The organism is Marvinbryantia sp., from assembly GCF_047017445.1.
Lineage (GTDB): Bacteria > Bacillota > Clostridia > Lachnospirales > Lachnospiraceae > Marvinbryantia.
The window spans coordinates 1-57,671 of record NZ_JBKXTT010000021.1 but is presented as its reverse complement, the minus strand read 5'-3'; the positions used below and the strand labels follow the sequence as shown (position 1 = coordinate 57,671).

At 49.2% G+C, this 57,671-nt stretch carries 51 protein-coding genes (1 of these 51 running past the window's edge); 45 read left to right on the top strand and 6 right to left on the bottom strand.

Annotated features, from left to right (window positions below):
• The 38 genes from ACLU9Q_RS18080 to ACLU9Q_RS17895 all read left to right on the top strand — a co-directional run.
• Positions 1 to 113 carry the 3' portion of a DUF5697 family protein gene (locus tag ACLU9Q_RS18080; protein WP_412625761.1) on the top strand. 430 nt of this gene lie to the left of the window's left edge, so only the last 113 of its 543 coding nucleotides appear in the window; the start codon falls outside the window, past its left edge; the stop codon is at positions 111 to 113.
• The gene (locus tag ACLU9Q_RS18075; RefSeq protein ID WP_412625759.1) at positions 79 to 825 is read left to right on the top strand and encodes a DUF6100 family protein; all 747 of its coding nucleotides are present in this window, start codon (positions 79 to 81) and stop codon (positions 823 to 825) included. The genes ACLU9Q_RS18080 and ACLU9Q_RS18075 overlap by 35 nt, the downstream gene beginning before the upstream one ends.
• Before the next feature lie 134 nt (positions 826 to 959).
• Positions 960 to 2,024 (top strand): hypothetical protein, encoded by a 1,065-nt coding sequence (locus tag ACLU9Q_RS18070; protein ID WP_412625758.1) that lies wholly within the window; start codon positions 960 to 962, stop codon positions 2,022 to 2,024.
• A gap of 39 nt (positions 2,025 to 2,063) precedes the next feature.
• On the top strand, positions 2,064 to 3,089 hold the full coding sequence (locus tag ACLU9Q_RS18065) for a DUF6017 domain-containing protein (protein WP_412625757.1): 1,026 nt from the start codon (positions 2,064 to 2,066) through the stop codon (positions 3,087 to 3,089).
• 10 nt (positions 3,090 to 3,099) lie between these two features.
• A complete protein-coding gene (locus ACLU9Q_RS18060) occupies positions 3,100 to 4,986 on the top strand; it encodes a VirD4-like conjugal transfer protein, CD1115 family (RefSeq protein ID WP_412625756.1) in 1,887 nt (628 codons plus the stop codon).
• A gap of 455 nt (positions 4,987 to 5,441) precedes the next feature.
• Positions 5,442 to 6,407, top strand: a complete 966-nt coding sequence (locus tag ACLU9Q_RS18055) for an RNA-binding protein (RefSeq protein ID WP_412625754.1) — start codon at positions 5,442 to 5,444, stop codon at positions 6,405 to 6,407.
• A 98-nt stretch (positions 6,408 to 6,505) separates the two neighbouring features.
• Entirely contained in the window at positions 6,506 to 6,970 is a 465-nt protein-coding gene (locus tag ACLU9Q_RS18050; RefSeq protein WP_412625752.1) for a zinc-finger-containing protein, read from the top strand.
• 15 nt (positions 6,971 to 6,985) lie between these two features.
• Entirely contained in the window at positions 6,986 to 7,642 is a 657-nt protein-coding gene (locus tag ACLU9Q_RS18045; RefSeq protein ID WP_412625750.1) for a hypothetical protein, read from the top strand.
• An 11-nt stretch (positions 7,643 to 7,653) separates the two neighbouring features.
• Complete coding sequence (locus tag ACLU9Q_RS18040) at positions 7,654 to 8,337, top strand: hypothetical protein (protein WP_412625748.1); 684 nt, start codon at positions 7,654 to 7,656, stop codon at positions 8,335 to 8,337.
• A 136-nt stretch (positions 8,338 to 8,473) separates the two neighbouring features.
• Positions 8,474 to 8,827 (top strand): hypothetical protein, encoded by a 354-nt coding sequence (locus tag ACLU9Q_RS18035; protein ID WP_412625746.1) that lies wholly within the window; start codon positions 8,474 to 8,476, stop codon positions 8,825 to 8,827.
• An 80-nt stretch (positions 8,828 to 8,907) separates the two neighbouring features.
• Positions 8,908 to 9,900 (top strand): sortase, encoded by a 993-nt coding sequence (locus ACLU9Q_RS18030; protein WP_412625745.1) that lies wholly within the window; start codon positions 8,908 to 8,910, stop codon positions 9,898 to 9,900.
• 48 nt (positions 9,901 to 9,948) lie between these two features.
• Entirely contained in the window at positions 9,949 to 11,811 is a 1,863-nt protein-coding gene (locus ACLU9Q_RS18025; protein WP_412625744.1) for a SpaH/EbpB family LPXTG-anchored major pilin, read from the top strand.
• A 5-nt stretch (positions 11,812 to 11,816) separates the two neighbouring features.
• Entirely contained in the window at positions 11,817 to 12,680 is an 864-nt protein-coding gene (locus ACLU9Q_RS18020) for a class C sortase (RefSeq protein WP_412625742.1), read from the top strand.
• A 15-nt stretch (positions 12,681 to 12,695) separates the two neighbouring features.
• Positions 12,696 to 18,404 (top strand): SpaA isopeptide-forming pilin-related protein, encoded by a 5,709-nt coding sequence (locus ACLU9Q_RS18015; RefSeq protein ID WP_412625740.1) that lies wholly within the window; start codon positions 12,696 to 12,698, stop codon positions 18,402 to 18,404.
• Between the two features lie 188 nt (positions 18,405 to 18,592).
• On the top strand, positions 18,593 to 18,829 hold the full coding sequence (locus ACLU9Q_RS18010; RefSeq protein ID WP_412625739.1) for a cold-shock protein: 237 nt from the start codon (positions 18,593 to 18,595) through the stop codon (positions 18,827 to 18,829).
• Between the two features lie 520 nt (positions 18,830 to 19,349).
• Positions 19,350 to 19,487 carry a hypothetical protein gene (locus ACLU9Q_RS18005; protein ID WP_412625738.1) on the top strand — a complete coding sequence of 46 codons (138 nt, stop codon included), beginning with the start codon at positions 19,350 to 19,352 and terminating at the stop codon, positions 19,485 to 19,487.
• Between the two features lie 21 nt (positions 19,488 to 19,508).
• Complete coding sequence (locus tag ACLU9Q_RS18000; protein WP_412625737.1) at positions 19,509 to 20,627, top strand: hypothetical protein; 1,119 nt, start codon at positions 19,509 to 19,511, stop codon at positions 20,625 to 20,627.
• A 37-nt stretch (positions 20,628 to 20,664) separates the two neighbouring features.
• Positions 20,665 to 21,186, top strand: coding sequence for a hypothetical protein (locus ACLU9Q_RS17995; RefSeq protein ID WP_412625736.1), 522 nt, complete (start codon positions 20,665 to 20,667; stop codon positions 21,184 to 21,186).
• A 23-nt stretch (positions 21,187 to 21,209) separates the two neighbouring features.
• Complete coding sequence (locus ACLU9Q_RS17990; protein WP_412625735.1) at positions 21,210 to 21,944, top strand: hypothetical protein; 735 nt, start codon at positions 21,210 to 21,212, stop codon at positions 21,942 to 21,944.
• 27 nt (positions 21,945 to 21,971) lie between these two features.
• Entirely contained in the window at positions 21,972 to 23,270 is a 1,299-nt protein-coding gene (locus tag ACLU9Q_RS17985; protein WP_412625734.1) for an ERF family protein, read from the top strand.
• Positions 23,271 to 23,324: 54 nt separating this feature from the next.
• Complete coding sequence (locus ACLU9Q_RS17980) at positions 23,325 to 24,599, top strand: hypothetical protein (RefSeq protein ID WP_412625733.1); 1,275 nt, start codon at positions 23,325 to 23,327, stop codon at positions 24,597 to 24,599.
• 121 nt (positions 24,600 to 24,720) lie between these two features.
• Positions 24,721 to 24,891: an antitoxin VbhA family protein gene (locus ACLU9Q_RS17975; protein ID WP_412625731.1), complete on the top strand. Its 171-nt coding sequence runs from the start codon at positions 24,721 to 24,723 to the stop codon at positions 24,889 to 24,891.
• 925 nt (positions 24,892 to 25,816) lie between these two features.
• Positions 25,817 to 31,768, top strand: coding sequence for a SpaA isopeptide-forming pilin-related protein (locus ACLU9Q_RS17970; RefSeq protein ID WP_412625768.1), 5,952 nt, complete (start codon positions 25,817 to 25,819; stop codon positions 31,766 to 31,768).
• Between the two features lie 82 nt (positions 31,769 to 31,850).
• Positions 31,851 to 32,633, top strand: a complete 783-nt coding sequence (locus ACLU9Q_RS17965) for a class B sortase (protein WP_412625729.1) — start codon at positions 31,851 to 31,853, stop codon at positions 32,631 to 32,633.
• 111 nt (positions 32,634 to 32,744) lie between these two features.
• Positions 32,745 to 33,458 (top strand): AAA family ATPase, encoded by a 714-nt coding sequence (locus ACLU9Q_RS17960; RefSeq protein ID WP_412625728.1) that lies wholly within the window; start codon positions 32,745 to 32,747, stop codon positions 33,456 to 33,458.
• A 112-nt stretch (positions 33,459 to 33,570) separates the two neighbouring features.
• The gene (locus ACLU9Q_RS17955; RefSeq protein WP_412625727.1) at positions 33,571 to 33,837 is read left to right on the top strand and encodes a type II toxin-antitoxin system prevent-host-death family antitoxin; all 267 of its coding nucleotides are present in this window, start codon (positions 33,571 to 33,573) and stop codon (positions 33,835 to 33,837) included.
• Complete coding sequence (locus tag ACLU9Q_RS17950; RefSeq protein WP_412625726.1) at positions 33,827 to 34,132, top strand: type II toxin-antitoxin system RelE/ParE family toxin; 306 nt, start codon at positions 33,827 to 33,829, stop codon at positions 34,130 to 34,132. The genes ACLU9Q_RS17955 and ACLU9Q_RS17950 overlap by 11 nt, the downstream gene beginning before the upstream one ends.
• Before the next feature lie 191 nt (positions 34,133 to 34,323).
• The gene (locus ACLU9Q_RS17945) at positions 34,324 to 35,124 is read left to right on the top strand and encodes a Ku protein (protein WP_412625725.1); all 801 of its coding nucleotides are present in this window, start codon (positions 34,324 to 34,326) and stop codon (positions 35,122 to 35,124) included.
• The gene (locus ACLU9Q_RS17940) at positions 35,121 to 36,047 is read left to right on the top strand and encodes a DNA ligase (RefSeq protein ID WP_412625724.1); all 927 of its coding nucleotides are present in this window, start codon (positions 35,121 to 35,123) and stop codon (positions 36,045 to 36,047) included. The genes ACLU9Q_RS17945 and ACLU9Q_RS17940 overlap by 4 nt, the downstream gene beginning before the upstream one ends.
• Positions 36,048 to 36,212: 165 nt before the next feature.
• Positions 36,213 to 36,443, top strand: coding sequence for a helix-turn-helix transcriptional regulator (locus ACLU9Q_RS17935; protein ID WP_412625723.1), 231 nt, complete (start codon positions 36,213 to 36,215; stop codon positions 36,441 to 36,443).
• Positions 36,430 to 36,885, top strand: a complete 456-nt coding sequence (locus ACLU9Q_RS17930; RefSeq protein WP_412625722.1) for a hypothetical protein — start codon at positions 36,430 to 36,432, stop codon at positions 36,883 to 36,885. Before ACLU9Q_RS17935 ends, ACLU9Q_RS17930 begins: the two co-directional genes overlap by 14 nt.
• A gap of 51 nt (positions 36,886 to 36,936) precedes the next feature.
• On the top strand, positions 36,937 to 37,194 hold the full coding sequence (locus tag ACLU9Q_RS17925; protein WP_412625721.1) for a PF20097 family protein: 258 nt from the start codon (positions 36,937 to 36,939) through the stop codon (positions 37,192 to 37,194).
• Between the two features lie 136 nt (positions 37,195 to 37,330).
• Complete coding sequence (locus ACLU9Q_RS17920) at positions 37,331 to 37,681, top strand: hypothetical protein (RefSeq protein ID WP_412625720.1); 351 nt, start codon at positions 37,331 to 37,333, stop codon at positions 37,679 to 37,681.
• A gap of 209 nt (positions 37,682 to 37,890) precedes the next feature.
• Positions 37,891 to 38,595, top strand: a complete 705-nt coding sequence (gene vanR, locus ACLU9Q_RS17915; RefSeq protein ID WP_412625719.1) for a VanR-ABDEGLN family response regulator transcription factor — start codon at positions 37,891 to 37,893, stop codon at positions 38,593 to 38,595.
• Entirely contained in the window at positions 38,588 to 39,709 is a 1,122-nt protein-coding gene (locus ACLU9Q_RS17910; RefSeq protein ID WP_412625718.1) for a sensor histidine kinase, read from the top strand. Before vanR ends, ACLU9Q_RS17910 begins: the two co-directional genes overlap by 8 nt.
• Before the next feature lie 112 nt (positions 39,710 to 39,821).
• A complete protein-coding gene (locus tag ACLU9Q_RS17905; protein ID WP_412625717.1) occupies positions 39,822 to 41,867 on the top strand; it encodes a hypothetical protein in 2,046 nt (681 codons plus the stop codon).
• A gap of 1 nt (position 41,868) precedes the next feature.
• Positions 41,869 to 42,621, top strand: a complete 753-nt coding sequence (locus tag ACLU9Q_RS17900; RefSeq protein ID WP_412625716.1) for an ABC transporter ATP-binding protein — start codon at positions 41,869 to 41,871, stop codon at positions 42,619 to 42,621.
• A 31-nt stretch (positions 42,622 to 42,652) separates the two neighbouring features.
• On the top strand, positions 42,653 to 43,879 hold the full coding sequence (locus ACLU9Q_RS17895) for an IS110 family transposase (RefSeq protein WP_412625766.1): 1,227 nt from the start codon (positions 42,653 to 42,655) through the stop codon (positions 43,877 to 43,879).
• 167 nt (positions 43,880 to 44,046) lie between these two features.
• On the opposite strand, the gene ACLU9Q_RS17890 is transcribed toward ACLU9Q_RS17895, so the two are convergent.
• The 6 genes from ACLU9Q_RS17890 to ACLU9Q_RS17865 all read right to left on the bottom strand — a co-directional run bounded on the left by ACLU9Q_RS17890 (position 44,047) and on the right by ACLU9Q_RS17865 (position 51,252).
• Positions 44,047 to 45,726: a helix-turn-helix transcriptional regulator gene (locus ACLU9Q_RS17890; RefSeq protein WP_412625714.1), complete on the bottom strand. Its 1,680-nt coding sequence runs from the start codon at positions 45,724 to 45,726 to the stop codon at positions 44,047 to 44,049.
• Positions 45,727 to 45,744: 18 nt separating this feature from the next.
• Positions 45,745 to 47,094 (bottom strand): ABC transporter substrate-binding protein, encoded by a 1,350-nt coding sequence (locus tag ACLU9Q_RS17885; protein WP_074661605.1) that lies wholly within the window; start codon positions 47,092 to 47,094, stop codon positions 45,745 to 45,747.
• A 45-nt stretch (positions 47,095 to 47,139) separates the two neighbouring features.
• Positions 47,140 to 47,523 carry a hypothetical protein gene (locus tag ACLU9Q_RS17880; protein WP_412625713.1) on the bottom strand — a complete coding sequence of 128 codons (384 nt, stop codon included), beginning with the start codon at positions 47,521 to 47,523 and terminating at the stop codon, positions 47,140 to 47,142.
• Positions 47,524 to 47,678: 155 nt separating this feature from the next.
• The gene (locus ACLU9Q_RS17875) at positions 47,679 to 48,332 is read right to left on the bottom strand and encodes a LuxR C-terminal-related transcriptional regulator (RefSeq protein ID WP_412625712.1); all 654 of its coding nucleotides are present in this window, start codon (positions 48,330 to 48,332) and stop codon (positions 47,679 to 47,681) included.
• Entirely contained in the window at positions 48,329 to 49,621 is a 1,293-nt protein-coding gene (locus ACLU9Q_RS17870) for a sensor histidine kinase (RefSeq protein ID WP_412625711.1), read from the bottom strand. Before ACLU9Q_RS17870 ends, ACLU9Q_RS17875 begins: the two co-directional genes overlap by 4 nt.
• Positions 49,618 to 51,252 carry a histidine kinase N-terminal 7TM domain-containing protein gene (locus tag ACLU9Q_RS17865; RefSeq protein ID WP_412625710.1) on the bottom strand — a complete coding sequence of 545 codons (1,635 nt, stop codon included), beginning with the start codon at positions 51,250 to 51,252 and terminating at the stop codon, positions 49,618 to 49,620. Before ACLU9Q_RS17865 ends, ACLU9Q_RS17870 begins: the two co-directional genes overlap by 4 nt.
• Positions 51,253 to 51,437: 185 nt before the next feature.
• On the opposite strand from ACLU9Q_RS17865, the gene ACLU9Q_RS17860 reads away from it, so the two are divergent.
• The 7 genes from ACLU9Q_RS17860 (at position 51,438) to ACLU9Q_RS17830 (ending at position 57,477) form a co-directional block, all read left to right on the top strand.
• The gene (locus ACLU9Q_RS17860; protein WP_412625708.1) at positions 51,438 to 51,992 is read left to right on the top strand and encodes a zinc-ribbon domain-containing protein; all 555 of its coding nucleotides are present in this window, start codon (positions 51,438 to 51,440) and stop codon (positions 51,990 to 51,992) included.
• A 1-nt stretch (position 51,993) separates the two neighbouring features.
• A complete protein-coding gene (locus ACLU9Q_RS17855; protein WP_412625707.1) occupies positions 51,994 to 52,293 on the top strand; it encodes a zinc-ribbon domain-containing protein in 300 nt (99 codons plus the stop codon).
• A 43-nt stretch (positions 52,294 to 52,336) separates the two neighbouring features.
• Positions 52,337 to 53,752: an SPFH domain-containing protein gene (locus ACLU9Q_RS17850; protein ID WP_412625706.1), complete on the top strand. Its 1,416-nt coding sequence runs from the start codon at positions 52,337 to 52,339 to the stop codon at positions 53,750 to 53,752.
• Positions 53,753 to 53,851: 99 nt separating this feature from the next.
• Entirely contained in the window at positions 53,852 to 54,259 is a 408-nt protein-coding gene (locus tag ACLU9Q_RS17845; RefSeq protein ID WP_412625704.1) for a hypothetical protein, read from the top strand.
• 44 nt (positions 54,260 to 54,303) lie between these two features.
• The gene (locus ACLU9Q_RS17840) at positions 54,304 to 55,203 is read left to right on the top strand and encodes a DUF4428 domain-containing protein (RefSeq protein WP_412625703.1); all 900 of its coding nucleotides are present in this window, start codon (positions 54,304 to 54,306) and stop codon (positions 55,201 to 55,203) included.
• Between the two features lie 30 nt (positions 55,204 to 55,233).
• Positions 55,234 to 55,578 (top strand): DUF5640 domain-containing protein, encoded by a 345-nt coding sequence (locus tag ACLU9Q_RS17835; RefSeq protein ID WP_412625702.1) that lies wholly within the window; start codon positions 55,234 to 55,236, stop codon positions 55,576 to 55,578.
• 33 nt (positions 55,579 to 55,611) lie between these two features.
• Positions 55,612 to 57,477 carry a DUF5067 domain-containing protein gene (locus tag ACLU9Q_RS17830; RefSeq protein WP_412625701.1) on the top strand — a complete coding sequence of 622 codons (1,866 nt, stop codon included), beginning with the start codon at positions 55,612 to 55,614 and terminating at the stop codon, positions 57,475 to 57,477.
• Positions 57,478 to 57,671 lie beyond the last annotated feature (194 nt).

The following is a 57,671-nucleotide window of genomic DNA, read 5'->3' as shown; positions in this document are numbered from 1 at the left end:
TCGTGGTGGTGGAAACCCCGGAGGATATACCGGAAATCCGGATTCCGGATGTGATAGGTTTTTGCACGGTAAAGGAGGATGGAAAAGTCGAATATTACCGCAAGGATGAGTGAGCGGGATGTGCTGGGCAGGCTGAAGATCCAACTGGACGATGCCCAGAAAACTGCGGCAGGAGTGGAGCAGCATCTGGCGGAGGCAAGAAGTATCCTGCTGGCGTACACCAGAAAAAATACGAACCTGCAGTATACCAATTTCTGCGAGATGGTGCTGGAGGCGTCAAAAAAGTCCGAAAAACTGACAGAAAAGCTGCGGAGGCTGACACTGGAAGTTGTGCTGGATACCAGACAATATGAGGATTACAAGTCCGATCTTGTGCTGATCCACGGGATAGAACTTTCCAATCTGGGCGGGGTACTGGAAGTTTCCATGCCGGTCCTTGTACCCCACCGGAAAGAAAGTTATACGGATTATCTGTATAAGCCGCTTTATACCGCATGCCAGCACTGGTGCGTCAAACAGGCGGAAGCGGGGCTTGAGGTCCCGGAATATACAAAGTGCATGGTCTGTTTTGTCCATATCTATGACGAAGGGCTGCCACTTGGGAGAGTGCGGGATCACGACAATTACGAGGAGAAGCACGTTCTGGATGTGCTGTCCCATTTTTTCTTAAAATCAGACAGCGGACTATATGCGGATACCTGCCATATGACAAGGCTGGGACGGGAAGATAAGACGCTTCTTTACGTTATGGATTCCGCTTGTTTCCCGGAGTGGATTGCCCGTTATCGGGATGTTTGCGGTATCGAAAAAGAAGCGCTTTTTTAGGATGGAAATTCGATAGTGTGAGAATGCCTTCAAACAGCGTAAAAACGGTGATCTGGAAAAGAAACAGGAGATGTGGGCTACCCAGGTATGCAACGGACAGGGTACAGAACACTCTGGAAGAAAGGGGTGGATACATGAAGAAACAGGATGAGCTGCTGCGTATGATTGCCGTATGCGGAGAACTGCCGTCCTATCTGGCAGGACCGGTAGTTGGTTCCGATTCTTATGCGGCGGCATTGATCACCCGGTTAAAACAGGAGGGCTATCTTTCCGTCAGGAGCAGGGACGGTTATAAGGGGTATGTGCTGAGGGAAAAGGGCAGGCGGTATCTGCTGGAAAGGTATGAAGGCGATACTGCATTTTTTCTTAGGGGCTCGGCACAGACCATGCATGTGAAAAGTGAGGCAAACAAGCGTGTACGGCTATACCGGATGAGCGAGGTTTGGGTTTTCCTTTGGAAAGCGGGAGTTTGTATCTTCCAGAGCCAGAAGCCTTCATGGGAAGACGGTTTTGGAAAGAACGGAGTGGAAACAGCGGTATATTACGGAAGCGGGGAATACAAAGGCGATTCTGAGGCAATCAAAGGGTCAAGAGCCTGCGGGGTACTGCTGGCCGGGAAATCTGCCTATGTAGTCTATAATACCATGGAGCAGCGGATGAAATGGGCAAAGAAGATGGAACGCTCCATGCGTACATGGACGGAGAAGGCGCTTTTGAAAAGAGGCAGCCTTTGGATGGCAGATGCGCTTATTTTCGGTAAAAATATGGGATTCCTTTTGGAACTGTTAGAAAGCGATGGAGGGATCCGGAAAACATTATTTCAGGTGGATGATGTGTATGAACGCTATTATTATGTCCCCATGCGGGAGGAAGCAGAGCTTCAGATGTGGCTCCTTTCGGATGAAGCAAAGAAAAAACAACTGTACGGGTTTTTGTGCGGGGTACTTTCACGCAGGAGGGAGAAGGAGCATGAGATCTGTGACGGGTATGATAACGAGGAAAATCCGGTCTATTTCTGTCATGAACTGGAACTGCGCCGCCTGCTTAGGATCAGGCAGGAGTCCGCCTGGCATCCGTGCGGTATTGTGGTGTGCCTGGATTACCAGGAGGAGGCGCTCCGTGCTTATTTTGGGGCGCAGGTGAAGATTCAGGCAGTCATAGCAAAGAAAGCGGCGGAATATTTGCGGCAGGACGGGTAGTGGGACGTCTAAAAGACGCCGCAGGAAGAAACGGCTGGCATGGGGAATATGTTTGAAACCGGGAACCCGGCGGTAGACCGGATGAGCCGTTTGCAGATCACCGGGAATGTAGTCCCGGTGGCATGGTTTAAAACCATACGAAAAGAAACTGGAAAACCCAATTTAACCGCAATCATGATTCTTGCGGATATTGTATACTGGTACCGTCCGGTGGAGGTGCGCGACGAGGTGACCGGGCAGCTTATCGGTCTGAAAAAGCGCTTCAGCGCAGACCTTCTGCAGAGAAATTACCAGCAGATGGCGGATCAGTTCGGCCTGACAAAGCGGGATGCGACGAATGCGGTGGTGGAACTGGAAAAGCTGGGAGTGATTCGGCGTGTCTTTCGCACGATCGAAAGAGGCGGGCACCTTGTCTCAAATGTCTTGTTTCTGGATCTGGATGTGGATGTCCTGGAGCGGCTGACTTACCCGGAAGAATACGAAAATAGGGATATGGGGGAAGTGCGCCCGGGGTGTCCCCGATTTGAGGGAGAGCTGTCCCCAAAATCGGGGAGAGGTATCACCGAAAACGGGGAGAGGGTCCCACCGAAAATGGAGGGAGGTGTCCCCGAAATCGGGGAGACAAATACAGAGAATAACTACAGAGATTACCACAGAGATTACCCTATCCCATCCTTCCGGACGGTGGAGGAGCGAATCCGGGAGCAGATCGACTATGAGGCTTTAAAATTTGACCATCCATTTGACGAACGGATTGATGAGATATTCGGGATCATCTGCGAAGTGCTGGCCTCAACGGCGCAGGAAATCCGGGTGAACCGGGAAAATAAGCCGGCTGCGGTGGTGAAAAGCCAGTTCGCAAAGCTGGGAAAAGGGCATGTAGAATATGTGCTGCGCTGTATGGACGAGAACCAGACGAAAGCAAGGAATGTGCGGGCGGTGCTGATCACGGCGCTTTATAATTCCGTCCACACCATCAGCAGCTACTACGGGAATCTGTATCAGTACCATCAGGCGCAGGAATTTGCGGAAGGAAAGGAGGAATGGGAAAGCGGACAGGAGTAAGAAGATAAAAATGCTGGCATTTGCAGTTGGAATGCTGATTCTGGCATTTTATGTGGGCGGTTTTTTAGCGGCGCTCTTTCTGGAATCGGAGATCGGCCTAAATCCGGTGTCCTGCGTGAAACGCGGCCTTACCACATCTGCGGGGCTGAAATGTTCGGTGTTTGCCATCGTTTTATTTGCGGTGACGGCGGTGTTGATCATGCTTCGGGGAAAAGGAAACGGAGAACAGGATGAACGCAATTTCGAGATTTCCGACCAGGGAACTTATGGAACGGCGGGATTTATGAAACAGGCGGAGCAGCAGGGGATATTAAAGGCGGATGAAGATACCAGGGATGTGAAAGGGATTATTTTTGGGAAGGACCTTGAGAGCGGGAAAATTTTAAGCCTGCCGGTAGATTCCAGACTGAACCGGAATATTGCGGTATGCGGCTCCCAGGGTTCCATGAAATCCCGCGCTTTTGCAAGGGTCATGGCACTGCAGTGTGTAAGGCGGGGCGAAAGCATGTACATCACGGATCCGAAGTCGGAACTGTACGAGGATTTATGTGCGTACCTAAAGGATGAGGGGTATACGGTAAAGCAGTTGAACCTGATCCAGCTTATCCACTCAGATGCATGGAACTGCCTGGCGGAGATCGACGAAGGGGAACTGATCGACGTGTTTTGCGACGTTGTGATCCGCAATACCACCGATAAATTTGACCATTTTTATGATAACGTTGAAATGGATCTTCTCAAGGCGCTCTGCCTGTATGTATATGAGGAGTATCCTCCGGAGCAGAAAACCTTTCCGGAAGCGTATAAGCTTCTGTTAAATAAAAGTGTGGAGGCGCTGGATGTTATTTTTGAGCGGCTGCCCGGCAGCCATCCGGCGAAGGGACCGTATCAGCTTTTCGCGAAAGCGGAAAAGGTGAAAGGAAATGCGGTACTTGGACTTGGCACGAGGCTCCAGATTCTGCAAAACAAGCTGGTGCAGCAGATCACCAGCCACACGGATATTGACCTGACATTGCCGGGAAGGGAAAAATGTGCGTACTTTTGCATTACCTCCGACCAGGATTCTACCTATGATATGCTGGCAACGCTGTTTACTTCTTTTTTGAGCATTAAGCTGGTACGGTTTGCGGACCGGACAGAGGAGCGCCGGCTTCCGATCCCGATGAATTTTATACTCGACGAATTTCCCAATATCGGCGTGGTACCGGATTTTAAAAAGAAGCTGGCAACGGCCAGGTCAAGAAACATTGGAATGAGCATCCTGTTTCAGAACATCCCGCAGCTTCAGAACCGGTATCCGGACAACCAGTGGGAGGAAATTCTTGGAGGCTGTGATTTCTCCATATTCTTAGGATGCAACGACATGACGACGGCTTCCTATTTCAGCGACCGGACGGGGGAGGTTACGGTGTCGGTGTCTTCTATAAGAAAGAATTACTATACCATCCGGGCAACCGATTATGTGCCAGAGTATACAGAGTCTACTTCCGTGGGGAAACGCCAGCTGCTCCTGCCGGATGAAGTATTGCGGTATCCGCTGGATCGGGGGCTTTTGATCATCCGTGGGCAGAAGGTGCTGCGATTTAGGAAAATGGACTACACAGAACACGCGGATGCGCAGAAGCTTCGGATGGAAAAAGTGGAAACACATATCCCGGACTGGTATGTGAAATGGGAACAGGAAAAGCAGCAGTTTTCGGTGGAACAAAAGGAAACGGAAGAGACGCCGGAGCAGATGGAATGGGAAAAGCGGGAGATATTGGAAGCAGATGCGGAAGTTCCCAAAAAAGAGAGACGAAAAGGACAAAAGGAAAAGGGAAGCAGGAAGATTACAAAGGTGGAGGATTTGTTTTCCAGGCAGGAAGGAGGAGATAGGGCTGAAAAAACCGACACTTGATATACGGAATAATTCCCTGGTACGGTACAGCTTTAAGCGCATACTGGAACGGGAATTTGATATTTTTCTTCGGGATGAGGATATTATAAAGCTGGAACTGGCAAAAGACTGTATTGAGATTTATGAGACAGAACAGGAATTTTTTGAGACGACCGGATGGGCCAGAGACAATCCGGAGTATGCCAGCCTTTCGTATCTTATGGAGGAACGGATCTGCCGTATCGTAAATGGAGAAATCTGGTATTTTTCCGGAATCCGGTTCTCGGACGGGATCAAAAAAATGATGGGATCAAATTGCGAAGAGATTGCGACGGTATTGCGCCCGGAGTGGCATTGACATCCGATTTGAACCATTATAAAATGGTAGTCGTAAAAAGAAGGCACAAAACGAACGGCTTTTTTCGGAAAGCTGTTTTTTTGTGCCTTTTATTATGAAAAAAGACTGGAGGGATCATATGGAAGAAACGAAAAAAGCATCCGGTGCTTTTGCGCCGGAAAAAGAAGTGCCCAGGGCGGCGCTTGACGGAGTGCTGACCATTGACGTGGATTCGCGTGTGGAAAGCATGGAAGAACAGGAGGACGCCAGATGGCACCAGCTTCTGAACGCACACCGTACCAGAAAAATCCTGACCGGTGAGTTGGGCGGCGTGGAAAAGCTGGAGAGCGGCTGGGTGGTGGCAGTTACTTATTTCAACGGGTTCCGTATCATCATTCCGATGAACGAGATGATGATCAATCTAAACGGCGATGGGCGGGAAAATGCAGACACCTTAAACCGTCAGACCAGGATTGCCAACAATATGCTGGGCTGTGAGATTGATTTTATCATCAAGGACCTGGATACCAAGACAAAGAGCGTGGTAGCGTCCAGAAAGGACGCCATGCTGAAAAAACGCCAGATGTTTTATTTCGCGGATGAAGATGGAACACAGCCGATGCTGTATCCGGGACGTATGGTACAGGCGCGGGTGATCGCTGTGGCGGCAAAAGCAGTGAGGCTGGAAGTATTTGGGGTAGAAGTATCCGTGCGTGCCAGGGATATGGCATGGGAATGGATGGTGGATGCCGCAGAAAAGTTCCAGATCGGGGATCTGGTGCTTGTGACGGTCAACGAGGTCAGGGCAAAGTCCCCGGACGAGATTTCCGTTTCTGTGGATGCCAAGAGTGCTACGGCGAACATCAATAAGGACAATTTAAAGAAATGCCACAGGCAGGGAAAATATGTGGGAACCATCACAGATGTGTATAAGGGTACCTATTTTATCCGGCTGGATATTGGCGTTAATGCAGTCGCCCACTCCTGCAATATGCCAAGCCTTCCGGGCAAACGGGATAAGATCGGATTTGTCGTTACCAGGATCAACGACAATTATGAAGTGGCGGAGGGAATCATCACCCGTCTGATCAAACGCGGCGCATAAAACAAAAATTTATAAATTTTTTTCCGAAATACTGTTGTCACAGAAAAACCGGATTGTGTAAGCTCGGAGGTAAGCGGAGGAAAGAAAGGGGGATTTTGATGGCAAAAAGGAAAAAGGAACGGCAGAAGCCGGTTATCTGTCCGTACTGTGGGCGAACCGCGGTGCTCCGCCCGGCCGCTTATGTGTATGGGAAAGATAATCTGGATCCGGAAGGGTACCTGTATGTGTGCAGCGGCTATCCGGCCTGTGACGCTTATGTGGGAGTGCATAAAAAGAGCATGCGTCCGAAAGGAACACTGGCAGACGGAGAACTGCGGAATAAACGGATCAAAGCGCATCATGCGCTGGATGCTTTGTGGAAGGAAGGGTATATGACAAGACATGGTGCGTATATCTGGCTGCAGTACCGGCTGAATCTCAGGGAGAGGGATATGCACATCGGAATGTTTTCAACTTATCTGTGTGGGGAAACCATACGGGAATGTACGGAATTTATGGAAAAACAGCAGGAATGTGGGAAAGGGGGAAAGAACATTGGAACCGGACAACAGATTACGGCGTAGAAAGGATGGAATGGATTGCGGCTAAGGGCAACGGAGGATGATGTTTACAGACTGATGGACCTTCGGGAACAGTATGATATTGCGGCGGCTTTTTTCAGCGTCATGGAAGGGAGTTGTTTGTACCTTCTGTTTTATCAGATACGCTGCTGGGATATTGCTTATCTGTGCGGTGTGCTCGCTTTGACCGTTGTTTTGCTGCTTGGGCAGATCATAAAGATTGGCAGACGGATCATGGAGGCGGAAAACTGTTACATGGAGCTTACCGGGGACAGCCTGGCGGTCTGCCAGCCGGAGAAAAACGGGCATTATGAGTCCTGCCGTATTTTTTATGATGAGATCGACAAGATTGTGGAAGGCAGCCGGAGAGGCATCCCGGAGTTTTATGTCGTACTGAAGGAGACAAAGGGAGAGCCGGAGAGCTTTATTCTTCTGGATGAAAAGGAGCAGAAACGCCGCATTTTCTGTGTCCGCTCTTTTGGGTTTGATCATAAGAAATTTATTGAGTTTTACCGTCAGCTTCGGTGGAACGTGCCTGGAAGTGTACGGATCATCGGGACAAAGCATCAGGCGGTCTGGAACATGAGAAAAGCCCATGCCGGCATCTGCGTGGCAGCCGGTATGGCGCTTGGTTACGTGATCCCTAAAATTATAGAGGTTTTGGAACTGTTTTAGGAGGAATGCTTATGAAGTGGTATACAGCGATCGGAGTAAAGAAAAGCGGCATGGATGGAAGGTTCTGTGTGGCGGTTATGAAAGAGGAAAAAGTTCTGACCGGAATGGAAATCGAGATATGGAGCGCCATGCTGTGGGCTTTCTGCGAGGAGCAGGATGTCATGGGAAGAGTGATGGGACTTCTTCGGATTGCCTTTGGGGAAGAGGAAGCACAGAAGGTAAAGGAGGCAGAGTTCCGGTACTGCCTGCGCAGACTGGAGACAAGAGGACTGATCGCCGCAGGGGAAGGAGAAACAGCGGAAGAGGCTGTGGAAGGACTGATGCGGCGGGTGACGATGGTGCGCGCCCAGTATCCCCTTAGAGAACGGCTGGCTGTCTTTTGGAACAGTCTTTCGATGGGAAAAGGGCTTCGTTTTTCCCTGCGGGCGTTGAAAAAGCACCGACTTACGCCTGCGGAAGAGAGCCTGCTGAAGCGGCTGGATGCGGACGGGCGGATTGACAGCCACCTGAAGCTTCTGGAGGACCATGCAAAGCAGGTGGCGGAGCTGGTTGTGGTTGAAGATACCGGATTTGAGCGGAGCGTGCAGCAGGATTTTATCGCAGATGTGATTGCATTGTATGGAAGAAAGCAGCTTTTGATTGAGAGCATCCGGAAGGAGGAGATTTTTGAAGAAATGGAGGAGGCAGTCCTATAGACGAAAGCTGCCGGGATACATCCGTGAAAAAATAAAGTCATGCCAGGATTTGCCTGGGGTATTTAAGGACAGGGTACTGAGATTGGGTATCCTGTCTTTTCTTATCCTTTTATTTGGCATATTTATGGGAAACCGGATGGAGAGCTTAAGATATGTGCTTTGGTCTGTAATTATAAGCATGATCGTATTGATACAGGCGCTTCGGGTATTGCAGGCGGGCCTTTTAGGAAACTATGAAGTGGTGGAGGGCACGGTTCTTGAGATTTACGGAAAACTTCCGTTGGGGAAGTTTTATAAGGTTAAGATCCGGTCACCGGATGGAGGGGAGACGACACTTCTGCTGGAGAAAAGTGTTCCTGTGGAAAAGGGCGTCCGATACCGGTTTTACTTTAATTGCAGAAAGGAGGCGTTGTCGGGAATCGAGACCGTGGATGCAGCATGGAACCTCGGTTCTTTTTATGGGTTCGAGCAAGTAGAAAAAGGGAGGTGAGGCAGGAGAGCTTTGTGTAAATAAATGGAAAAGGAGATGAAACACTTCTATGTCGGGGTTTATTTGAATGACAGAAAAAAATGATGAAAAAAATAGCGAAAACAATGATCGGAATACTGATCCTGGCGGTCGGGATTTCTATTTTCCTTTACCCGGATTACCGGGAATGGAAAAACCAGAGGGAAGTCAGCCGGATCGCCAAAGAGTTTCAAAAAGAGGATGAATCAGAAGACGCCGGGCAGGGACCGGAAAGAAAAGAAAGTCCGGACGAAGAGAGTAAAGCTTCCGTTAAGGAGGATACGGAAGAAACAGAGAGCCGCTTTGGATCGCCGGAATTATTGGCGGCGCTGCAGGAATATAATCTTCGATTGTCCACCGAAGGACAGGATATTACGGATGCCTGGAATTTCCGGCAGATACCGGATGCTATCACGGCCTTAAACGGTGGCTCTGAGAACATCGGATACATCGAGATACCGGATATTTCCCTGTCGCTTCCGCTTTATATTGGCGCAACAGAAGAAAATATGGGAAATGGCGCGGTCGTCTTAACGGAGACAAGCATGCCGCTTGGAGGGGAAAATACGAACTGTGTGATCGCAGCTCACCGGGGATGGGGCGGAAGCCCGTATTTTCGGGATATTGACCAACTGAAAATCGGCTCCGAAATCCATATCCATAATCCATGGGAAGAACTGGTTTATCAGGTTACCGGCACAGAGATCATTCCTGCTTCCGAGTGTGAGATTTTAAACATCTGGCCGGGGAAGGATATGGTGACGTTGTTTTCCTGTTATCCGTATATGTCGCCCGGAACAAAGTACCGGCTGGTGATCTACTGTGAGCGCAGCAAAAAAGAAGAGACAAAGGAAGAAACATCCGAAACGCAGACGCAAAAAGGAACGGAAATAAAGGAACTTGCCGAGCGGGAACTGGCGGAAAAAGGGATCATTATGGAAGGAAATTTTTCAGAAACGATTTCCCGGAAGGAAGACCTGCTCAGAATCCTTCTTCCCGGAGCCTGTATATTACTCACGCTTCTGTTCCTTTTGTTCCGCAGGAAAAGGAAATAATGTATTCCAAAACAAAAAAGAATTGTCCTGAAAGGAGTTTAGACCTATATGAGAAAATTTATGATGCGTTTAAGCGCAATGATGCTTTCCGCTGCATGCGCGGTATCCTGTGTGATGCCGGTGCTGGCGGCACCAAATGATATTATTGATACGGCAAGAAGCGCGTCTGTCACAATCCATAAATATGACATGACAGCAGCTACGGAGGATGGCATCGACATATACCAGTATACTGCAAATGGGAAAAAGGATGCCGCGGCGGAGTCCACGTTAAAGGATTATGTGATCGAAGGGGTGGAATTTACTTATACGAAGGTTGGCGATATTCATACAGAAAGCGTGAATGGAAACGTAAAGATCCTGTATGATATTCCGCCGGCTCTGGAAACAGCCTTAAGCCTTGCGGATGCACGGGGCGACCACAAACATACCTCCGATGAGCTGAATAAATCTCTGTCCGATACCCTTACCAATAATACGGCAGGGAAGAACACGTTGGAGAACTACATTGTATCAGCGAACGGTTCTACGCGTATGCCGCTTACAAAAGCAGATGGGACGCCTTCCGCAACCGGGCTTTCGGTAGGGCTTTACCTGTTCGTGGAAACAAAGGTTCCGGCAAACGTCCATACAACGGTGGATCCATTTTTTGTTTCTTTGCCCATGACAGATAACGAAGGGGACGACTGGTTTTATGATGTGGATGTATATCCGAAGAACCAGACAAACATCCCGGATCTGGATAAGCTGGTACGCCAGCATGACGATGCGGCGCTGTATGACAAACCCGAATATGCGGATATTGCGACAGGTTCGGAAGGGGATGTGATGGATTATATCTTTGTCAGTCATCTGCCGAAGATCACATCGGAAGCTACTTACCTGACACAGTATACGTTTGTGGATAAGCTGGATAAAGGGCTTACTTACAATAAAGACGCGGCGGTTTACTTCTATAATAATGAAGCGGACGCCAGGGCAAACAATACGGCGAATGCCATTAAGACATGGGCGCACGGAAGCAGCGCTTTTGAAGAAACCTACTCAGGGAGCAACAGCGATTATAACCAGATGACGGTTGCCCCGACAAAAGAAGGCTTAAAGGAAATTGACCCGACACTCTCCCAGTGCTGGCTTGTCGTTTCCTATTCCGCAACAGTGAACTCCGATGCAACGCCGGTCCTTGGGGATGCGGGAAATACCAATGACGTCACCCTTACCTGGAAGCGGACAAGTATGGACTATATGGATACGCTGGAGGACCGCTGCCGTGTTTATACCTTCGGATTAAATATTAAAAAGGAATTTACGGATTCCAAAACAAAGGGCGACCCCACAAAGGTTCAGTTCGTCTTAAAGAATGAGACGGACGGGCACTATATCGTTGCAAAGAAAGCAGAAGACGGCCTTTATTATGTGACGGATGCCTCCAAAGGAGCAAAAGAAGAGGAAGGTACGGTATTTAGCCCGGACAGCAGCGGAAAGCTGATCATTAATGGGCTTGAGGCCAATACCTATGTCCTGACAGAAATTCATACGTCTGCGGGCTATGCACTTTTGAAAGAGCCGATCACCATTGACATTCAGTGTACGGTCGATGATTTCACACCTTCACAGACTACGCTCTATGATGTCAAGGACATCACAGGAAACGAACATAAGAAGATGATCGAGGCTGCCGGTGAGCGTGCAAGCGCTACCGTGGATGGAAAGAACACTGCCATGAGCGTGGATGCGGTAAAAAATGTGAACTCGACAAATGCCCGCGTAGATATGACGGTTGTGAATACCTCTACATTTGAGCTGCCGCAGACAGGCGGATATGGCACCATCTTCTTTACACTTGCAGGATGCGCGGTTGCATTTGCCGGCGTAGTCTTGCTCGTGAAAAAATCTAAGAAAGAGGCATGATCTTTATGAGAAAACAGGGCATCGCAAAAATTATGCTGGTGCTCCTGCTTTTTCTGGTTTCCTCTGCACTGATCCTGTATCCATTCCTTGCAAACTATGTGTTTGAACACCGGACGGATTCCCTGGTTCAGGCTGTGGAGGAAACCGCGGAAGAGATCGATGATTCCAAGCGGCAGTCACAGCTTGAACTGGCAAGACAATATAATGAGATTATTGCGAGTGGACATATCCAGCTTAAAGACCCGTTTATCGGGGAGGCAGGGGATAGCTCCGCGGACAATTACAATTCTCTTTTATGCATGACAGAGGATGGCGTGATGGGATTTATTAAAATCCCGGCAATCAAAGTGTCCCTGCCGATCTATCATGGAACATCTGAGCAGACACTGCAAGCAGGAGCAGGGCATCTGCAGGGGACATCCCTTCCCATAGGCGGTCCCAGTACGCACAGTGTGATTACAGGGCATACGGGACTGAGCAACGCGAAATTGTTTACAGACCTTGTGGAACTGGAAAAGGGGGATCGTTTTATTTTAAGCATCTATGGGGAAACGCTGGTTTATGAGGTAGACCAGATCAAAACGGTACTGCCCTCTGAACTGGACGAGCTTTCTATTACGCCGGGGGAAGATTACTGTACGCTTGTCACCTGTACGCCTTATGGAGTCAATACTCACCGGCTTCTGGTACGGGGACGGCGGACCACAGATACGGAAGATGCCGGCAAGGAAGAGGGGTTCCAGGCAAAAGCGGTGGAATCCAAATGGATGCAGGAATACAGAAGGGATGTGTTAATCAGTTTAGCGCTGTTTGTGGCAGGGCTTGCCCTGCTTACTGGAATCAGGGTGATCCGTAAATATCGAACATAAAGGGGGAATATCCAAATGAAGTTTCATGTCAAGAAGATTACTTCCGTTACGCTTCTGGCTTCCATGATGCTGTCGGTAGTTTCACCGTCCGCTTTATCCGTCATGGCCTATGAAAACGAAACAGGGATGAGCGAGATGGCGGTCGTGGAAACAGACGTAGCGACAGAAGCTATGATGGCGGCGGAGCCGGAAAGCCAGACGGCAAAGGAGAAAGAGACAGCAGAAAGCGCCGCGCAGTCGGAGGAGGTGACGGAACAGGAAAAAGAGACAGCGGCCGTAAGGGAACAGCAGACGGAGTCTGAGCAGGAAGAAACGGTAACTGCGGAAGAAACGCGGGTACCGGAAACAAAACCGGACGAAACAAATGAGAGCAGGCAGACAGAAGAGGAAACCGTGGGGCATACAGAGGCGGAGCAGATCTCAGAAAGCGGATCCGATCGTACAGAGGAAAGCAGAGCGGCAGAACCGGCGAAGGTGGAACTTGCGCTGGAGATTTTGAATCCTACACAGGAGTGTCCGGATCCAAAACAGGCAGGACTTTCACAGAAACTGAAGGTATCCGCGGTTAATCCTACGGAAGATACTGAAAAGCTGCGGCTGTATTTCTGGGATTACAACGGAGAGGAAACAGACGGCAGGAACATATCGGATAAAGTGCTGACAGAAGCCTGTGAGGATGTGGAATTTCCTTCCGCCAATGAGAACAGCTGCCTGCCGATTGCGCTGGCAGGGGAAAACGGCGAGGAAGCATATGGGGAATTTTGCCTGCGGGAGGAGATGGAGGCGGGGCAGCTTACCGCCAGATACCTTGAAACGGATCTTCCTGCGGGGTACGGATTCTCGGAGACAATCATGGTGGCGAATGATCTGGCGGAGGCCATTGCAGTAAGCGCCGCTTTTTACCCGAAAGAGACAGATGAGGAATCTGAAAAGTGCGTTGTCACATGGAATGAGGCAGCAGGGGAAGAAACGGAGGATGCAAAGGAACCGGAAGCAGCCGCAGAGCAGACAGAGGAGGTCCCACAAGAATCCGGTGTGTCGGAAATAATCGGTACAGAGGGAGCAACAGAAGCGGAAACGGATACAGACGAAGAGCTTTCTTCTGAAAAAGAAACAGAAGAAAAGGAAACGCAGGAGGAAGAACGTTCTATAACCATTCCGGAAGGTCTGAATGCGGAAGATTTTGCTTCCAGAAGACTTCTCGTTATGGTAAAAGATGGAAAGAAGATACGGGAAAATGATTCGGTAATCGGCAGTTACGATGACATCTACCTGCTTGAATATGAAACGGTGGAAATGTGCATAGCAGCATATCTGTATTATAAGGATGCTGCCGATGCGGTAGAACCGGACGCGGTGATGGAGATTGCTTCCGATACACCGGCCGGCGAAACCGAAGAGGATACGATAAACAAAGAGGATAATCTGGTAACAGCGCTCTCCAATACGGAGGGCGCTTCTTTTCCGGCAGATGGGAAGACAAGGGTGATCGCACTTCTGGATACGGGCGCCTCCGCATCAGAAAATGTGGTGGACCGGGTATCCTTAATTGACGACGCACTGGAAGGGCATTCCCACGGCAATGATATGGTGTCCGCGATCACAGGGCAAAATCCGGATGCACAGATCCTGTCGGTAAGGGTCATGGGAAATGACGGGCGTGGCACCGTCTCCGCGATTGTCGCAGGCATGGAATATGCGATGGAACATGGCGCAGCCATTATCAATTTGTCTCTGGCATCGAAAAAAAACGTGGTGAATGCGGTACTGGAAGCGGAAATACAAAAGGCGGTATCTATGGGGATTCTGGTAGTCGGAGCCGCGGGAAATAATGGGGCAGATGTAATGGATTACATGCCCGGCTGCGTGGAGGCGGCATATATCATTGGAGCCTGCAACGAGAACGGCGTCCGCCTTCTTTCGTCAAACTATGGCGCAACGGTGGACTATAACACGGTCGCCGGTACAACATCAGAAGCCGCAGCAAAATTCAGCGGCTGTGTCTCAAAAGCCGGAATTGACGGGATCAAAGTAAACGAAGGCGTGGTGTATGCGACTGACTATGTGGCCGCAGAAACGGAGGGGGAAGAAACAGAAGAGACGGAAACCGAAGATGACAGTTTGACAGACGAGGAACTGACAGATATGGCCGGCAGTGAAGAAGATGGAACGTATCCGGGAAAAGGAGCTTCTATTTCACAGACCTATAAAATCTGGACCAGGGATACCGGGCTTGATTTTGCCGCTTACAATCCGTATCAGGAGGATGAAAACGTATCAGCGACCTGCGTCAGCGAGATTCCGGCATATACCGGGGCTGCAGGGGAAAAGGTTTTGGTGGAATACCGCTGTTCCCTTAAAAATGAGGAAAATTACAGCTGGAACCTGTATGTGACGTTTGAATTTACGGAGGACAGAAGCCTTGCAACCGAAGGCTCCTATATGCTGGAGCAGCTGATGCCGTCCGCGGTGAACCAGGAGAGGAATGCGGGGTATGGCGGCATTGTTCCGGAGTATATGGGGGAAACCGTGGCAGGAAGAGCGTTTACGGTTTTAAAAGATGACGCGGATTTTGATGTATACGGCCTGTTGATTGATTACAATCCGGAAACCTTTAAAGTAAACAACCTGGCGGACGATGGAGGGTTTGACATCACCAGACCGGGAACCTATACCGTGACTTATGAAATGTCCTATTTCCTTTATCCGGAGTATACCTGGTTTGTAGCCAATACCGTGAAGGTGGTGGAAAAGGAAAGCCTGGAGCATGGGATTTACCTGACCTCATCGGAATCCACCCTCATGTTCCGAAAGGATGCGGACAGCCATTACAGCGGTTACGGAGATCTGGTAAAAGTAGGATCTTCCGATGAAATTTTTACCATTACCTGCATTGACCCGGAGTACGAGGTGGAGTTCGCTTCTTCTTCCGAAAGTGTCACAGCGGCTGTCTGCAGCCTGATGGATAATCCGGATGGCACAAAGAAATTAGCAGTTTCTGTCCCGGAAGAACTTAAAGAGGCGGTGATCCTGTCCATGTACCGGCCGGGATACCAGGCGGCAAAGTTTTTTACAGGCGGCGGCTGGGCAGACGGTGAGGAATATAATTTGGAGGAGGCTGCGGTAGACCAGCTCTCAGACACCGACATGGAGCATCTGGAGGATACCGTTCTTGGAAAAGTGGATGAAGACGACGAGGAATATATGGAGATCGCGGCATCCTGGACGACTGTGGAAAGCAAAAACATCAGCGGGCGCGTGACGACCGGGGCAGCCAATACGACAAACCATTCCTGGGTATCCGGGAGCGTGGGCGGCTGTAATACCGGTACCGCCCGGATTTCTGAAAAACGGGACGCGATAGACGAATGGATCACGGGAAAAGGATACGATATGGATACCAAGGACCTGACCAATTTCTCTATCAGCTGTTCCAGCGGACATGATTATCTGGCGCTCTGGCCAAACAGTTCCTATACCGCGACATTTAAATGCTATATCCAGAAAAAGGGAGACGATTACCGGTTAAAGATCACCTGCAGCCTGCATCCGGGAAGCGACAGCCATGGAAATTACCAGAGTTTCTATGGCTCCAAAACGTACTCTTCCCTGACAAATGGGGCAAGATTAAGAGTTTATAAACGATTTTCTTACCCGGAATTTATGGACATCAATCCGAACAGATATGGTTATCTGAAGACAACCTTTGCAATCTATCCGGCATCCGCTTATAACACAACGACCAAAGTACTTGATACGACGGTGGATCCGGAAGGAACGATCGTCTTAAATGACAAAGAGGACGACACGGTTTACGGGGATTCGGATATTCTGGACCCCGGAACGTATTATGTTGTGGAGACCAGACGTATCACAGGCTGTACACAGAATACAGATATTTACGGCCCGGTGGTTATTACGGAGTCTGACAGCGGCGTGGTGAAACTCCATGAGAAGGTGAACAATGCGGACTATGCTTCTATGGAGTCGAACAACTGGATCTATAACTACCCGATGTATTTTAATGGAAAGATCCTGACGAAAACGGATGATTCCGGACTGCCGGTAGAGGGCGCAATCTATAAGGTCGAGTACAGCATTGAAAAAACGGCGGAGGAATTTTCGCCGGTAAAGACATGGTATTTTAAAACCGATGCAAATGGGGTATTGTCTTATGATTACGCGCATTATGTATCGTCCTTTACTTATAACGGCAAGACCTACAAAAGCGATGCGATCATTGATAATCAGAAGAAGACAGCGGCCATACTGCCGTTTGGTTTTCTGCGTATGAAGGAGATCATGCCGCCCTCGGATATTTACGACCTTGATTCGAATACCTACATGATTGAGTTGGTGGCGCAGAAGGATGCTGCCGGGGCATATACGATCCGAAAGCTTGCTGTAAAGGGAAATATCCCTACCTCCATCGACAAACTGCGCTACTGGAAATTGACTGTTGAAAAGGCGTCAAAGGCAGCCCCGGAGGTACTGGAACTGAATCCTTACAGCCTCGCAGGCGCTACTTTCGGCGTGTTTTCAGATGAAGCCTGTACAAAGCGTGTACAGCTTTATTCGGATGAAAAGTTAAGCGTTAAGGTGGCAGATAATGCCTTTCGGACAGACGATCAGGGAAAGACACCGACTTATTATCTGAAGGCAGGCTCCGGGACCGCGACCTATTATGTCAAGGAGCTGACCGCCCCTGCCGGGCACCAGCTTGCTGAAAAACCGGTATCCGTAACGGTTACCATGCCGAATGACGCATTGAAAACCAAAACTGCTTCCTTTACCAAAGGCATCAGCGAGCCATACGATTTTATGGAACTGGATGCCCTGGTGGAAAAACTCTCCATGCATGGGAACCCGATACAGGGAGTTGTGTTCAAAGTCTGCTATTATGACGATTCCTCCGCAAATGCGGGGCAGCTGAAGAAAACCTGGTATCTGCAGTCCGATAAGCAGGGAAAAGTCTATATGGATGAGCAGCATCTGTATAAAGGAGATGCGTCCATGAAGAGTGATCCTTTCTATATTGATCCGGCTTCCAAAGCGGTGATCTTACCCATTGGCGGTTATGTGACGCTGCAGGAGGTAAAGGCGCCTGCACAGTACCAGATCGATGATACGGTGCATGGGTTTACCACGAAAAAGCAGAAGGTGGAAATGCAAAAACTGTACAATGACCCGCATCCCGGAAAGATCCGTCTGAAAAAATACGACAAAACCGGGGCAACGCCGCTTCAAGGCGTCCAGTTTGAACTAAAATTCGTAAAAGCGGCAGAGACCGATACCCTGCAGGCAGCAAAATACAACAGGCTTTTAAAAGAAGGGGAAACAACTGTCCTGACAACGGATAAAAACGGAGAGATCGTTTTTGAGAATCTGGATCATGGAATGTATGAGATTACAGAGGTGAAAACCGTACCCGGACAGACCCTGTTAAAAGATAAGATCACCGTGGAGCTGCCGATCACCATGACAAAAGAGGAAGCGGAAGCATACGGGAACGTGGATTTTGAAAGCGCAAAAGAAGACTTAGGCTATACAAACAAATGGTTCTTCTATGAGTGCTTATATGAGATTACCAATGAGCCTCAGTTCACCCTGCCCCAGACAGGCGGATTTGGGGGCTGGAAGTATGGCTTTATCGGGATTGCGGTTCTGTTTCTGACAGGCGGAGCACTCGTATTTGGAAAAAAACGGAAAAAGCTGACGGCATAGACGCGGGAAACAGGATTCGGAGTCATTTGCCGTGTAGGCGAAGCAGAATGCTTTTCATAAGGAGGTAAGGATGGAAAAAATCAGGGATCCCTGCGGATCTGCAAAAATACCTGTAATGGCAGGAATAATACAAAATACGGAAAATCATTTTTGAAAAAATATAAGAGAACAGAGAGGAGATCATAATCATGGAAAAAAGAGCAACCGGTACAGTGAAATGGTTCAGCGCAAGAAGAGGCTATGGGTTTATTACAGATGAAGAGGGCGTAGATTATTTTGCCCACTTCTCGGAAATTCAGCAGGAGGGGTTTAAAAAACTCTCCGACGGGCAGAAGGTGTCATTTGAAATCGGGGATGATGGAAACGGGCGCAGCCTGGCGAAAAACATTGTGCCGCTGAGTGATGCGGAAGCGCCGGAAGAGTAGGTGCGAAGCGGCATGGCTGGGGATAAAGGAAGGGGCGTTCCTTCCTGTCCCCAGATGTTGTATGCTTGAGAAAAGAAAACACAATATATAGAATAAATGTATTTGACAAGTACAAGATGTTGTGGTACTCTTAAGATGAATTAAAACTTTACCTCCCCAAAAGGGAAGGGATTTTAATTTTGTTCCAGACATTCTGGAAGTTCCCTGCAGGACGCCGGAAGGCGGCAGGGATACCCGAAAGGGCGTATTTTGGGGCGCTGGCCCGGAAAAAGCAAAGAAAACATAGACGCATAGAAAGATGCAAAAAGAGTAGATTCTTTTTGTGTCTTTTTTTGTGCGCAAAAACCGTCATGCGGCTGTCGTGCGGCGACGCAAAGCTAGTCCTTTAGGACACGAACAGACATTTGACGGTCAAGTACAGCGAGTGATTTGTCACGAGCTGTGCGCAAAAAAGAAAGGAGGAACGAGGCGGCAAGAGGCCGCAAATGGAAACGGCAGAAAGAACAAAAGGAGGATTTTTATGGTAACGGTAGAATGGGAAAATGCAAATGAACTGGAACTGGAAATGCTGCTGGAAATGGCGGCAGATGGATACAGCTTCTGCGTTGGCGATGGAAAGATCCAGAGTGTTGGAGTTGCGTTAGGCATGACGTCCTAAGTATCCGGGAAGGGAGGACGCATGTACTATAAAGATGATTTTGAACAGGAATTTCAGGATGAACAGAAATTCCACGAGTATCTGGACGAAGTCGAAAAACGGGCAAAATGGATACGCGTGCCATGCCAGAGCATGGAAGTGCTGACGGCGGCGCAAAATGAAGCGGCGTGTACGCCTGTGAAGGATGTGGACATGAAAGCGCTGCTGAATGACACCAAGGAGCATACGGCACTTTTGCTGAAACTGCCGGAGGGCGTATACCAGCTTGGAACGACAGCGATCAAAACCTTAAAAGGGCGGGCAAGGGTAGACGGAAACGCGCTTTCGGACGTGGATCGAAGCGTCCTGGCGGATATTCTGAACGAATGCCTGAAAGTATCGAAGGGAAAAGCGCTGGTACGCTTTGGAGAAGGCAAGGTACGGGCAGTCCTTTCCGGAGATGAAAAGGATTATTCGATCCTCTCCATGCCGGAGCTTTACATGGTATCCTCTGCTTACATCAACGGGGATTATGAAAAGGTGGATTTCCGTTTGGGTTATGTGGACCATTCCAGGGCAGTGGCCGTATGGGAGATGGAGGACGAAAAGCTGTCAAAAGCCTATCAGGAGCTGCTGGAACAGTATGGAAAACAGGCCAGTGAGAAGTTAAGCGCGGCGGTACGCATCACCACTTCCGATGTGGGATCTTCCGGCGCAAATATCTTTTACTCGGTAAAAGGCGCGGGCCGGACGGTAGTCCTTGGAGAAGCGTTAAGGCTGAAGCATAAGGAGTGCAAAACAATCAAGCACTTTGAACGCAATATAGAATCCATTTTTGAGTATTACAAGGAAACGCTCCGGGATGTGATGCGTCTTTGCAGGATCCATATCAGCTATCCGGTCAACACGATGGCCGGCATTATGAGTAAGGCTGGATTTGGGAAAAAGCTGACGGCAGAAACGGTGGAAAGCTACAAGGCGGCAGCGGGGGATGATCCATGCAGCGCCTATGAAGTATACTGCGGTATCTGTGAGGCGCTTTCTATCGCCAGGCAGGCGAAAGAGACAGAAAGCGGGCTGCTTCGAATGGAAGAGAAAATCGCAAAGTGTATCTCCATGCGCTGGCATGATTATGACATTCCGGGAGATGTAAAATATTAAAAACTGGAAAAGCAGGTTTTGGCAAGGAGGATGAAGTATGACGAACGTTACGGACGGGGAGGCTGTTGCGCGGCTTCTCGTAGATGAATACTTAAATAATTTCAAGACGAAGCACCCGGTATTTATGGAAACGATGGCAGGACAGGAACCGAAAGTCCGGGAAAACTGTACTTATCTTGGATACGCGTGGCTGGAAGGACTGTCGGAAGTGAGCTGTTATGATTTTCGGAATGAATCATCGAAGCTGCTTGCCGATGACATCTGTATGCATGTGAAGCAGAAGCCAGTGCTTCATCAGATCCCGTATTCCGGCGCTACAGAGATGGAAGCCGATTACGGAAGCGACGAACAGATGGCGATGCTTTTGGCGCTCTATCTGTTGGCGGACAGCAAAGATAAGTATCGGGGGTTTATCCGCTATGCGCTTCGCACACAGCGGACCCTGCAGCAGAACCTGACACGCTTCTTTGTGGAGTGGTTTGACAGGGAGAAAGAGCAGTCGCCATTTTTGGAGACGGCTGGAAGGATATGTTCCGAGCATCCGCTCCCGTATATTTAAGGTCGGCTAAAGGAGGAATGGATATGGCAAAGGATCTTCCGGACTGGATCAAAGAGGGAAAGCACACGGCAAAACTGCTGGAATGGCTGAACCAGGAAGCAGAGCCGGTCGGCATTTTTTCCGGGTGGATGCTCTTTAAAGCAGCGATTGGAAACTGTGTGCTGATTTATGCCGAGAACCAGGATCAATGTATGGAGGAATTTCACGAGATTAAGTTATGTGGTATCTTCCGGAAAAGCGACTGTACCCTTTACGAAACAGGGGTGCAGCTTTACCGGGCAGCCGGGATCCCGGAGGAATTTATTTTCCCGGATAAGGATGCGATACAGACAGAACTGGAGAAAAAGGTGACCGACTTTGGAAGAAGGCTCATAGAGCAGTGCTGGGATGATCTGGTGGAACAATCCGATCTTACCGGAAAGGATTTGCTCCCTGCAATTAACCGGGACCAGATCCGGCTGAAGGCGAAACAGTATCTGCAAATGGGGAAATGCGCAAAGGACGTCCGGTATCTTCCGAAATTTTCTTTTTCGGTATTTGGGATCCCTTTTACGGACGAATTGCTTTTGCGCTATTTGGAAGATGAAATGTCCGGGGTGAACGACGTTACCAGCATGTGGCTGGAAAGCGCTCTTGCGGACATTTCAAAGAATCGCATTTATTATGGATGCATTCGGGAAGAAATGGCGGAGCTGGAAAGATCTGCCGGCAGGGAAAGCAGTTTCCCGGCAAGTGGAAAAGAGCGACTGAACGCATAAAAAAGCAGAAAGGAAGGAAACGAATTAATGAGTAAGTATGAATATCTGAATTTGAATCAGAAAATGGTAAAAATCAGACGGAAAATCCCCGCGCTGATCCGGAAACGGTACAGTGAGGAGGTAGACTATGATTTTGTGAAGCTGGATGACATCAACCAGTTCCTCGCTCCGGCGCTGAACCGGTATGGTGTGGATTTTGACATCCTGGGAGAAACACCGACGCAGGCAGACGCTTCCGGCCGGCCGGTTTTCCTTGTCCATGACGGAAACCTCTGGAGATATGAAGCGGACATGGAAATCTGTTGGACGAATGCAGACCGTCCCCAGGAGCAGAGCAAGGCGGTGGTCCATCTGATCGGGACGCATGAGGTGGCAGATAAGGCGAAGGGAACGGCCATGACATATGGGCTGAAGTATTATCTGCTTAATAAATTCAACATCCCGCAGAACGGTGCGGAAGATCCGGATATGCGAGGGGCCAAAACAGAAAACGAAGGAAAAGAAAGACAGGAGGAGCCTGTACAAAAAGCGGAAACCGTAAAGGCGGGGAGAAAGCCGAAAGCAGAAAAAGGCGATTCCTATATGCCTTCCGGAAAGCAGGAAGCGGGAGCCGCACAGGGGAAAACTCCCATCCAGAGAAAAGAAACGGATAAAAAGCCGGTCCGCGATGGCAATGCCGTATCTTCTAAAACCGAGCCGAGGGAAGAAAAGGTGAAGGAGACAGCCCCTCAGCAGGTGGAAAAGACATCGGCAGGGACAGGGCAGATTTCCTTTTTAGACCGTGCAAAGGATGCGGTTCAGGAGAAAAAAGAAAAAGCGGAACCGGAAAGCGCTAAGGCGGAGGAAGCATCCGCAGTGGAAAAGACAGCGGAAAAGACGGAAGAACAGGCAGAAGAAAATGAGGAAGCCAAAGCTTCAAAGGAAAGCGGACAGAACGCTGTGACGGAGTTGGGAGATGGTTTCCATACAGTGGCGGAAACGGAGGAAATCCCGTTTGATGACGCGGAGGATGACGGCGCATTTGGGATTTCTGATGGTGCGGAACCTGCTTTCGGAGCGGAAGCAACGAAAGATGGAGAAATGGGCGATGCCGAGGCTGGGAATGACCTGGCAGAGGAGAAACAGACCGAAGTGGAAAACGCCAAAGCCGTGATCTGCAATTTCGGTTTCTTTAAAGGCCATACGCTTGGGGAACTGCTGGAAAGCCTGAAAGGATGGGAAACGATCAAATGGATCGCGGAGCGGTACAATGGAGCCAACCAGGAAATGAAGGATGCTGCGAAAGTTCTGGCGGAGGCCAAGGCTTATATGCCTAAAGCAGCTTAATGGGGAGCGCGCCAAAAGGCGCGCTTCTTTCAATTTTGCAAAGAAGGAGACGATATGGTATATGAAATACCTTTTACAATCGCAGATGTAGCGGACTTATTTTCCATACAAAGGCTGGAAGGCGGGAAGGAAGACGCATTCGGGGTGGTATGCCCATTTTGCGGAGACACGAGAGGAAAGTGCAATTTCTGTGTCATACGGGATGGTGAAATCAAAAACGTTTACCATTGCTACGCATGCGGCGCATCCGGAAATATGCTGACCCTGTACGCAGATCTGGCCGGGCTGTATGGAGACAAACGGTATAAAGAAGCCTACTGGCAGATCAAAGAAAAGCTGGATACCGGAGAAAAGAAAATCCGGCTCTACAGCCAGAAACGCATAGCACGTATCAAAGAAAAGGCGGGCAAAGAGGCGGCGCCGGAGCTGGATGTTTCTTATCTGCATGAAGTGTATACGCAGATGTTCTCCATGCTGAAATTAAAGGAACGCCACAGGGCGGATCTTCGCAGACGTGGGCTTACCCGGCAGGAGATTGCCCGCATGGAGTGGATCGGATACCGGAGTACCGAAAGTGAAGATTCCATAAGGATCGCAAGGAAGCTGCTGGCCCAGGGATTTCAACTAAAAGGCGTCCCTGGTTTTTTCCGGAACTGGGACGGCGACTGGGAGGCTGCGTTTTATCCCCAAAACGAAGGGTATCTCTGCCCGGTCTTTACGGAAGAGAGAAAGATCTGCGGGTTCCAGATCCGGGTAGATAAGCCGGTAAAAAAGCGGAAATACACCTGGTTTACCAGCAAAGGCATGGATGGCGGAACCTCCAGCAAAAGCCCGGCCGGATTATCCGGGAAACTGACCGGAAATACCATACGGGTGACCGAAGGAATTTTAAAAGCAGAGATCGCATATCAGAGAAGCGGCCTTGCGTATATCGGAAATCCCGGCGTTTCCAACTATAAAGGGGTGTATCAGATGCTTTCCCGGCTAAAAGAACAGGGGCTTGAAAACGTGCTGGAATGTTACGACATGGACAAGATGATGGCGCTTGAGTGTAAAGCGGATTATGATAACGACTGCAAAGAATGTGAATGGAGAGACAGCGCTTTTTCCGGGTTTGAATGCCTGAAAAAGCGGCAGAAACGAAATACCATACGCAAGGGCTGCTTGAAGCTTTGGGAAATGTGTGATGAACTGAAGTTAAACTGTTCCCGTATGAAATGGGATGCCGATATGGATGGTATATGGAAGGAAAACTATAAAGGCATTGACGACTGGCTGACACGGAAAGAAAAAAACGATGGGTACGGCATGAAAACGATGATTGCATAAGAGGAGCAGGCGATGGCTGCGGAAGGTGGGTTGGGAACACCAAAGCGCTTTCGTCTGCTTGCTTCATAAAGGTATTCATGGTACAATAGGATTACCAAATTAAAAAAGGAGTGGTGTACAGATGTTAGTTAGGGCTGATAAAAAATGGGACTATGCACTTGGCATGATTAAAGTAGATGGACTGGAGCCTTCTCCTGAGATGAAGAAGCTGATTGAACGGGAGAAACGCGGTGAAATCACAACAGAAGAAGTGAGAAAAGCGTTGGACAGAAAGTATAAAATGAAACAGTAGGGGGATTATGAGGGATCCATTGGAATCGGCGGACACATGCAGAGCATACGATAGAAGAATTAAAGACTTATTTGCAGGCAAAAAATAAATAGTGAAAAAGTGGATGAATCTCCCTGGAGGCGGAAACGCAGTCAGGGGGATTTTTTATGCCCTGACGCAGGGAAGGGACAACGGCAACAGGCAGATGAAAAATTTTGTAATAAATAGCGGTATGAACAGACAAAAGGGAAGCTGCGGCGGCACAGCTTCCTTTTTGTCTGCCCATAACCGGCAGCAGAAAGGGGGAATACCATGAGAATCCGGGACAGACCGTAGAGAAGCGGAACCATACGATAGAAACAGAACAATCAGCAGGCCATGAAAGGAGAACAGATATTTGGAAAAAAAACGCAGAAAAAGATGGATTGCGGGTGCGCTGGCTTTTGCTATGTGCTGCACTACGCTCTTTAGCGCAGGAACTTCTGCAGCAGCAGCCGGCGCAGACGGAATATATCAGGAGTCAGCGCAGACGGAAGAACAGACGGAAAAAAGCGAAGAGGAGCTTTTTTCGGAGATAGAGGCAGATCCGGAGCTGGCCCTTACTGTTTATACAGGGGATGCCTTTGAGATCAAGAAGGATTTTACCGGCCTGAAGCTGAAGGAGGGAGAAAAAGCAAAGCTAAAATGGGCGGAGATGGAAGACGGAACGGCTTTTGATCCGGAGGTACCCGGCACGTACAAATGTGTATATGAGGTGACTCCCGTACAGGGAGAGGCATACCTGATCGCAAGGAACATTACGGTAACACCCCGTGAAGCGGAAACGAACGCAGGCGGGGAGAAGGGTTCCGGTGAGTCGGAAGATGGCGGGGAATCTGACGGGGAGGCGGATCCGGAGGCGCAGCCCCAGACAGAAACGGAGCCTGTTTCTGAAGCAGGCTTACAGATGGAGACGGAAACGCTTTTAGCTGAGACAGTGGAAGCGCAGACAGAACCATCGGCAGATGAAACCGAGGCGCTGGAAGAAGCCGGAAATGAGCCGGAAAGCGAAGAAACGCAGAGCGAAACGCAGGCTGTTCCCGAGACGGAAAGCCAGACAGAAGCAGGAAGCGAAGCGGACACTACAGAAGGCATGACGGAAACAGATGTCGTAACAGGAGAAAACGGAGAACCGCTTTCGGAAGAGGAACTGGATGCGGCGCTTTCAGAAGCGGAGCAGCAGGACACTTATGATGAGGAGAGCGGCCTGACGCTTGGCGAGGTTATGCTGCAGGCAGTGGAGCAGGATGTGGATCTTCTGGAACTGGAAGAGGGGGAAAGCGTATCCTTTACGGCGGAAGCGCCTGCGCTTTTTGCGGCAAGGGCTTCCACCCAGAACGTGGATGTTACCAGAGGAAGCGCCTACTATTATGCGGACTATGGGTTGGGGTCTTACGTGACTTATCCCTATACGGTAACTTTTGGGGATGTCAAAGCGACGGCATATTGTGTGCAGCCTTCTAAAGCCGGGCCTGGGGACGGCAATTATAAGATCACCAGGCTGAGTGACAGCAAAGTTCTGGCGAAGGTTTGCTATTACGGAACCAAAGCTTCCGGTGAGGAAGGCTTTTTCGCTGAGAAATATCCGGATTTTTCCATCGGGAAACGGTTCATCGTCACGCATCTGGCGGCGTCTTACGCCAATGGGAGCGGAGACGCTTTTTCCGGGACGAACAGCACGGGGCAGTCGCTTGCTATGGAGCTTTATGAATACTGCGTCAGCCAGCCGGATATTCCGGATGTTGCCATGTCGTTTTCGGAGGCGGACACCACAGCGTATATAGAAGGGGACATCCAGCGGACGAAAGAGATCACCTTCCAGGCTGATGAACTGCAGTCCATCACCATGAAACTGCCTTCCGGTGTGAAGCTCCACAATGTCACGACCGGAAAAACGAGCAAAGCAGGCGCTGAGGTGGAGATAGGCGGGGGTACGGTCTTTTATTTAAGTGCGCCGATTACCCAGGCATCGGATGCAAGCGCCTCCTGGTCCGCAAAGATGAAGGGCAGCATCACCAAAGATTTCTCGGCCTATAAGATCACAACCGGAAACGATACGCAGGATCTGGCGCTGGTGTTTGGAGAAGGTGTCACGGACGAGAAGTATGTGGAATTTAAAGTTACCTGGGTACAGCAGGCCACGGTGGAGATCATTAAGAAGGACAAAGGCAGCAATGCCGCGATTGCCGGGGCCGTGTATGGCATTTACGGCGACGAGGCTGGAACAAACCTGATTGTCCAGATGCCGCCCACAGATGAGAAAGGGTATTCCAGTGTGACGCTGACGAAGACGGCGGACACGGTGTATTTGAAGGAAATCTCCGTTCCCGGCGGCTATCGTCTGGATACGAAGGCTTATAACATCCAGTTAAAGGTGGGAGGAACGGTATCCCAGGAGGTTACAGACGAAGAGCAGATGGCTTCCCTGACTGTTTATAAGGAAGGGGAAGTTTTTACCGGGGCAGATGTTACGGAAAACGGAGTTACGTTCCGCTATGAGAAACGCCGCCAGAAGGGTGCGGTTTACAATGTGTATGCGGAAACCGATATTACAGCGGCGGACGGAAGGATCATCTACAAGAAAGGCGATCTGGTAAAAGAAGCCCTGACAACCGGGGAAGATGGGAGCGCTACGTTAGATTCTCTGTATCTGGGCTCCTATCGGGTAACTGAGCGGAAAGCGCCGGATAATCTGATCTGTACCGGGGAGTCCCAGGTTGTGAAGCTGGAGTATGCCGGCGCGGATGTGGAATGCCAGGTGGGAAGTACCACGTTTACCAACGACAGGCAGAAGGCTTCCGTTACGGTAGAAAAGCAGGACGGGGAGACGAAGACTCCCTTATCCGGAGGCGTTTATGGTTTGTACGCCGGTGCGGACATCAAGAACACGGACGGGAACACCGTAGTGAAAAAGGATACGCTGATCGAGACGGCTTCAACAGGCGCAGAAGGGAAGGCGTCCTTTGGCGCGGATCTTCCGATTGGGTTCGGGTATTATATAAAGGAACTTCAGGCGCCGGAAAATTACCTGCGCAACAGCGAGGAATCGTATGCCTTTGATTTCCAGTATACGGGGGATAAGGAAGCGGTGGTGACATTCTTCCATACGTTTTTCAATAACCGTGTGGACGCAAGGATCCATCTGGTGAAAAAGGATAAGGAAACCGATACACCGCAAGGGGACGCGGTATTTACCGGGGCGGTTTACGGACTGTTCGCAAGAGAGGATATTTTGCATCCGGATGGAAAAACCGGGGCAGTTTATAAAGCAGGCGACCAGGTAGCGACGCTTACCACGGATAAAGACGGGAATGCAGAAGTGTCCGGATTGTATCTGGGAAAATACTATATCAAAGAGCTGACGCCGCCCGCGGGGTATCTGGCGGATGAAGCAGAATATGATCTGGAGTGTACCTATGAGGGGGACATGGTAAAGACCGTGGAGCGCACGGCGACTTCTCTGGAGTCGGTAATGAAACAGCCGTTCCAGCTGATCAAGGCCGCAAACAATGGGAAAACGGATGCGGACCTGTTAAAGGGAGCCGGTTTCTCTGCTTATCTGGAGAGCAGCCTGACGAAAAAGGAAGATGGCAGCTATGATTTTGCGGGGGCAAAGCCGATTGTCCTTACGGCGGATGGAAAGACGGAGATGTTTACGGACGAAAAAGGCTATGCCTGCTCAGTTGCGATCCCCTACGGCACGTATATCGTGCGGGAGACGACCACGCCGCATAATTTTACTCCTGTGGAGGACTTTAAGGTAACGATTTCCGAAAACAAGACAGAACCCCAGGTGTGGCGGGTGCTTCTTGATGAGGAATTCATGGCGAAGCTGAAGATCATCAAAAAAGATGGCGAAACCGGACAGAGCGTGCTGCTTCCGAATACTGAGTTCAAAGTCTATGACATGGACGCGGGAAAATACGTGGAGCAGGTCACTACCTATCCTACGGTAACGGTACACAAGTCCTATTTTACGGATGAAAATGGATCCCTTATTCTCCCGAATGCCTTAAACTGCGGGAATTACCGGATTGAAGAGGTGACGGCGCCGGACGGTTATACGCTGAATACAGACTATAAAGAGATCAAAGTGGACAGCAATACCGCTTATGAGATGGAAAATGTAAGCAATGACGCGATCATCACCGTTTCTTATGAAAACCATCCCGTAAAAGGAAAACTGATTATCCAGAAATCCGGGGAGATGGCAGTATCCTTCGGGAAAGATTTCAAATATGAGGAACGCCCGCTTGCGGGAGCTGAGTTTGCGGTCTACGCGGCGGAAGATATTTACAGTGCGGACCATCAGACGGATGCACAGGGCAACCGTCATATGGAATACGCAAAGGATACGCTGGTTGCTACTGTGACGACCGATGAGAACGGGGAAGCGGAAGTGACAGACCTGCCGCTTGGAAAATACCGGATCGTGGAGACGAAGGCTCCGGAGGGCTATGTGAGAAATACGGCCGAGCAGGAAGTGGAATTTACTTATGAGGGCCAGAATACAGCGGTGGTGGAACGGAAAGCGGAGTTTTCCAATCAGCGCCAGAAAGTGACCCTTACCGTGGAAAAGCAGGATGCACAGACGGAGGCGAAACTTTCCGGAGCGGTATTCGCGCTCTATAATAAGGAAGAGATCGTTTCCGGAGATAAGGTGATTGTAAAAGCGGATACGCTGCTTCAGAAGGTGACGAGCGATGAGAACGGGCAGGCAGCCTTTACGCTGGATCTGCCGCTTGGGAAATACTATGTCAAAGAAATCACCGCGCCGGATGGGTATGTATCTTCCGATGAAATTCTGGAGTTTGACGCCAGCTATCAGGGGCAGGAGATTCCCGTCCTTGCACTTACCGGGATTAAGAAAAATGAGCCGACGGTGGTAGAGATTACCAAAGCGGACATCACAACCGGGACAGAGCTTTCCGGGGCGTCCTTAACCGTCCTGGATGAGAAAGGGAACGTGGTGGATTCCTGGACGTCTGTAAAAGGGGAACCCCATGTGATCAGAAGGCTGGCGGTCGGCAAAACCTATACGCTGCGGGAGGAATTTGCACCCTACGGGTATCTGCGCGCATCGGAGATCACCTTTACGGTTGAGGATACCAAAGAGGTACAGAAGGTAAAAATGGAGGATGAGGTTCCAAAAGCGCTGCTGATCGTAAACAAAAAAGGAGAATTTCTGGATAAGGTTACCCTTCTTGACAACGCCAAGGGGCGGGTGGAACACCTTTTTGAGTATATCACGGGAAGCTTAAGCAGTGTTACATTTGAGGTTTACGCGGCGGAAGAGATCAAAGCGGCGGACGGCGTGAGCGCGGACTACTATGCGGCGGATGAACTGGTGGCGACAATCACCACCGATGACAGCGGCGTTGCACAGGTATCGGACCTTCCCGTTGGACGGTACTACGTCAAAGAGGTGGGAACGGCTTACGGCTATGTGCTGGATGAAGAGCCGAGATATGTGGACCTTACCTACCGAAACCAGGACACGCCTGTGGTGACCTACGACGAAAACTGGCAGAATAACCGGCAACGGGTACAGGTAGAAGTGCGGAAAAAAGAAAAAGGGACAGACCGGGTGCTTTCCGGAGCGGTCTTCGGCCTGTACACGAAAGAGGATATCCTCTCCGCAAAGGGGAACGTGCTGATGGAGGCGGATACCATCATTGAACTGAAAACGACCGATGAGAACGGGATGATCCGGTTTGTGGCAGACCTGCCCATAGACGGAACCTATTACGTAAAAGAACTGTACGCGCCGGATGGGTTTGTAAACAGCGAAGAAACACAGGAATTTACTTTCACCTACCAGGGGGAGGAGACGGCGCAGGCTGTCTATTCCTTCACCTTTGAGGATGAACCGACTACGGTGGAGCTTACAAAAGCGGATCTGGCTACGGGTGAGGAACTGCCGGGCGCATCCCTTGCGGTACTGGATGAAAACGGCGAGACAGTGGATGAATGGATCTCGGAAGAAACGCCCCATATCATCAAAGAGCTGGTGGCAGGAAAAACTTATAAGATGGTGGAACGGATCCCGGCGGACGGGTACGCTACGGCGGAAAGCATTGAATTTGTCGTGGAAAACACGGCAGAGATCCAGAAGCATACCATGCTGGATGATACAACGAAGGTAGCGATCAGCAAGACGGACATCACCGATTCCAAAGAAGTGCCGGGAGCGAAGCTGACGGTTTTCGATGCGGAAGGGAAAGAAGTGGAAAGCTGGACTTCCACAGAAGAACCGCATCTGATCGAAAAACTCCCCGTCGGAAAATATACGCTGCGGGAGGAGCAGGCCCCCAAGGGCTATCTGATCGCGGAGGATGTGGAGTTTGAAATCGCTGATACCGGGGAAATCCAGAAAGTGGAGATGAAAGATGCGCATCCTGTTGGGCGTCTGATCCTCAAAAAGACGGACGCGGACAGCAAGGCTCCATTAGAAGGCGTGGAATTTACCCTGAAGGAAAAAGATTCCGGAAAGACCGTGGCAAAGCTCATTACGGATAAAGACGGTACTGCGAAAAGCGAGGAACTTCCGATTGCCACCTACAAGGATGGGAAGTATGTGGAAGAAATCAAATATGTTCTGACAGAGACAAAGGCACTGGAGGGATACAAGATCAGTGAAGAGGAAATCAGTATTGTTTTTGCGTATACGGATGATAAAACGAAAGAGATTGTGATCACGAAAGAGCTGACCAATGAGAAAGCACCGGAAACTACAGAAACGACAGCACCCAGGACAGGGGATTCCACGAATCTGTGGCTCCCGATCCTGCTGGTACTTCTTTCCGCCGGCGGTATCGCGGCAGTGGTATGGTATGTGAAGAAAAGAAAGCAGATGTAAAAGAAGTACGGATGGCAAAGGCTGTCTGTGAATGGGGCCTGCCGCGGATGCGGCGGCCCTTCTTTTCGGTAAGGGGGATGCGATGAAGCATGAGAAAATGATCCTTGTGCTGTGCGCGTGCCTGATGGTACTGGGATTTGGTGTCAGCGCACTGGTTGGGATCTGGCGTATGTATCAGGAGGGGACGCAGGAGTACAAGGGATTACAGGAATTTGTATCAGAAGAGACGGAAACGGATGAGTCCGGGACGGCGAAGGATACGAAAAAGGTGGAAGTGGATTTTGCTTCTTTAAAAAAGATCAATAAAGATCTCGTGGCGTGGATCCGGTGTGAGGCGCTTGGGCTTGACTACCCGGTGGTACAGGGGGAGGACAACGATTACTACTTAAACCATACCTTTTCCGGGGAGGAACATATTTCCGGCTGTATTTTTATGGACTGCGGCAACAAGGCTGATTTTACGGATGATAATACCATCCTCTACGCCCATAACATGAAGGACGGGAGCATGTTCGGATCGCTGGGAGACACCGCGGATGGGGAAATACGGCTTTTTCTCTATACGGAAGAGGAGGTGGATACCTATCAGATCGTGGATAACCGGACGGTTGCCGTCACAGAACCGATTTATTTCCGTCTGGTCTATGGAGCGGACGCTTTTGAGGAATTGAGTGCGGCGGTAGCGGCGCATACAGGAATTACTTTGGTAAAGGGAGAACATCTTTTGACCCTTTCCACCTGCAACGGCAACGCGGAAAAACGGCATATCGTCCTTTTGCGTAAAGTGACGGAAGAAACGGAAAGCCCGGAAACACCGGATGAAATCGAGATCCTGGAGCCTGCGCAGGAAGATGCGGAAGGATAACCACACAGTTTGAGGGCAGACAAGCCGCAAAATGGTTTGTGTTCACAAGCATGCAGAAAAGCGGAAGGCGAAGAGCCATTTTATAGAGAATAGTGAAAAAAGGAGAGGTTCATGTTTCAGTTCAAAGAAAAGATAAGAGAAGCAAAAAATATGGGGGAAGTGGAGGAACGGCAGGTAGCATGGCTCTGGTATCCGTATATCCCGTTTGGAAGGGTTACGGTACTCCATGGTGCTCCCGGTTCCGGAAAATCCATGATTGCCGCCAGGCTGATGGCTGCGTGTACAAACGAGAAACCGTTGGGAGAGTGTAAGGCTTTGCCTGCGGGGAATGCGTTGTATCTTACGGCGGACGATGACCTGTCTGATCTGCTGCGTCCGAGGCTTTTGGAAGCCGGAGCGGATCTTTCGCGGGTATATGCGATTAACGATATGCTGCCTTTTGCCCTGGGTGACGACAGCATTGAGCAGATGGTGGAAAATTTCGGCATCCGGCTTGTGGTGGTTGACCCGATCCAGGAATATTTACAGGAAGAGGTTTACGGGGAGGATCCGGAGTTGGTATATCCGATTCTCTGCAAGCTGGAGGCACTGGCAAAGAAAAGCGGCTGCGCAGTGGTGCTGACCGCTTATTCAGACGGTCCTGGCGGAGTGAACAGCAAAAGATGGAGAGAGGATTTTGCGGAGAAGGTAGGAAGCGTACTTTGCGTGGAACGGGACAGACGAGATAATGGGGTGCGCAGGCTGCTCCACGAAAAATGCCTTTTTGCTCCGGAAGAGCGGGAAAAACGCTTTTCTTTGGACGGACCTTTGTGGGATCTGCATTAAATCAGAACCAGATGTGCCGGTTCATTCGGATTCTTTTTCGGAAGCCTCTTTACAAAATATAAAAATACAGATATAATTATATCAAAATAAAGATATGAGTGAGGTGCGTATTATGATTATAAAGGCTTCTGCGGCATTGCGGAATGATTATGCGGCAATTTCAAACCTTGCAAAAGAAACGAAAGAGCCGATTTATATTACAAAAAATGGGGAAGGTGATCTGGTTTTGATGAGTATTGACGCGTTTGAAAAACGGGAACAGCTCTTGAGCCTTCGGGCGAGGGTTCTGCAGGCGGAGCAGGAACGGATAGATGGAGCGGAAACCCTCAGCGTTTCAGAGGCGAGAAAGCGGCTGCGGGAGAGAATTCATGAAGTGTAGAGTAGAGATCCTGCCGTCCGCATGGGAGGATTTAAAAAACATAGAAGATTATTACCTGCTTCAGTTTGACACACAGACTGCCTTAAAAGTCAGCGACCATATCCTGGACTGTATCGAGCGGCTGGAGGAGTTCCCGGATTCCGGTTCCAGGACACCGGATGACTGGCTGAATGAAAATGGATACCGGATGGTAATCTGCAAAAAGCATGTGGCAATTTACCGCCGAATCGGGGAAGTCGTTTATGTATACCATATAGCGGATACACAGACGGAATATACAAAATTATTTTATTAAAACTCGTCAGTAAAAAGAAAAGGCATCTGCCGTATGGTTATAAAAGACCATGCGGCAGATGTTCAACTAATATTTTATCATCTTATCTTTACAGCATATAGTCCATTTCAGATGCGTTCTGCGCATAGTTTTTCCCTTGTATAGAAACAATTCTCCTGCAAATACTAACAGAAAAAATCTGAGGTGAGTATATGGCAGTTGCGCACAAAGGCAGCATTTCCATGGGACTGGTGCTGATCCCGATTGGAATGTATAAGACAACACAGGACAATGACATCCATTTCAACCAGTTGGATAAGGAAAGCAAGGCCAGGATCAAGTATAAAAAATACTGTTCCCACTGTGGGAAGGAAGTTACGAATGCGGACATCATCAAGGGCTATGAGTATGAGAAAGACCGGTATGTGGTGATGACGGAGGAGGAACTGGAAAAGATCAAGACGAAAAAGGACAAGACCATCCATATCATCCAGTTTGCCCGTATGGCCGAGGTGAACATGATCTATTATGAGAAGGATTATTATGCCGTTCCGGATACGGGGGCTGAGAAAGCCTATGAGCTGCTCCGGCAGGCGTTGCTCGCCCAAAAGAAGGTGGCGATTGCAAAAACCGTGATGGGGACAAATGAGAAGCTGTTGGTGCTATACCCCACAAAAGAAGGAATTATAGTAAAGACGCTGTTTTATTATGATGAGATCGCGGCGATGCCCAAACCAGTGCCGAAAATGAAGCTGGATGAAAATGAACTGAATATGGCAAAGCTTTTGGTGGAGAATATGACGAAGCCTTTTGCGGCGGAAGAGTTTCGGGATGAATATCAGGCGAGACTTAAGGAAGCAATCATGAAAAAGATACAGGGTCAGGAGATCGTGGCGGTGGATACCAGCGGTCCGTCCAATGTCATTGATCTGATGGAAGCGCTGCAGAAAAGCCTGGAATTATCGAAAAAACCAGATATGGACAGCCAGAAGCGTCTGACAGGAACCGCATGATGGATTTATTCGATACGCGGGAAGCCAGTCCTATGCTGATCGCCCGGCAGATGGAAGCCTTTGACGATCCGGGATGGATCTATGAACTGAAAATGGACGGATTCCGCATCCTGGCATATATAGATCAGAATGGGGTGGATTTTCGGAATAAACGGAATATGCGGATGGCGGGCAAGTTCCCGGAATTGAAAGACATCTATCAGAATGTAAAAGAACGCTGCATCCTGGACGGGGAGATCTCGGTTCTGGTAAATGGCGTACCCGATTTTTACCGCCTTCAGAAACGGACACTGCTCACTGATCCCTTTAAAATCAAGCTGGAGGCAGAGCGAAATCCAGCCTGCTTTGTGGCGTTTGACTGTATTTACCGGGGTGAACGGGAACTGTGCTGGAAGCCACTGATGGAACGCAAGGAGCAGCTGTCCGTCATAGTAGAGGAAACTCCAAGGATCGCGGTATCCAGATTTGTGGAAGGACAAGGCAGGGCGCTTTATGCGGCGGCAGATGAAAGAAAACTGGAAGGCGTGGTAGCAAAGAAAAAAGACAGCCTTTATTTCATGGGAAAGCGGACAAAGGATTGGGTCAAGTTTAAACGCATGGCGGATGAGGATTATGTGGTCGCAGGCTATATCCAGAAAGGGCAGCATGTCTTTAGCCTGATTATAGGAAAATACCGGGGAAAACGGCTGTTTTATAAAGGGCACGTGACGGCCGGCGTGACGAAAGAAGCAGTATCGGCGCTTACTGTGACAGAGAAAAATCCTTTCCAGATAGTTCCGATAGAAAATAGGGAAACCATCTGGGTCGAGCCGGATCATGTCTGCATCGTGGAGTATATGCCAAACCTGAAAAACGCCCTGCGCCAGCCGGTGTTCAAAGGTTTTCGTGACGATGTATCGCCGGAGGAGGTGCAGGAAGATTAAATGGGAATGACGCTGGTTGGGAGTTGGAAGATTCCTGACCGGCGCTTTTTTATTGCAGACAGCAGACCATTATTCCGTATATGATGATTGACTTATTCTGATATTCATGATATTATGAAGCAAACTTCACAAGAAGTTTGCTTCATATAAGGGAGGAGGAATTGTTTGAAAACGAAAGTAAAACAACTAAGAACTGCCGCAAAATTAACACAACAGCAACTTGCGGATCTGGTCCATGTATCAAACCGTACAATTATTTCTATTGAAAAGGAACAGTATAATCCTTCTCTTATGTTAGCGTATCGTATGGCAGAGGTTTTTAATGTAAGCGTTGAAGAGCTATGCTGCTTAAAAGAAAATAAAGAAATGGAGGACAAAAAATATGAAGAACTTTGATAAATTAAGCTATACAGAAAAAATCAAATGGCGTATTCGTTTTTTATGGCTCCTTATTATTGCAATGCTAATTTATATGGTTGTAGTTGGAGAAACTGGTGGCGGTGACTCTAGGATAATGACAGATTTAGCAGCTTCAACCAGCCGTATTATCTTTTTCGGTGGATTTATATATATTGTTTATAGAATCGCTTCTCTCAAAAAACTCTTAAAGAACAGGCTTTTATTAAAAGAACAAATGAGGTTGGAACAAGATGAGAGAAATCAATATTTACACGATAAAAGCGGAGGGGTTGTAATAGATATTCTTTTGGTATTTTTACTCTTTGTTACTACAACTTGCGCATTATATAACATGGATGCATTTTGTGTTTCTTTTATAATATTAGTAGTTACCATTGCCCTAAAAGGTGCATCATATATGATATATAGTCGCAAATAGCAAAACCAGCCGAGCCAGTCAACAGTAAAATGCTGAGAAAGGAAGAGCGAAATGAAGAATACTAAATGCCCTTATTGCGGAAAAGAGCTGGAAAAAGGATATATTCAAAGTCCCCGCCCTATATCCTGGCTTCCCCGAAAAATCAAGATGTTTACCGGGGCAAATTTCACAGAAAAAGGAGCAGTAATTTTGTCCGAGGGATCTGTGCTTTCCGCACCTTGTGTTATCGCTTATAATTGCAGTTCATGCAAAGCGATTATTATTGGCTATGAAGATAATAGCTGTGACTTTTACTCTGAAAAGAATTAAAATGGATTAAAGTACTGAACTTGTTTACTTATTTCTGTGTATAAGGTGAAGTACTCTTTGGTGGCTGTCGGCATTTCGCCTTGATGCTGATTATTGTTGTATAGAATAGCTTTGCTGGTAGAAGGGAGTGGAGAGGATGAATTTTAAACGAGGAATATTTTGTGGGTTAGTAGCAATTATAGGTTCAATTTGTAGTTTGTTTGGATGGGGCGCAGAACCGAATGGCATAAAGTTGTTATACATAGCAGCTTTGGTATTGGGGCTTATTCAGCTTATAGCTTCATTTCATTACAGGGAACCGTTAGTAAAAAGGAAAATACTGATTGGCTGTTTCGGGGTGGAAACTGTGTATTATGCTGTAGGAATCGTATATTTGCTGATTTACGGTATCGCGCTCGAAGAAAAAATTTTTGGCACGCTGGTAGGCGTCTGCATGTTGGTTTTAGTTTTAACTTCAATAAGAAAATTATACAGGGAGATTATATAGGGATTGCATGAAAAAAGCATATTTAGTGATTTCTGTCAATGTGCAAGATGATTACATAGGGAAGCGTTGTAGGAACAATGCTGGTTGAGAGTTGAAAGATTCCTGACCGATGCGATATAAAGGTACAGTTGATTGTTCATTTTGTTTGTTGTAGAATCGTGATGTAACGAAATCAGTATTGAAAGAAGAAAGAAAAGAGTTAGCTATATATGAGTAATGAAACCATCTTAATTGTAGATGACGAAAAGGAGATCACCGATCTTCTTGAAATATATTTGAAAAACGAAAATTACCTTGTCCGCAAGTTTTATAATCCATTGGATGCGTTGGCTTACCTTGAAAAAGAGCCGGTCAGTCTGGCTATACTGGATGTGATGATGCCGGAAATGGACGGTTTTACCCTTTGCCAGAAAATACGGCAGAAATACTTATTCCCTATTATCATGCTAACTGCAAAAGTAGAGGACATAGATAAAATCCAAGGACTTACTTTAGGGGCCGATGATTATATCGTCAAACCATTCAATCCGTTAGAGGTTGTGGCGCGTGTGAAAACACAGCTTCGGCGCTATAAGCAGTACAATACTAATGCTGTTGACCCTGCTGCAGAACTAACCGAGTATGATGAAAAAGGGCTTTACATCTGTCCAGTCAGCCATAAATGTACTTTGAATGGTGAAGTGCTGCCGCTGACCCCTTTTGAATTTAACATCCTTTGGTATTTGTGCAAAAATCATGGTCGTGTAGTATCAGCGGAGGAACTTTTTGAAACAGTTTGGGGCGAAAAGTTTTTTGAAAGCAACAACAACACAGTTATGGCCCACATTGCCCGGATAAGGGAAAAGATGAACGAGTTGCCGCGCAAACCCAAATATATCAAGACCGTCTGGGGGGTGGGTTATACCATTGAGTAAGCAAACAGAAAACAATTCTGCAAGCAGAGCTTTTCACAAGCGGCTTGCCTTGAAAACAACCGTTCAGTTTATTGCTGTCATCGTTCTATTTGAGGTTGCTTATATCCTGTTCAATCTGCTGTTTTTAATCATCATGGGCGCGACCAACCTCGACCAGACAGAAGCATTTCAGGCGTTCAAGCTCTTTCTTATCCCCATCATGGTTATAGTGTCGATTGCGGGATGCGGGTATATTTCTTATCGCTTCATGCTGCGGCCTTTGGAGCATTTGGACGAGGTTGCGGAGGCAGCACAGAAGCTGGCCCATCCTACCGACGCACCAATTATACTGTCTGGCGATTTGAAAAATATAGAGGATGATTTAAACCAGGTACGGGAACAAACGCTGCAAAGTCTGAAAATCGCACAAATGGCCGACCAGCGCAAAGATGATATGCTGGTATATCTCGCCCATGATTTGAAAACACCTCTGACAAGTGTTCTCGGATATTTGAAGCTGATTGAGGATGAACCGGGGATTACGCCAGAACTGGTTCATAAATACAGCGGAATTGCCCGGACGAAAGCCCAGCGGTTGGAAGAACTTATCAATGAATTTTTTGAGATCACGCGCTTTCGTACACACAAATTGTCGTTAGAGCCGGTGCAGACCCATCTTAGCCGGATGCTCATGCAGATCACTTATGAATTTAACCCTATCCTTGCGGAAAAGGGGCTGGAATGGGATTTGCAAATTGCAGAGAATGTTGAAATCGTGTGTGATGCGGACAAACTGGAACGTGCGGTTGATAACTTGATACGAAATGCCGTGAATTACAGCTATCCTAACACGAAAATATTCTTTTCCTTGACACAAACGAGTGACGGCATCCGAATCTGCGTCCAAAATAAAGGGCAGACAATACCGCCCGAAAAGTTGGAACGGATATATGAACAGTTTTACCGGCTGGATGCTGCCCGTTCTTCCGATACCGGCGGCGCAGGCTTAGGGCTGGCGATTGCCAAAGAAATTATTGAACTGCACCACGGAACGATTGCGGCATACAGCGAGAACGATAATGTTCAGTTTATTATCCAGCTTCCCGCTGACAGTCAGAAAATCGTAAGAAGTTAATCAGAAAGAAATCATGTGTTCCGCAGAATAACCGAAAACACTTTTATCCCTGCTTTGATATACTTTAGGTATCGAGGCAGGGGTAATTTTTTAGCGTTAGGAGGCACACAAAATGAAAAAACTAATGACATTTTGCTTTATCATCCTCTGTAGCGTCCTTTCAGCGTTGTCCTGTTTCAATTTTGCTTTTGACGCGCTTGATCGGATAGAGGAAGATAAAATTTCCATAGTGATTGAAAAGCCAGGAAGTACCAGCAATATGGACTTTCTCGCAGAAATTGACCATGCACTGGAAAAGGTTAATGCAGACATTATGCTGCGCTGTGTTGAAAATGGGGAAGATAAGGCCCACTATCAATATTTCAAGACCAATCATACCACGGACTTTTTGAATGTCAGCACCAGTGCCGGAAACAGTCAGGTGGAAGATGGCGAATGTATTTCCACCACAGACCCCGTTGGATATACCGTCCATCGGCTGAATGCTTCATCACTTATGCAGGACATTTCCTTTTTTCCGTGGACTGACGCAGAGAAATACGAGCTTTCTGCCGCCACCTACTATGTTAAAATGGGTCAGCAACCAACCGTGGTGGATGCTTTGAGTCAGCTCGGATATGTAGTTACGGTTAATCCGACCGCCTATATTTCCGGCAAATTTTCGGTGCTGCTGTTTGGTTTCGTCCCAGCTTTTATGCTGGTGGCGAGCATGGCATTTTATATTCTTTCCAGCGGGAAAAAGAATGTGTTGAAGAAAATGGAGGGCTACGCTGTCCGTGATATTCTGGCAGATGAGGTCAGAAACATCTTCCCGATTTTCGCAGACAGTTTCCTGATTATTGAAGCTGTAACATTGATTACAGCGGCGGCCTTGTACCAAACTGCATTACCACAATATATCCTGTTCTCACTGCCAAACATTGTCACGCTGATTATGGTGGTGCTTGCTGGCCTTTTGCTTTCAGCATTGCTTATTTGCAGGCAGAACAGCGCCGATCATATCAAGGGGCGTGTTCCAAGACGGGGAATTTATGTTATCACCATTCTTGCCAAAGGAGTATTTGTTGGATTTATTATTTTCTTCTTGTCCATCACTGTCCGCAATGTTGCCATTTCATATCACACCATGCAGACTTCTCAATTTCTTGTGGATAAAATGGCCGGATATGTAACCGTCCCTGTCAATACCAGCAACGCTTCTACGCAAAATCTGGCTGAAAACTATAAAGCATTTTATTCAGCTACGGTAAACCGCTATAACGGTATTTTGGTGGATGCCAGCAACTATGAATATGATCTGATTAGCGGGCGCACACCTGCGGAAGAATTCGGGCAGACCTCTATCACGGTCAACCGGAACTATCTGGATTTCAACCCGATTTATGATGTAAGCGGAAGTCAGATCACAAGCACGCAGCTTTCTGATATTCATTTTAATGTACTGCTTCCCACATCAAGAGAGCAGGAAAAGGAAAGCTGGTCTGAATTTGTCCAGACAGCCTATGGGATGGAAGCAAACTTTATCCCTTATGATGAAACAGCCAGTAAAATCTATTCTTACAATGCGAACACGGGAACCGGCGATTATGGAGCGTTGGAGGAACCTGTCATTCTGGTGATTGAGGAAGAAGAGATTGAGGGCATTTATGTTTTAAGTTACTGTTCCAAAGGCGCTTATTTCTTGAATGTTCCCGCAGAAAACGCCTATGCGGAACTGCTTCCAACTTTGCAGGAAACCGGAATAGCTTCGGTCACGTTGGAAACGCCCTCGGTTGCTTCTACATTTTCAGAAACCGTCAATCACCAACGACAGATGCTGATGCTGTATGGTGTACAATCGGCGGTGCTGCTGATCGGCTTGATTTGCCTGATTATATTCAGCGCCAAGCTGTACTGCGAAAACTATAAAACCAAGATTGCCTGTTGCTTGATTGGGGGATATTCTATGCTGCGCTGCATACGAAAACACCTGATTGTGACGGTCATTTATTATGCGGTTGTTGTTGCGGGGCTGCGATTTATAAGTGCGACAACGCAGGTCTCTCTGAACTATCTGCTTCTGCTGGCAGCTTTTGCTGGGGAACTGATGATTACTCTGATTGTCAGCCGGGGATATACGAAAAATGACCTGTATCAAATCGTGAAAGGAGCTGAATGATATGGCAGACATTATTTTATCAAATATCAGTAAAAGATTTGGAGACAAGCCCCTGTTTGAAAACTTCTCTCTGGAAATAGAGCAAGGAGAATTCATTTCTATTATGGGTGAAAGCGGTGCTGGTAAGACAACCCTATTGAATATGATGGGCCTGCTTGACCGCCCGGATAGTGGAACCATTGTCCTTTGTGGACAGAAGAATCCGAAATTTTCATCCCGGACAGCAATCAATCTGCGCCGCCGTCATATTTCGTATTTATTTCAGAACTACGGCTTAATTGATACAGAAACCGTAGAAAGCAATATGCAGATCGCAACGCATTTCAAATCTGTCAGCAGAAAGAAAGAACGGCGTTTGATTGCCGATGCACTGGCGCAAGTTGGACTGCAAGGCTACGAGGGAAGAAAGGTCTATACATTAAGCGGCGGTGAGCAGCAGCGTGTAGCGCTGGCAAAAGTGATTGCCAAATCACCGCAGATCATCTTCGCTGACGAGCCTACCGGCAGCCTTGATGAACGGAACCGGGACTATGTGTTGGAAATCTTGCAGGAGTTGAACTACCAGGGGAAAACCATTGTTGTTGTTACCCACGATCCCCATGTAAATGAGTGCGCCCAGCGTCATATCCTACTTAAAACGAGTAATCGTTCCAGACGTGTTTTGCCAGATACGAACGGAAACGCTCCGTACATTCGTGTCACAAAGCAAGCTGAATCGGTAGTGGGCAGCGGCGGGCGTCGGTTGAAATTATGATTTGGGAGGCTTGCAAATGGAAGATAAAACGATCACCGCTGTTGGCATCGACGTATCCAAAGGGAAAAGCACTGTCGCTGTGCGCAGACCGGGCGGCGAAGTGGTGCTGACGCCGTTTTCGGTGGAGCATGACGCCGCCGGATTGTCCAGTCTGGTAAAGACGCTGGGGAGCATCGGCGGGGACATCCGCATCGTCATGGAACACACGGGGATGTACTGGCGGCCCATCGCCTTGGCCCTAAAGGAGGCGGGCTTTTTCGTCAGCGTGGTCAACGCCATGCTCATCCACGACTTCAGCGACAACTCCCTGCGCAAGGTCAAGACAGACAAGGCCGACTCCATGAAGATCGCCAACTACGCCCTGTCCTTCTGGGCGGAGCTACGGGACTACTCGCCGGAGGATGAGACACGGCAGATGCTGAAAATGCAGAACCGCCTGTACCTGCGCACCAAAAAATCCAGCGTGGTCCTCCGCAACGGCCTGATCTCCCTGCTGGACCAGACCTTCCCCGGCGTCAACACGCTTTTTGACATCCAACCCAAGCGGTCCAATGGGCATTTCAAATGGGTGGATTTTGTGAAACGCTTCTGGCACAAGGACTGCGTGGCGGGCGTTTCCCTCGCCGCTTTCTCGGACGCTTACCGCAAATGGTGCGCCAGATCTGGCTATCGCTTCTCTCAGTCTGACGCCGAAAAGCTCCACGCCGCCGCCAGAAACGCCGTGGCTACATTTCCCAAAAACGACAGCACCAAGCTGCTGATCGCTCAGGCCGTGGACAGCCTGAACGCCGTTTACGATGCGCTGTATATCCTGCGCGGGGAGATGCTCCGTCTGGCCTCCCTGCTGCCGGAGTTCGATGTGGTCATGGCCATGCAGGGCGCGGGTGAGGTCACCGGGCCGCAGCTCATGGCGGAGATCGGCGATGTGCGCCGCTTCACCCACAAGGGCGCTCTGGTGGCTTTCGCGGGCATGGACGCCCCGCCCTTCCAGTCCGGCACCTTCGACTCCAAGTCCCGCCGCATCTCCAAGCGCGGCTCTCCTCATCTGCGAAAGACCCTGTTCATGGTCGCCAGCACGATCCTCCAGCACTCTGACCCGGCCAATCCCATCTTTCAGTTCATGGACAAAAAGCGGGCCGAGGGCAAGCACTTTTATGTTTACATGGTGGCCGGTGCCGCCAAGTTTTTGCGTATCTACTACGCCAGGGTAAAAGCACATCTGACGGCGCTGGATGCTGAGGCTAATACCGCCGCTTAACAGAAAACAACGATTACTTTCAGCCGGTTCGCAAAAATCCCCCCGCTGACCGGCTTGCTTTGCTATACCCTTTTTGCGGCTGCCAAATTTCTTCGAGATTTTTTCATTTTAGGGCTTGACACCTATTTGCAGGTTTGCCAAGTAGCGCAACTGCTGATTCTCAAGCGTTATTGCTGATCATTTTCCTCCTGCTGTTTCATCAAAGTGGCATAACGAAGGAGTTGTTTCCGGGACGAAACTCCCAGTTTGTTGTAGATATTCTTGTTGTGAAACTTTAATGTATTTTCTGTAACTCCTAAGATCGCAATGATCTCTTTTGCGTTTTTCCCCTCAAGATACAGATCAAAGACCTTTCTTTCTGTTGGAGTAAGTTGACTAATCCCTTCCCCAAAATATTGAAAATCGTCGGGATCGATCTCCTGCTTCCTGGAATAGGCAAGTCGGGCAATTTCTGCCTGCGCGGACCCAAGATCACTGCTGGTCTGTTCCAGTTTGCTTTGCAGCCGTTCTTGTCTGCTCTCAGCTTCCAGTCGCTCCTGGTTCAAAGCGGATAAAGCTGCCTCGTGTTCTCGGTCCTGTTCTGCGAGGAAAGCAAAGAGGTCCTCAATCTCCAAAACATGAGACTCGCTCTGCGTCCGGTCTGTGTTAGTTTTAATCTGTTCCAAGTCTTTTAATATGGGTGCAACATATTTTTTGCTGCCCCAAAGAATGGAGACCAAAATGGCAAAAGAAGCGATAAACAAGAATGCGGCAATTTTGAGCCGCACCGTCTGCACAAGCGCCTGATATTCTGTGGCAGGGAGCATGGCAGCAACCATATGGGCAGTAGTCCCTATTGTTAGTTCCTGGGTCTTACCAACAAATTCAGTGTCTCCGCTATGGAAGGTAGTCAGGCTTGATCCGTTCTCAACAGAAAAAGAATTTTCAATTGGTGGGAAATAACCAGATTGATTCCCGGCGATCTGCCCTACATAACAATCCGAATCTTCCGTCAGCAAAGCGCAAAAGATATGTGCTTGGCTGCTTCCCATCGTCTTATGGGAAAGCGAAAAATACAGACTGCTGATCTCAAAGCCGCACACACCAATCGTGTTGCCACCAGAATCTAAAACAGGTATACAGAGAAAGCGCACACTTTCCCATGTGTCAGGCAGTTTATAAACGGATGTAAGAAAGAAGGCACCGGAGATGCTCTCGCTTTTGCCGGACATCTCTCCGTCGATTTCCGGGAATAACCCCTCTTGTGTTTCCAACTGCCATGTACTATGGAGATTGATGTTTTTTTCTCGTGCGACAGTAGAAAATCCACGAAAAAGACAAACATCATTATGAATTGTGTTTTCCGCATAAAGATTTGCAAACTTTAGATACAGCCCATTATAGCTTTTATCAGGCAGTGCATCGTTGACCGTTGTTTTCAAAAAGCAAAATGCTCCGCTGCAAGGTGCAAGTTTCATATTGCTGCTGACGATATCAAAGAGCCTGTTTTGCATGGACTCCAGTGCGTCAGGAGTATTGCGAAGTTCGTTGAAGGTAATCCCAGCATCTGAAAGTTCGTCTTTGACTGCCGCTGTTATCTGTTGGGAAAAGGCAAGCACATAGGCTGCCTGATCATTGCTTTGATGCTCTATGGAGTTTACAGAGTTCTCAAGTTGATTGCTTAAAGCCCGCTCAATTTCATATCCAATAGAATCGATTGCACCGAAAAGGAACAATAGCATAGCAATCAAGAACGCAAAAAAGAGCATTATGGTAAAAAGATAGAGCATCAGGCGGCGGCGCATGGAAACGCTCTGCGTCTGAGCCGCCTCCAGTACGGATCTGATTTCTTTTAGGCGTAGTATCATGGTTTTCCCCCTTTTGTGTCACCGCTCTACGGCCTCCTGAATTTCCGAAAGCGAAGAGTCAAGGAGTTCTGACATCACTGTCTCCGGGTCATCCCCGCGCTCTATGCGGCTGATATAGTCCCGGTGGGCAGCAGACAATATGCTCTTTGCGGTCTCCTCAAACCTGGATTGCGCTTCGCCGGAAGCGTCATACAGCGGCAAAGGGCAAAAGGAGTAGGAGCCATACATTTGGTCCACCGCACCATAGAGCATATGGGATTTCTCATTCTCAATCATATCTATATTTGAAAACAGAGCAGAAAAGGCATTTTCCGTAACCGGCAAATAGCCGGAAGCAATCACAAAGTCCAGATTGTGTTCTTTCTGCGTGATCCATTTTCCAAAAATGGCGGCGGCCCTATTTTTTCGCTCGTCCTCACTTTTCATGGAAAACAAACCAGTTCCCCTTTGTATAACCACTGGCGAGGCATCAGAAAAGGTGGGGTAGGGATATACCGCTGTTTCAATTTCTTCGGTGGTATTGTCCTGGTAGGTCACATAGTCCCTCAGATACAACATCCCTGCTGTGGAACCGATATTGCTGATAACCTCGGCTGTTTTCCAGCGGTCGGAAGCATAACCGTCACCAGTACAAAGTCCTCCATGGATCGCCGCACGGGCCATTGGCAGATAAGCTTGTTCAAATTCTGCACTGCACAGGTCCGGCTTTCCATTCCGAATGAACTGTCCGCCCAGCCCGGAGACATTGACCAGGAAGTAGTGATAGAAGTCGTTAATTTGGAACATCTCTGCGCCGCCTGACCAATCGTAGTATTGGCAGCACAGAGCAAAGAGAGATTCAAAATGGAGAAGCTCTTCTTCCGATACTCCTGTGTCAGCGGCAAAGCGGTCAAATATCGTCTTGTTTAAGAATAACAGTTCTGTTGATTTGGCGATGGGCAGCATAACCAGCCGTCCGTCTATAACGCCTTCTGCCAGAAACTCATCCACATAAGCAGAGCGTTCTTCCTCTGAAAGATAACCGCTCCAATCCAAGAGCCGGTCAAGCCCAATCTCTTCCGCCACCCTCGGATAGGCCGTGAACAGATCCGGCATGGGAACCGCCCCCGGTTCGTTATTGGCAGAGGCAATCAGCGCATCGTCAATAGCGGTAGAATTTGTGACGGAGACAACAGAAATAACAATACCGCTTTCTTTCCCCTTCGTTTGGTTAAACTCATCGATCATTACATTGAGCGGCGATTCTGTCTGACTTCCATAGACGTGCCACATCGTCAATGTGATGGGATCGTTTGTAACCTTATTTCCACAGCCGGTCATGCCCACCAGCAGTATGATGGTGAGAAAGAAAATACATAATTTTTTCATTTTGGTGTCCTCCTATACCCTGCATGGTCCTCACCAGCCTCTGTCCTAAAGTGCGTCAATGACAGCGGAGAGATAGCTGGAAGAAACGGAACCGTAAATAAAATTGTCTACCAGACCATCCTTCTTGGCCTGCCGCACCCTGTCCGCCAGCTTTTTCTCTGTGTTTTCATCCACCACCAGCACGATCTTGCAATCTGGCTGAGCCTTTTTCAGAGCGTTTCGGATTTTTAGCCGCTCCTCCAGTGTCCGGGATGTGTATACGGTAACTTCCATAATCAGAACATTTGCAAGCACAGCATCACATAGCGACAGAGTTTTGTCCGGGCTTTCGCTCATGACTGGTTCCAGATCAGAATCAAAGTTGCGTAAGGCTTCGGCTACTGCGTCCGCAAACAGGACATTCTGCATATCAATCACGATTCTTCGCATAAGGCGGCCTCCCATCAATCATTTTGAATCCCTTGATGATACCAGTATAGCGAAGAAGCCATTTTCACGCACTGTCCCTGAGTACAGTTTTTTGAAGTTTTCTCAAAAAAATTTCCCGGCTTCATTGAAACCGGGAAATAAAGCTGTGTGCTCTGTTATTTGGTTATGTCAAAGTCCAGATCCTCCGGGAGGCTCGGAATAATAAATTTTTTGCCTGTAACTGCTATGGCAAGGCGGGTCTTGTTGGCATAGCCTGTTTTTTGCAGGATGTTGGAAACATGATATTTCACGGTCCTCTCTGTGATAGAAAGAGTCTGGGCGATTTCGCTGTATTCCAGACCATCACATACAAGGCGCAGTACCTGGATTTCTTTTGCAGTCAGATCGGTGCTGCTTACAAGACCTAATTTCACTTGTGGCGTTTCATGGGGAAAGAGATGTTCTCCTGCCATTGTGCGGTCAATGACATCAATCAGGTCTTCGGGACTTAAATCTTTGTACCAAAAGCTGTCAACCTTTGCGGCTTTGGCTCTTTCTAAAAAACCGACCTCGACCATTGATGTGACAACGATGATCTTTATGTTTGGGAACGCCACTTTGATCTCGGCGGCGGCTTCGATGCCATCCTTGTTTCCAGCAGTACAGACATCCATCAAGATTAGGTCGATCATCTGACGCTTGCAATAGGCAGGTGCAACATCCGCGCCGCTTATACTGGCTGCCAGGGCATATTTTTCACTGTCGGAGATCATTCTCTCCATATATTTGCGGGGCATCCGCTGATCCTCTACAATTAACACCTGTTTCACTCTGCCGCCTCCTTTTCTACGGGCATGACGATTATCAGCGCAAAGGCTGGTGAGCACTGTATTTCCATCGTACCTCCTAAGTTCGTAACATAGCGGTGAAGGTTGAGTAACCCGCCCTTCGGCACAATGACGCTTTCAGGGGGCTTTCCGTTATTTGTGATACGCAGGGAAATGTTGTTTCCGTCCTGCCGGGCGGTGACATAAAGGGCCGTTGCATCCGCATGGCGGACGCTGTTGGTCAGACATTCCCGCATGGCGATCACAAATATGCGATATATTTCCTCCTGCTTCGGTAATTCGCCAGCCATTTCTACCTTTACGCCGATGGTACTGGCATCCCACAAAAATTCCGCAAACTCCCCGCGCTCCTGGGGGTATTCATTGTCATTTTTAATGGTCCTGATTGCTTTTTGAAACAATAGAAGGCTGTCTGCGGCCTCCTGGGATACCTGCTCTTGCTGCAAAATCTTCCGCATAGCAATGATCCCCGCCCCCATCTGGTCATGCAGTTTGGTTTTTGCCGACAGGACTTCCGTTTCCTTTGTCAATGTCAGTACATTATCCGAAAGAATCTTTAAGTCACGGGAGAATTTTTTGAGCTGCTCAGTCTGTTCCTTGAGTCTCAGTCCCTTTTCGTAAAGTTCAGTCACATCTGAGAAGATCGCCTCTGTGTAAACTGTGCTGTCTGGTACCGTTATCTCCGTCTGGGAGTAGCGCCAAGCCTTACCATCGGGGAACAGATAGGTTTGCTCTTCATCCGGGAGCCTTACAACACCGCTTTTCTTATCACACTCTGTAAGTGCCTGCCGCAATTCATCGAAGTGCTGGAGATCGCTTTGCGCCAGTATGTAGAACAAGCGGTGCATTTGTAGATTGCACAGTTTGAACTCACCCGATGGGGTGAAATAGCAGATCGCGTTGGGCAACATATCGATTGCCTGCTTCACGGAATTGTGGCTAAGTGTCCGGCCTTTCCGATGGATCAACACAGCGGTTTGACCAAGGAGCAAAGTACCCACCATGCCAGCGATGCACCACAGCGACCACATTGGAAATGGCAGCAAAGGATTGATAGGAAGTCCATCGGCCTTTTTGTCAAAGGCATCCCCGGCAATGCACAGCAGGATCAGCAAAGCGATAAATACTCCGGCGTTCAGAAGCCTGCACCGTCTGCTCCCACCTCGGTCAGGGGATGCAAGAAAAAGAAACACATCCAATATCAAAGAAAAGAACAGGCAGATCATCCATACGGACTGTTCCATTTCGGAGGATAAATAGAATGTTGTCACGTTTGTCCACCCGCCTTTCCGATGCGGAGGATAAAGCGCCATACGCCATCCTCAAAGGAGCAGCTTTCACAGGTATCCCGAAAATCTGCAAGGGAGCTTTCGCATTCCACCTCCAGACGGAGGATGATCGAATCTGCAAGAATACGCGCTTTCAACCAAACAAAGCTCATATCATCTATAGCGGTCTCCATCACCTTCTCAAAAAAGTCGTAGAACAGGATTGCGTCCTGGGTAAAGATTTTGCTGCCCTTCGGAATGTCTGCTTCACATTCGACCCCCATCAGTTTCAAATTTGAAAAGGATTCCTCCATGCAAAGGGCCAGTTCTGTGGTATCGATGGTTTCCGTTTTTTCACGGATAAAGATCAGGTTGCCTCTGCGTTTTATGTAAGCGCCGATTACAGTAATCTTCGCAAGCAGACTGCGGCGCTTTTCCGGATTTTCTTCTTCGTCATATAGATAAAACAGGTCATTCAATAAATCGATCTGATGAGCGGTTTCTTCCTGTAAAAGGTCATAGAGCCGATTCTTTTCCCGCAAGGTGTGGATCTCCAGCTTGATACGATAATTTTCCTGTTCCAGATGGTTGCTTTCTGCAATGGTTTCCTTGTTTTCTTCCAACTTTTCAAGCAGGGCAGTAATATCTGTTATATCTTCCTGCCAATACACATGACCGCCTTCGATAGGGTAACTTTGTAGCAAGGTATGTTTATCAAGATTGACGGCGCCCTCCTCTGCCGCACACATGATCTGTTCAGAAAGCACAGGCGAATTTGCGGAGGCGTAGCGGACCTTATGGTCGTGATCAGCAATCTGGGCGCCGAAGGTCCCGGCCTTAAACAGCTCATCATAGCCAGTATTGGTCTGGATCAATCCGCACTGGATACAGCTTTCCAGTATGGCGGTAAACATCAGGCACTGCACCGCTGTAATATCTCCGCCTATCACTTGCATCCACCTGGCTCCGCTGGCGTAGATAAAGGCATATAGAATGGAGCAGGACAGCAGAAGCGCCGGTAAGTATTTTCTCCTTTGCGCCAAACGGCATTTGATGAGCATGATCACAAAGGCGGCCAGCGCACAGATGATCTCCCACCCGATAACAAAATAATATCCGTACTCGTATCCGTTATCCGTATCGCTCCAAACCGTTCCGGCCGGGAAGGAGAAAACAAGCTGATGGAGATCGTTTGTCAGTACCAGCAGCAGAAAGAACAGGGTGGGAAGATAGAGCAGTCTTGTCCATTTCGGCAGATGGTAGCTTTCCGGCTTACCCAGCGACATGGAAACAAACACGGAAAGCAGAGGTATGAACAGCATAGGACAATAGTACCAGTACCATAGATGCCGGATCGCATCAGGAGCGACCACAAAAAAATATTTTATTGACCGTATAACAAACCAGAAGACGGTCAGACATGAAACGCCGACCATATAGCGGCGCACCTGTGTTTGTAAAATGCGATGGCTGACAGAGAGACCCCAGCCAATGTACAGACTGATATAAAGGATCGTGCGGACCAAACCCAGCGGTACGGGAAAAACATCAAACTTTCCCAAAACGCGGGCAGAGATAGCACAGACGATCAGCACAGCTGCCAGGACTCCCGTTCTTTGATTCTGCTTAGTCATGCGTGGACACCTCCCCGCGAAATACAACTCTCATCACCGTATCTTCCTTGGTATCTCATTTACAGCATTTCCAGTCTTAGCCTTGAAAGAAACCTGATTTTTTGTTTCCCCTACCCATTTTTCGGTTCGGGGTGGCAAGAAAATCAGATTTTTTCTTTTCAACCCTACCCTTTCGGGGGTTTGGGGTGGGGCCAAAAGTGTGGAAATCGCTTAAATTATGGGTGCAGGCAATGCCGAAGGAGGGTATGGGCTTTGTCTCCAATGAAAAGCCTCTGGCTACGCTGCCAACAAACAGAGGCCGCTCTCCTTTGATTCCTATTATACCATATAACCATGACTTAATCGAGGGTCAAAGAAAAGAAAGGAGGGATTTGATGGCGTTTACCCATAAAACAGCACGCTACAAGGTGATCGCTGACTCGGGAGGAAATCGGTACAGCTTCTTTTGTGACATCACAGGTGCTTTGTTGCATACGACCGATTCTATCCAAGCAGAGACACAGGAGCAGGAATTGGAGACCGCATGGGAAGACGCACGGAAATATTTTAACCGATGCCACAAGTGCGGAAAATGGGTATCAAATGCCATGTATAACGCTGATGTGGCGGAATGTGTGGAATGTGCGCCGTGGGAAGATCCGCCTCGTTACTGCTCCCACTGCGGCAAAGAGATCACCTCCGCAGAAATATTTTGTCCACGCTGCGGCAAACGGCTTCAATATGGAGGAGAAGGATTATAAGATGACACGGCAGCAAATTGAGCAGATCCGTCTGGAAAGCATGAAGCAATATGGATTTGGGCCAGAAGCTATGAAGCAGCTTAAAGTCTGCGCTAATTGCGGCGCAACCGTCTCTGCGGAGCAGCAAACTTGTGAAGAATGCGGTAGTGGACTTCCCCAGGAAACTCTTTACCAGTTCTACCTTAATTTACACCACTGCTGTCCAGTATGCGAAACTGTGCTTTCGGACAACGCGATCTTTTGCCCCAATTGTGGGACAATGCTCACAACAAAGCGCAAAGAAAGAAATGAAGGATTTTAATCGTCAGTAAAGAGAAATAAATTACGAAAGGAAGGATGTAACTATGGGACTTATTAAAGCGGCATTAGGCTCTGCAGGCGGCGTGATGGCCGATCAGTGGAAGGAGTATTTCTACTGTGAGGCGATCCCCGCTACCGTGCTGGCGGTCAAGGGGCGGAAACGGGCCTCCGGGCGCTCCAGCAACACCAAAGGCAGCAACAACATTATCACCAGCGGCTCCGTGATCGCCGTGGCCGACGGCCAGTGCATGATGATCGTGGAGCAGGGCAAGGTGGTGGAGGTATGCGCCGAACCCGGCGAATTTACCTTCGACGCCTCCACGGAACCCAGCATCTTTTCGGGCGACCTGGGGGAGAGTATCGGGCAGGTGTTCCAGAATATCGGCAAGCGTTTTACCTTTGGCGGCGAGGCCCCCAAGGACCAGAGGGTGTATTACTTCAACACCAAGGAGATCATAGGCAACAAGTACGGTACACCCTCCCCGGTTCCTTTCCGGGTGGTGGACCAGCGGGCAGGGATCGACATCGACATTGCTATCCGCTGTTTCGGGGAGTATTCCTACCGGGTGGCAAATCCCCTGCTGTTCTATACCAATGTCTGCGGCAATGTGGAAGCGGATTTTGACCGCGGAACCATTGACGGCCAGCTGAAAACCGAGTTGCTGACCGCGCTGCAGCCCGCCTTCGCAAAGATCAGCGATATGGGCATTCGATACTCTGCCCTTCCAGGCCACACCACAGAGCTGGCAGATGCTTTGAACCAGGAACTGTCCGCAAAGTGGCGGGATCTTCGGGGTCTTGAGATCGTATCCTTCGGCGTTTCCAGCGTCAAGGCCAACGAGGAAGACGAAAAGATGATCAAGGAGCTGCAGCGCAATACGGCCTTTATGGACCCCACCCGCGCGGCGGCGCATCTTGTCGGCGCACAGGCCGGCGCCATGCAGGCGGCAGCCGCCAACCCCAATGCTGGTCCCGCTATGGCTTTCATGGGCATGGGGATGGCCGGTCAGGCCGGTGGCATGAACGCCCAAAGCCTCTTCCAGATGGGCCAGCAGCAATCGGTACAGCAGCCCGCTCCGGCGGCTCCCGCCATGGAGGGATGGGCGTGTTCCTGCGGGCAGACCGGAAATACCGGCAAGTTCTGTGCGGGCTGCGGCGCACCCAAGCCTATCCCTAAACCCGCAGGGGATAGCTGGACCTGCTCCTGCGGGGCCACAGCCACCGGGAAGTTCTGCCCGGAGTGCGGAAAACCAAAGCCTGCGGACACAAACGGCTGGACCTGCTCTTGCGGGGCGGTGAACAAAGGAAAGTTCTGTGCCGAGTGCGGCAAGCCCAAGCCTGCCGGCGTACCGCAGTACAAGTGCGACAAGTGCGGGTGGGAGCCGGATGACCCCACCCATCCGCCCAAGTTCTGCCCGGAGTGCGGAGATCCCTTTGATGACGGTGACATCCAGGGATGAAACGAGGCAGAAAAGCCGTAATCTGACCCTACGACTGCTGGACGAACAGACATAACACCTAAAACGATTAACAAAACATAAAACAGGAGGATTATACACATGAAAGGTCAAAAATTTTTGAAGGTCACTTCCATTCTCATGATTATCGGCGGCGTCATCGGTGTCATCGCGGGCATCATCGCCATTCTCGGCATCAGTGCCCTGGCGGCGCTCATGGAGACTAGCGAAGGTACTGGTCTGCTCTATGCCAGTTCCACTATTGTAACGCTGGCATCTGTCATTCAGTTTGTCGCTGGAATTAAGGGTATTAGTGCCTGCAACGCGCCGCAGAAAGCGGCCGCCTGCATCAAGTGGGGCGTCATCATTGCCGTTTTAAGCATCATCTCTATGATCATCGGTCTTGTCGCCGGGGGAGATTTCAGCATTACCAGCCTGATCCTGAATCTGCTTGTGCCCGGTCTGTATATCTATGGCGCTATTCAGGTGAAGAATGGTTCCCAGGAGTGATCGCCATAAAGGCAAGGCAACGTATAAAAAGGAGGTAGGTTATTATGGCACTATTCGGAAAATTGTTTGAGAAAAAGGAATGTGCCATCTGCGGCGGCGAGATCGGGCTGTTGGGCAACCGGAAGCTGGAGGATGGGAACTGCTGTAAGAACTGCGCGGCAAAGCTCTCCCCCTGGTTCAGTGACCGGAGGCAGAGCACCGTGGAGGAGATCAAAGAGCAGCTGGCTTACCGGGAAGCCAACCAGGAGAAAGTGGCGGCGTTCCGGGTGACCCGCACATTGGGCGAGGGCATGAAAGTCCTGCTGGACGAGGATAACGGGAGATTCATGGTCACATCCGTCCGGAACTGGCAGGAGGCCAACCCGGATGTACTGTCTTTCTCCGATGTGACTGGCTGCAAGCTGGACATTGACGAGAGCAAGACAGAAATCCAGTATAAGGATGCAGAGGGGAAACGGCAGAGCTTTTCCCCCAGGCGCTACGCCTTTTCCTATGATTTCTACATTGTAATTAATGTCAACAACCCATACTTTAATGAAATCCGCTTCAAGCTGAACGGTTCTTCTGTTGACAATGATGAGGAAACCCTTTTGGACGGGCCGGATGCACAGCCCTGTGTCAAGGGCGGCGGTCTCCGTACCGGAGGCGCGGGGCCAACCCGCCCTGGTATGCCTTGCAGCTCCCGCCCTGGCGCGCGACCCTTCATGGGAGGTTCCCGGACATCCAATGCGGATGAGGTCCGTTCCAGTATGGAGTACCGGCAGTATGAGGAGATGGGATGCGAGATCCGGGATGCATTGCTCCAGGTTCGGGAACAGGTAAGGAATGAAGCGGCCGCAGCTACGGCTCCTAAGACGGCGCTGACCTGTCCGTTCTGTGGAGCCACCACCACACCAGATGCCAGCGGCTGCTGTGAATTTTGCGGCGGTGCTGTCAATGGATAGAACATATACACAAAACAAAGGAGCATGATGATGATGAAAAAATTAAGCAAGACTTTGGCGCTTCTTTTGGCGCTCACGATGGTTCTGAGTTTGGCCGCCTGTGGAGGCAGCAAGGACGCCCTTTCCGGCACATGGTCGGCCGACCTGGGTGATGACGGCGTTATCACATGGACGTTCGATGGGAAAGGCAAATGCACCATGGAGAATGCGTACATGAAGCAGGATGGCACTTATACCATTGACGGCGACCAACTCACGGTAACGCTGGAAAGCTGGAGCGATCCGTCTACCTACACGTTCTCTGTGGATGGCAGCAGCCTCACCATGAACGAAAATTCTGGTTACGGTATCAGCGGAACCTTCACAAAAAAATAGCTGCTTTGTGTTCCGTAAATTTTGGAGGGAACTATGAAACAAACGAAGACCAAACTTTTGTACCTGCTTCTTGCGGCGCTGATGCTGCTCAGTCTCACCGCCTGCGGTAAAAATAAGGAATCGACAGATAAGGAACTGGCAGACTCCAATTTGCTCAAGCTCGGCGATTATGAGCTGCTCTATAAGGGCGCGTGCATCATGGAGGATTCGGATGGAAACGACGCGGTCGTTCTGACGTTGGATTTTACGAACAACGGCGAGGACAGTCATTCCTATCTCTGGTCGATCTCCGAAACAGCCATGCAGAACGGTGCGGAGCTGGCGGTTGCCATCGTCTATTCCAATCCGGACTCCGATGATGCTACGGTGATCGAAGATCAATTTACGGATGTCGCGCCAGGTGCGACCCTTGAGATCCGCACAGCCTTTGTGCTGGCGGATACGACCAGCAAGGTCGAAGTGACCTTTGAGGAGGCGTTCGGCGACAAAAACGGTAAAATCACCGTCGATCCCTCCACACTCAGCCGGGAATCAGCTGGGAGCGGTACGGCGCAGTCTGCCGGGACCGGAGACGCGCTGCTCGACTGGTGGAATGGCGACTGGTACGGCTGGTGGGTCATGACTGGCTGTTCGGGCTATTATGAGAGCATGGAGGGCCAGTGGTGGGATGTCTGCGGTGTGATCGACATTGACACAGACTATACAGGTACTGTCACGCTATGGGACGAGAGCTACACCAGGGCGGAACCCATGGCCTCGGCGATGGTCAGCCTGAACGAGGCCGGAACTGGAGAACACGGCACGATGATGTCCGAGGGAGGCTGGTTTACGAACATTGCACTGGAACACGCAGACTGGATTGTTGACCCCGGGATCGTTGCCCCCGGTATGATGGAACGAGAAGACATAATCTGCATCGATGGCTGGTACGAAGACGGTGACGATGAATATCACTATGAGATCTATCTGCGTCCATGGGGACTCTATTGGGATGATGCAGGGGAGGACTTTCTGCCCCATTTCTACACCGACTGGTATCTGCCTCTGATTGAGGCGGGCAAGCCTATGCCGGACAGCATTGATTCAGACGCTCCGGAATCGAATTTGGGTGGAAACACAGCCGGAGGGGACGGCATCGTGACAGAAGAGCAGGTACAAAAGGGCTATGTCTGGATGAACGATGTCAATAAAAATATTTTCGACACCACCTACGAGGAGGTTGTCGCTTACTTCGGCGTGGAAGGTGAGTTTGTCAAGGAAGAGTACAGCGACCACATGAAGGCAAACTACCGCTACTATAAATGGATCTCTGCGGACAATGACTCGCATTTTATCTACGTCAATTTCAAGGAAGAGGAGATGGGCGTTTATGAAGTAAGTGGATTCAACACCAGCGGCTTCTCCGGCAAGGAAGCCATCGCGAAGTATCTCGACATCGTGAAGGCAGAGGCCGCCGAAGCGAATAAAGCTGCCTCTGCGAACGCCGAAATGAAGGACTTCTCCGTGGAAGTCACCCAGTTTGCACACGATGATGTGAAAGTCAAAATCATGACGAAGATCCCAGTATCCGGCTGGTCGTTCGATGAGGGGAAGCGCAGTCTGGTGGAAAACGACGATCCCACTGCATTTGGTGCGGGTGCCATTCGGCTTGAGGTCAGGGCAAAGGTGGAAGATTTCGATTACTATAAGGCAGACTTTGAAAATTACAAGGATATCGAGGACCGCGTGATCGGCGGCATCACCTTCCACGGCCGCACCTATAAGAACATCGGCTACGAATGGATTGAATACATCGCGCAGATTGACGACACCCGCGCTCTTTCCATCGGCCTACGGAATATGGACTGCGTCCAGGGAACGATGCCCGACATTATTCTCACCAACATGAAGTTCCAGTAGCACAGGCCTTCGGCGGACGGCGGTATGTGTCTTGCATCACTCCAAAAAGTGGCGGGAAAAAACGGGTAACAATCATATGGGACCGGCTCCCACCCCAATTGGGATGGGAGCCGTATGGTGTGTGCCGAGCATGGCACTCATCTTGCTGGTGAAAGTCCAGTCACGGGTATTTACCGCCAAGTGTAGTGAACCAC

What these genes read in the sequence shown, in the direction of transcription:
- ACLU9Q_RS17840 (WP_412625703.1), top strand. Translation starts at nt 54,304, where the DNA reads ATGGCACTATTCGGAAAATTGTTTGAGAAAAAGGAATGTGCCATCTGC.
- ACLU9Q_RS17920 (WP_412625720.1), top strand. Translation starts at nt 37,331, where the DNA reads ATGAATTTTAAACGAGGAATATTTTGTGGGTTAGTAGCAATTATAGGT.
- ACLU9Q_RS18055 (WP_412625754.1), top strand. Translation starts at nt 5,442, where the DNA reads ATGGAAGAAACGAAAAAAGCATCCGGTGCTTTTGCGCCGGAAAAAGAA.
- ACLU9Q_RS17945 (WP_412625725.1), top strand. Translation starts at nt 34,324, where the DNA reads ATGGCAGTTGCGCACAAAGGCAGCATTTCCATGGGACTGGTGCTGATC.
- ACLU9Q_RS17855 (WP_412625707.1), top strand. Translation starts at nt 51,994, where the DNA reads ATGACACGGCAGCAAATTGAGCAGATCCGTCTGGAAAGCATGAAGCAA.
- ACLU9Q_RS18000 (WP_412625737.1), top strand. Translation starts at nt 19,509, where the DNA reads ATGTACTATAAAGATGATTTTGAACAGGAATTTCAGGATGAACAGAAA.
- ACLU9Q_RS17865 (WP_412625710.1), bottom strand. Translation starts at nt 51,252, where the DNA reads ATGACTAAGCAGAATCAAAGAACGGGAGTCCTGGCAGCTGTGCTGATC.
- ACLU9Q_RS17985 (WP_412625734.1), top strand. Translation starts at nt 21,972, where the DNA reads ATGAGTAAGTATGAATATCTGAATTTGAATCAGAAAATGGTAAAAATC.
- ACLU9Q_RS18040 (WP_412625748.1), top strand. Translation starts at nt 7,654, where the DNA reads ATGAAGTGGTATACAGCGATCGGAGTAAAGAAAAGCGGCATGGATGGA.
- ACLU9Q_RS18025 (WP_412625744.1), top strand. Translation starts at nt 9,949, where the DNA reads ATGAGAAAATTTATGATGCGTTTAAGCGCAATGATGCTTTCCGCTGCA.
- ACLU9Q_RS18075 (WP_412625759.1), top strand. Translation starts at nt 79, where the DNA reads ATGGAAAAGTCGAATATTACCGCAAGGATGAGTGAGCGGGATGTGCTG.
- ACLU9Q_RS18010 (WP_412625739.1), top strand. Translation starts at nt 18,593, where the DNA reads ATGGAAAAAAGAGCAACCGGTACAGTGAAATGGTTCAGCGCAAGAAGA.
- ACLU9Q_RS17970 (WP_412625768.1), top strand. Translation starts at nt 25,817, where the DNA reads ATGGAGACGGAAACGCTTTTAGCTGAGACAGTGGAAGCGCAGACAGAA.
- ACLU9Q_RS17890 (WP_412625714.1), bottom strand. Translation starts at nt 45,726, where the DNA reads ATGATACTACGCCTAAAAGAAATCAGATCCGTACTGGAGGCGGCTCAG.
- ACLU9Q_RS18005 (WP_412625738.1), top strand. Translation starts at nt 19,350, where the DNA reads ATGGTAACGGTAGAATGGGAAAATGCAAATGAACTGGAACTGGAAATG.
- ACLU9Q_RS18015 (WP_412625740.1), top strand. Translation starts at nt 12,696, where the DNA reads ATGAAGTTTCATGTCAAGAAGATTACTTCCGTTACGCTTCTGGCTTCC.
- ACLU9Q_RS17845 (WP_412625704.1), top strand. Translation starts at nt 53,852, where the DNA reads ATGAAAGGTCAAAAATTTTTGAAGGTCACTTCCATTCTCATGATTATC.
- ACLU9Q_RS17885 (WP_074661605.1), bottom strand. Translation starts at nt 47,094, where the DNA reads ATGAAAAAATTATGTATTTTCTTTCTCACCATCATACTGCTGGTGGGC.
- ACLU9Q_RS17880 (WP_412625713.1), bottom strand. Translation starts at nt 47,523, where the DNA reads ATGCGAAGAATCGTGATTGATATGCAGAATGTCCTGTTTGCGGACGCA.
- ACLU9Q_RS18060 (WP_412625756.1), top strand. Translation starts at nt 3,100, where the DNA reads ATGCTGGCATTTGCAGTTGGAATGCTGATTCTGGCATTTTATGTGGGC.
- ACLU9Q_RS17830 (WP_412625701.1), top strand. Translation starts at nt 55,612, where the DNA reads ATGAAACAAACGAAGACCAAACTTTTGTACCTGCTTCTTGCGGCGCTG.
- ACLU9Q_RS17850 (WP_412625706.1), top strand. Translation starts at nt 52,337, where the DNA reads ATGGGACTTATTAAAGCGGCATTAGGCTCTGCAGGCGGCGTGATGGCC.
- ACLU9Q_RS17950 (WP_412625726.1), top strand. Translation starts at nt 33,827, where the DNA reads ATGAAGTGTAGAGTAGAGATCCTGCCGTCCGCATGGGAGGATTTAAAA.
- ACLU9Q_RS17965 (WP_412625729.1), top strand. Translation starts at nt 31,851, where the DNA reads ATGAAGCATGAGAAAATGATCCTTGTGCTGTGCGCGTGCCTGATGGTA.
- ACLU9Q_RS17905 (WP_412625717.1), top strand. Translation starts at nt 39,822, where the DNA reads ATGAAAAAACTAATGACATTTTGCTTTATCATCCTCTGTAGCGTCCTT.
- vanR (WP_412625719.1), top strand. Translation starts at nt 37,891, where the DNA reads ATGAGTAATGAAACCATCTTAATTGTAGATGACGAAAAGGAGATCACC.
- ACLU9Q_RS17995 (WP_412625736.1), top strand. Translation starts at nt 20,665, where the DNA reads ATGACGAACGTTACGGACGGGGAGGCTGTTGCGCGGCTTCTCGTAGAT.
- ACLU9Q_RS18035 (WP_412625746.1), top strand. Translation starts at nt 8,474, where the DNA reads ATGGAGAGCTTAAGATATGTGCTTTGGTCTGTAATTATAAGCATGATC.
- ACLU9Q_RS18070 (WP_412625758.1), top strand. Translation starts at nt 960, where the DNA reads ATGAAGAAACAGGATGAGCTGCTGCGTATGATTGCCGTATGCGGAGAA.
- ACLU9Q_RS18030 (WP_412625745.1), top strand. Translation starts at nt 8,908, where the DNA reads ATGATGAAAAAAATAGCGAAAACAATGATCGGAATACTGATCCTGGCG.
- ACLU9Q_RS17980 (WP_412625733.1), top strand. Translation starts at nt 23,325, where the DNA reads ATGGTATATGAAATACCTTTTACAATCGCAGATGTAGCGGACTTATTT.
- ACLU9Q_RS17955 (WP_412625727.1), top strand. Translation starts at nt 33,571, where the DNA reads ATGATTATAAAGGCTTCTGCGGCATTGCGGAATGATTATGCGGCAATT.
- ACLU9Q_RS18020 (WP_412625742.1), top strand. Translation starts at nt 11,817, where the DNA reads ATGAGAAAACAGGGCATCGCAAAAATTATGCTGGTGCTCCTGCTTTTT.
- ACLU9Q_RS17925 (WP_412625721.1), top strand. Translation starts at nt 36,937, where the DNA reads ATGAAGAATACTAAATGCCCTTATTGCGGAAAAGAGCTGGAAAAAGGA.
- ACLU9Q_RS17940 (WP_412625724.1), top strand. Translation starts at nt 35,121, where the DNA reads ATGATGGATTTATTCGATACGCGGGAAGCCAGTCCTATGCTGATCGCC.
- ACLU9Q_RS17960 (WP_412625728.1), top strand. Translation starts at nt 32,745, where the DNA reads ATGTTTCAGTTCAAAGAAAAGATAAGAGAAGCAAAAAATATGGGGGAA.
- ACLU9Q_RS18065 (WP_412625757.1), top strand. Translation starts at nt 2,064, where the DNA reads ATGGGGAATATGTTTGAAACCGGGAACCCGGCGGTAGACCGGATGAGC.
- ACLU9Q_RS17975 (WP_412625731.1), top strand. Translation starts at nt 24,721, where the DNA reads ATGTTAGTTAGGGCTGATAAAAAATGGGACTATGCACTTGGCATGATT.
- ACLU9Q_RS17990 (WP_412625735.1), top strand. Translation starts at nt 21,210, where the DNA reads ATGGCAAAGGATCTTCCGGACTGGATCAAAGAGGGAAAGCACACGGCA.
- ACLU9Q_RS18050 (WP_412625752.1), top strand. Translation starts at nt 6,506, where the DNA reads ATGGCAAAAAGGAAAAAGGAACGGCAGAAGCCGGTTATCTGTCCGTAC.
- ACLU9Q_RS17900 (WP_412625716.1), top strand. Translation starts at nt 41,869, where the DNA reads ATGGCAGACATTATTTTATCAAATATCAGTAAAAGATTTGGAGACAAG.
- ACLU9Q_RS17930 (WP_412625722.1), top strand. Translation starts at nt 36,430, where the DNA reads ATGAAGAACTTTGATAAATTAAGCTATACAGAAAAAATCAAATGGCGT.
- ACLU9Q_RS17835 (WP_412625702.1), top strand. Translation starts at nt 55,234, where the DNA reads ATGATGAAAAAATTAAGCAAGACTTTGGCGCTTCTTTTGGCGCTCACG.